We start from the raw sequence: 54869 nt of genomic DNA, 5'->3' as shown, positions 1-54869 counted from the left end.
CAAAAACAAAGTTCCGGGTGAGTTAGTTGTGAAGGTTGCACGTGCCATTGACTGGAAAGTCACTCCACACGAACTGCGCCCCGATCTATACCCCAACCCAACCGATGGTCTTCCGAAACAGGAGTAACCATGCAATCACTTCACTTTCAACAGAGTACCGGAACAATTCCGATAGCGATGATAAATCGTTCTCAGGCGAAGCCCGAGTTTACCCACCAGCAGCTTCGTGCGGCTGTTCGTGCATGGGCGGCTGCAATCGATAACCAGGACGTGGTAGCCGGATTGATTGTTGAGGAATATCAACTCAGCGGCGGCGGCCTGGAGTTCCCGACTGAAATCAACCGCCAGCGCCAAAAGCTATTCCGCTGGCTGGACGGCGACACCGCTTACGCTCGCGACAACATTTGCGAGTTAACCCCGGCAATTCTGAATGTTCTTCCGCTCGAGTTTCGTACGCGGCTTATTCCTCAGGAAGACATCCTTTCGCGCGTAGCGACGGCGATGAAAGAGTGCGCAGAAGCTAAACAGGCCGTGCTGATGAAAGCGCCTGAACATCAGAAGCTGAAAGAGGTGAGCGAGGGGATCGCGTCGTTGTTTCGCCTGATGCCCGAGCAGGTCGGGCCGCTGATGACGATGGTCACCTCAATGCTGGGCGTCATGTAACCGGGGCTGCTTATGAACCATGAGCAATTTATCGAGAAGCATGTCCGCGAAGAGCTTGTTCGCCTGGGTTTTCCGGTGCCGGTGGCTCAGGGGGGGGGGGCATTCCAGGCCGTGGATTTATACCGGCGCATGTCTCAGGCAAGCCGCAAAGGGAAAATTTTCGATGATGTTTTACGACATGCGAAGTCGTGGGCAGAGAAACAAACAACCTCAGCCGACAGGTTCGAAGAAAAGCGCGTTAAGCGCACCGAACAGCGGGGGCTGTTCTGAAAGGGTGAAGACCGTGCTGGTGGAACAGCAACGGCCTTCGGGTGCAATAACTGGAAGCGATTGCGAGGTCATTATGACAAAGGCCAATTTAAATTACCAGGCGCGGGAGGCATAGCTATGTCGAATGTCGCCTACGCCAATTTTGCGGCGCATTCCGCCGCCAGGAGCAACCGGATGGAAAACCAGAAGACCGGATTCATCCCGTTGTACCGGAGTGTGCTTAAACAACCCTGGTCTAAAGATGTTTTCCTGCGAACGCTGTGGGACAACCTTCTGCTGAACGCCGCCCGACAGCCGTACACAGCGAGTTTTAAGGGGCGTCAATGGCCACTGCAAACCGGACAACTGGTGACCACCTCAGCCGATCTGGGGCTGAATCTGTGCGACCGTAACGGAGAGCCAGCGAGCCGCCATGCGGTGGATCGGATGCTCTCATTTTTTGAGAAAGAAGGCATGATTTCCACCGCCGGTGAACGTCGGAAAGGCACGGTGATCACTATCACAAATTATGCACTGTACGCTCAAAAAATAGACAATTTGCCCGCGCATAAAGCCGAGCATAACGGCGAGCATTACCCCGAGCATAACAAACTCAGTAATGGTGCGGGTCTGGAAGGTGATGCCGCGCATAACCCCGAGCAAATAGCCGCGCTTAAACCCGCGCATCATGAACAACAAGGTAATAACAACAATAAAAACATTAAAAGATCTTCGTTTCGGAATTCTGACGAATCCCGTAACGACGCCACTGAAAAATTTCTCTCTCGTCACCCCGAAGCCACTGACGGAATTTACACCCCGTCAGGCAAATCTTGGGGAACGGCTGACGACCTCAAAGCCGCGCGCTGGATTTACCAGAAACTCCTGGTGGTCAATGCCAGCCTTTCAGAACCGAAATGGGTTGAATGGGCAAACACTGTTCGCCTGATGCGCATGGTTGACCGCCGGACTCACCGCGAAATTTGTGAGTTGCTCGTGTGGGCCAGCGAGGACGATTTCTGGGACAGCAACATCCTGAGCCCGTCAGGCCTTCGCAAGCACTGGGACACGCTGACCACGCAACGCGCACGTAAACCGAAAAACTCCCGCGCCAGCGCAACGCCGCTGGATTTCGATAACACCGACTGGGCGGAGGGCCTGCTGCCATGAAAAACATTGGTACCGAGATGCGAAACTTCGATCGTGAGCACATGCGCCGCGTCGCGATGGGTATGCCGGAGCAGCAATCCGAACCCCGCCAGGAACATGCCGCCCAGGTATTCAACGAACTGTTTCGCGAGCTGCGCGCCGCGTTCCCGGCCAGCATGTCCGTTTTCAAAACCCAGGCGGATATCGACGAATTCCGTCGCCAGTGGCTGCTGGCTTTTGCAGAGAACGGGATCACCAGCTTTGCCCAGGTCGACGCTGGTATGCGCATTGCCCGCACTCAGGAAAAACCGTTCATGCCGTCGCCCGGTCAGTTCGTGGCATGGTGTCGCGCCGAGGAAAGCGCCGCCGTGGGTCTGCCTGACCAGAACGAGCTGGTAAAGCTGGTTTACGAGTACTGCCGCAACCGCAGCCGTTACAACGATGCCGAGTCGTATCCGTGGCCTGACAACGACATCACCCCACGCACCGTGAAATACCGCGCCAGCTACTGGCTGGTCACAACCCTGTACCAACAGATGCGCTCATACGGGCTCACTGACATGGAACTTAACCGCAAAGCCGGTGAAGAGCTGGCGAAAATGGTGAAACGCATTCGCGCTGGTGAAGTCATTCCTGAGCCGGTTGCTCGTCTGCCTGTGCTGGGCAGCAAACCTGTTACGCGTGAGCAGGGGATGGCGAAAATTCAGGAGATCCGGGCGAAGTTTGGGCTTAAAGGCGGGAGGGCTTAACCATGCGCAGCAAAGATCAGATTGCAATAATCACCTTTCTCAAACAGGAGAAAACCGCCACGCCACGTCGGCTGGAACGACAGCTCGGTTGGACCAACAAACACACCCACGCAATTCTGGGGCGGCTGGTTCGTCTTGGCATCGTGAAAAATATTGGTAAGTCAGCACACTCTGAATACCGACTTGTTCAGCGCTGGCAGGCAAAAATTAGCTCACCCAGAGCTAAGAAATCTAAACCTGCAGCTCCGTCCGTAGCGTCAGTATGCCGCCAGAACTGGCAGGGCTATCAGATCCACAAAATTATCGGGAGTGCACGGGCATGAGTGATTCAATGAACAACAAAGAGCTGGTGGCAGTGGGTCATCAGTTTGCGAAGGCGATGAGCAGCGAAACGCCGATCCTGGACATCGCGAAGATTGTTTCGCGCCTGGCCGAACGTCTGGACTGCACCACCGCGGCGCTGCATGCCACACAAGCCCAGCGCGATCAGCTGGCTGCGGAGAATGGGCAGATGCTGCACCTGCTCACCGACATTAGCGAAAACCACCTGGAATATTTGTCCGAGGGTGAAGACTGCATGATGGCAGGCGTTCCGCTGGATTACGTATCCGAAATCAACATGTACGTATCGCGAGATGTTGAGGCAGAAAATCCATTCAAAGCGACCGATGCCTTCCTGGCTGAAGTGCGATCATCTGGCCTGGATGAAATGGCAGTGGCATATCGAAAATTTGCAAGCGAGGAAGGGTGTTCCTGCAACATGCAGAGCAGTTATAACCTGACTGCTGAGCGAGCCGAAAGCTATGCCGCCTACGTTCGTCGTCAAGGAGTAGTCCAATGACCCTCAAGCACCACGAATTATTAGGCGTGCCGAAACATGCCAATCAACACCGCTTATCTCGCCTAACCATGGAAGTGCATACCGATGAGTTGCGGATTATGGCGTCAGCAGTAGAGAGTTACACCGACGAATTGATAGCAGCTCTGGAAGCCGCAGAAAAGAGGACCGCTGAACTGGAGGCGAGCCACGCCAAGCTGCGCGAATCCATGGCTGCAATTCATAACACGATCCGCCTGGATGGTGTACGCACGTCACTGGCCGCAATTATGGGTGCCGCTAAACGCGCGCATGACGAGTCATCTGCCGCTGCTGGCATCAGCATCAAGGGGGCGTGATGGGACAGTTGCTGCAGTACGCAACAAAGCGGATCGTCGAACTGGAAAGCCTGCTGCTGGTGGACGTCTCCGAAACCGTATGGCCTGCCGAGGTGGGCATGGTCTACAACCAGATTGAAAACGCCGGGGATCTCCCGGCGCATCACCAGCGCCGTTTGAAGCATCACATCAACCGTATGTGGCTGGAGAAAATGCCGATACCGGCCATCGTTACTGCTGCCCGGTCGCTGGCTGCCGCCATGGAGGAATACGCGTGAGAGAAATCATCGTTGATAACTTTGCCGGCGGCGGCGGGGCGAGTACGGGCATTGAGCTGGCGATCGGCCGCAGCGTGGACATTGCCATAAACCACGACGAGAACGCCGTGGCGATGCACACCACGAACCACCCGGACACGCTGCACTACTGTGAATCCGTTTTTGATGTAAACCCCCTGGTGGCGACCGCTGGCCGCCCGGTGGGGCTGGCGTGGTTCTCCCCGGACTGCCGTCACTTCTCGAAGGCCAAAGGCTCGAAGCCGGTGGAGAAAGAGATTCGCGGTCTAGCGTGGATCGTCATTCGTTGGGCGCTGGCGGTGCGGCCGCGCGTGATGATGCTGGAGAACGTGGAAGAGTTCAAAACGTGGGGGCCGCTTATCGTATCCGCTGATGGCGCGCAGCGCCCGGACCCAGCCCGCGCTGGAGAAACCTTCGAGGCGTTCTGCGGCATGCTGTCTGGCGGCATCCCCGCCGGGCATCCGGCGCTGGCGGAGTGCTGCGGGTTTCTGGGCATTGCCACCGACGGCGAGCTGGCGCAGCAGCTGGTTACCGGGCTGGGTTATGCCGTCGATCACCGTGAGTTGCGCGCCTGCGACTTTGGCGCGCCGACCATTCGTAAGCGGTTCTTCATGGTGATGCGCTGCGACGGCGTGCCGGTGACCTGGCCAGCGCCGACCCACGGGGATCCGAAAATGCCAGCAGTGCAGGGTGGCAAGCTGGCACCATGGCGCACCGCGGCGGAATGTATCGATTGGTCTATCCCGGCACAGTCCATCTTCGACCGCAAAAAGTCGCTGGCGGAGAACACGCTCAAGCGCATCGCCCGGGGCATTCAGCGGTTCGTGATCGACAATGCGTCGCCGTTCATCGTGAAGTGTAATCACACCAGCAACCGAACCAGTTACGACTGTTTCCGTGGGCAGGCGCTGGCGGAACCGCTGCAGACGATCACTAAAACGCATGGATACGCTGTCGCGGTACCGCACCTGACAAAATTCCGTACCGGCGCTACCGGGCAGGATATCACCGAGCCGGTGCCCACCGTCACCGCCGGTACGTCAAAGCGCCCGGGTGGTAACGGGCATGCACTCGGTGTGGTGGAAGCTGCGCTAACGCCATTTTTCATTGGTGCTGGCGGGCCGAAGTATTCAGCTAAGCCACGCAGCCCGGATCAGCCGTTTAATACTGTTTGCAACACTAATCACTCGTGTGTCATTGCCCCTGTGATCGCCCGCCAGTTCGGGGCCAGCGTCGGCCACCGGGCCGACGAGCCAAGCGCGACTATCACGGCGGGCGGTGGCGGCAAATCGCAGCTGGTTACCCCGACCCTTATTCAGAGGGGATATGGCGAGCGCCCAGGGCAGGAACCGCGAGTGCTGCAACTGGATAATCCGCTGGGTACGGTTACCGCGGGCGGCAATAAATTCGCGACGGTGAGCGCCTTCCTCGCGAAGCACTACGGCGGGAACTACTCCGGACCGGGCGTCAGCCTGGACGAACCTGCACACTCGGTCACCACCGTCGATCACCATGCTGTCGTCGCCTCACACCTGGTTAAGCTGCGTGGTACATGCCGGGACGGGCAGTGCACAGATGAACCTATGCCAACGGTCACCGCTGGTGGCCAGCACGTAGGGGAGGTGAAAACCACACTGGCAACTGACGGTTTTGACGAGCAGCGCGCGCAGCAAACGCTGGCGTTCCTGCGGGAATACTGCGGCGAAGACTGCGACGGGCTGGTAACCGTTGACGGCATCACTTACCGCATCGTTGATATCGGCATGCGCATGCTGCAACCGCACGAACTTTATCGTGCGCAGGGATTCCCGGAGTGGTACATCATCGACCGCGACTATCGCGGGGTGAGGTACGCGAAAGATAAGCAAGTAGCCAGGTGCGGCAACGCCGTGCCGCCGCCGTTTGCCGAGGCGCTGGTAAGGGCGAACTTACCGGAGTTGTGTGAAGTTAATAAAAGCGCGGCGTAAGGTGGGTCAGTTTAAAATATACTTTCGGCCTAATTGATAAGTCCGTCTTAAAAATCACCTCAACATGAATTCAATTGACTGGTCTAAATACAGCGTTCACAACAATACGTGAGGTATGTATGAAAAAGGCCATTGCTTACATGCGTTTCTCGTCAGCGGTTCAGGAAAAAGGTGATTCTTTAAGACGGCAGAGGAAGTTAATTGACGACTGGCTCAGCCAGAATCAGGAATTTACGCTGGACACCACCACATATGAAGACCTGGGGTTAAGCGCATTCAAAGGTAAACACGCACAATCCGGTGCGTTTGGCGAGTTTATCGATGCTATTGATAATGGGCTTATCATGCCTGGCACAGTTCTTCTGGTCGAAAGTCTGGACAGGCTCTCCCGGGAAAAGATTGGTGAAGCCACGGAACGGCTCAAATACATTCTAAAGTCCGGTATCGATGTCATAACGCTTAGCGACAGCACTCATTATTCTGAAGAGTCACTTGATGATCCCTATGCTCTGATTAAAGCAATACTCATTTCGCAACGGGCAAATGAGGAAAGCGAAATCAAGTCCAGCAGGGTTAAGCTTTCCTGGCAAAAGAAGCGGGAGGATGCTGAACTAACCGGGAAGATAATGACCAGGGCCTGTCCCAGATGGTTAAAAGTCAGTGCCGATTATTCCCAGTTCGAAGTTATTGAATCCAGGGTTAAGGTTATTAAGAAAATTTTCGCGCTGCGCAAAGCAAATAAATCCCTGACGGCTATCGCGAAATATCTCAACGATAAATCTGTTGAAAACTTATCTGGTAGACGTGGTGAGTGGTGTCCTTCTGTTATAGAAAAACTACTTGGCAATAAAGCACTGATTGGTATCTGCATGCCCACGCACAGAGGTCGCGCTAAGGGTGTTAAAGAGATACCGGGCTACTATCCAAAAGTGCTTTCTGATGAGGAGTTCTATTCAGTACAGGAGGTGAGATTGTCGCCATTCGGCTTCACTTCTCACAGTGATAACCCTTACCTTATTAATTTGCTGAGAACAGTGATGAAGTGCAGACATTGTGGGAACACCATGGTCATCACCTCCGTCAGCGAAACGATAAAAGGTTACTATGTTTGTCCCATGCGAAGGCTACACCGATGTACCACTCCGGCTGTGAGAAGGGAGTTGGTCGACGCCATTATAATTGATGAAATACTCGTTAATCTTGACCGGCTGCAGATAGAAACTAATCAGATGAGTTATCTGAGTACTCTTGAAAAGAGCTGCATTGACTTACAGCTACAGATAAATCAACTGGTACAGGCTCTGGCTATTGCACCAGATGTTAAAATCTTGGCCGATAAGATCCGCATCTTAGACTGCCAGTTGAGGAAAAACGAGACTGCAATTAAGGTTCTTCGTAATAAAGCCAGGCTGGATAAAGGCTGTGACATTAAGAACCTCGATTTGACTCTGAAGGAGGACAGGGAATTGTGTCGGCGACTTGCCTTCAAAGCTTTCAGGGAAATAAATATTGATACCCTAACGCAGCAATGCGACATCTACTTTTCAAATGGTCTGATTTTTAGAAACTTTCCGACTGGCAAAAAAAATCACATAGAGAATGTTATATCGGCTTTAAAGTATATAGATAAAAATACTGTATATTTTTAACGCTCCAGATTATATAAGTTATGTATTCAAGTGGTTCATATAGCTTAAATTAAAGTCTGAAACCCTCCCCAAAAATACAGGGAGGGTGGAAACAAACCTGAAATTATTCCGGCTTGCTTTCGCTGCGATGGCTGTTTCTTCCTCCTTTTTTACCCGCTTCAGATGCGCGTTGCGGGTCATTTTTGAAGTTGCCGCCGCTTACCTGGCCTCCTTTACGACCCGCTTCCGATGCTCTTTCCCGATTTTCCGCGAAGTTTCCAGAACCACCACGCCGCTGGGTCATAATCACCTCACCGTAAAATTTCTATGGACAGGACAGAAATTGCATACCTGTTTTGATATGCAATTAATGAATTATAGAAGCGAACCCACGAAGGGCCTTTGATGCTAAAGCATTATATATGTCCTCAGAATTCCTGTTATTCGCGGGCTTTTTAATCAACGAGTTACAGTCATTTAACTTTTCAAACCTGTGTCGCAATTTGTGCGCTTATCAAGTTGATCATTCTCCCGTATGGGTGTACTGTTTATTTATACAGTATTTTTATGAGAGGGATGATCATGAAGGTTGAAGTAACTATCGAACGTACAAAAAAACTGCCTGATGGCGCGATCCCGGCGCTGGAAAACGAGCTTTTAAAACGATTAAACAAACGCTTCGAAGAGTGCAAGCTCACCGTTCGCCGGGCACCTAATGACGGGCTCAGTGTTATCGGAGGCGATAAAGACGAGGTCGCTAATATTCTGCAGGAAACCTGGGAAAGTGCTGACGAGTGGTTCTACTGATTGAACGTTGAACTATATCCTGAAGCTGAACAGGGGGAAGCTGTGAGAAAATGTGTTTTAAAATCATCTGAGCCTGACTGGTATGACGTTGTCAGAAGGGCGGATGGCGCGGTGCTATGTAGTTTTCCGGGAGGTGATCGTTTTCTTGTTTATAAAAGTGGGGGGCTTATTTCCATGCGACCTTTACTTGATGAGGAAATTATTTTCACGCCAACCGCGGTTGTGCAATTTCTCACTGATCTCGGCTACCGCATCCAAAGACCATCTGATAATATGATCTCATCGGTCTGAACTGCCGGTAAACCTGCTGCGCCACGGAGTGAACACCATGGCGCACGAACTACAACTTATCAAACATTCATCAAATATCCTGATCCCCGCTTCGCCGGAGACCAGCGATATTCTGCAAAAAAAATTCAAGCTTGGCTCTCTCCTGGTGGCCGAGTTCCGCCAGGTACGCAACCCCGCCTTTCACCGTAAATTCTTCGCGTTACTTAATCTTGGCTTCGATTACTGGGAACCGACTGGCGGCGCGATATCTTCCAACGAACGCAAACTGGTTAATGGTTACGCCAGATACCTGGCCACATTCGGTGGGAACGAAAGCGCGCTGATGGATGCCGCTGAGCAATATCTCGAACAGGTGGCCAGCCGTCGCATTACCAACGGCATCAGCCTCTGCAAATCTTTCGATGCGTATCGTGCCTGGGTAACTATCGAGGCCGGGCATTTCGACACTATCCAGCTGCCCGACGGCACCCTCCGCAAACACCCCCGCAGCATTTCTTTCGCCAGCATGGACGAGACAGAGTTCCAGCAGCTCTACCGTGCCGCGCTGGATGTGCTCTGGCGCTGGATCCTGTCCCGCGTGTTTCGCGATCAGCGTGAGGCCGAGAACGCCGCCGCGCAGCTGATGAATTTTGCGGGGTGAGCATGGCTAAAAAACCTCGTCGAAAATGCAAAACCTGCGGGGAATGGTTTCACCCGCAATACCCAAACATCTGGTGGTGCAGCCCTGAGCACGGCGCTATCTACGCGCTGGAGCTGCGCGCCAGGCAGAAAGTGAAGGATACGGCAGCTGAAATCAAAGAGAAGTACCGGGAGGAAAAGGCCGACCGCCAGCGCCGCGCTGAACGCCGTAAAGAGTTGAAGCCGATCCGTCACTGGGTACAGGTAACCCAGCGCGCGGTCAATGACTGGCGTCGTGAAATGCTTCTGGCCTCCGGGCATGGATGCATCTCCTGCGGCACGAAAAAAGCGTTCGCCTGGCACGCCGGGCACGCCGGGCACTACCGAACAACAGCCGCCGCCCCACAACTCCGGTTCAATCCCGACAATATCTGGCTTCAGTGCCACGCCTGTAATGTTCACAAATCAGGGAATATCGAAGCCTACCGCGCCGCGCTGGTTGAACTGATCGGCGAGGAGCGTGTGTTGGCACTCGAAAGCAACAACATAACCCACCGATACACCCGCGAAGAACTGGACGGTATCCGCGCCGATGCCAGGGCAAATCTTCGTGCACTGAAACAGGAAAATCCCGCATGACTACAGACAACATCTATCAAATTGGCTGGGCGGTCCTGCTGGCGCTCGGGTACGTACGGGACTGGTTCACAACGAGAGAGGGAAAACGGTGAACAGAGAAAATTACAAAACAGACGTTATCCGCCTCCGCTGGCAGCGCCTGAGAATTTACCGCTTTCGCGGATCGGTTGTGACGGATTACCGCATATTGAGAAATTACATTAAAACAGCAATGAGGATTGCCGGATGAAGCTGAAATCATTACCGAAGTACTTTGCGCCGAAATCAATGGTTCCCGGCACCGTTTCATGTGGGACTGGCGGCGACACACTTTCAATAACCGATGTAATGGCAGCGCTGGGCCTGGCGAATTCAAAAGCATCTGTCGGTATCGAGCTGTATCTGGCTAAAGCCGGGGTGCTGGCACCGGATAACATCATTGCGTTCTTAACCCGATTGGCAGAACGGCGCGCCAGCCGTAACCAGTCACTTCAGAAAATGACTGCAGCAGATCGAGAAAACTTCCTGCGAATTCTGGCCAGCTTCGTGTTCCGCGACTATTCACTGAGCGCGGCAAGCCTGGTGACATGCCAGAGCTGTGCTGGGGAGGGCTTTATTGACGCAGAAGTCTTTACCAACAAGGTTACCTGGCCTGACGGCAAACCGCCGAAGTGGGTCAGGACCACAAAAGGGATCTCACCTTCCGACTGGGAAGTGTGGAAACCGGTACGCGAACAGGTGCGGGTGATTTGCCAGCCCTGTAACGGGAAAGGAAAGGTGAAGAACGAATGCCGTTGCCGTGGACGTGGCGAAGTGCTCGATAAAAAGAAATCACAGCTACAGGGGGTGCCGGTTTACAAACAGTGCCCCAGATGCAAAGGGCGTGGCTTCCCCCGACTTAAAGATACGGAGGTATTTAAGGCGCTCGGAGTAACAGAAACCACCTGGCGGCGAAACTATAAATTGTTGTTCGATCGACTCGTTGAGCAGTGTCACATTGAGGAATCGCTCGCACAAAGTGTTTTAAGCAGGGTGACGCATTAAATTAGCATATTGCAAACGTGGCGGAATTTGGCTAATCTCGTCTCAACGATGGGATATTACGCCCGTGACGTTAACCAGATTAAGAACCTCGCTGCGGCGGGGTTTTTTACTTTATGGACTCGACTCCCTACGCTAATAAGACAAAGTGCGGGGAGTGACGCGGAACACATATTGCCGGTTTGTGATCATGTCTGCAGAGTGGCTAAATATGAACTATCAGAGTTGAAATCATCGAAGCGGGCACTACGATTAAAGAGCATTCTTTGACAGTCATTAAAATAAAAAAATGATGGCGAATCCCCCTGAGCGGAGGGGCATTACTGGATAATCTGTAATTGATTAAGCATGCGAAACGATGCATCCAGTCAGCGTTTCACCGGGAGGCACCTGGCGCCGTCGAGAGATGTTCTACCTGATATGACCTGTTCGTCCGAGCAGGTCTTTTTTTATGTGCTGATGGCGCAGAAATATCAGAGAGGGGTTTTTCTGCAGTGCATCCAGGGCTTTGATCCACGCGAGCGTTTATGACTATCAGCTCGGTTGCTTTTCGAGCAGCATAATTTCGTAAAATTTGATAAAAATTTTTTATTTAGGTAATTCTTATTAATTGATAAGTTTTTATAGATAAAAACTATCTATTCATGGGGTAAGTGCTAGGCTCAGGTACCTATCCTTTATCAGGCATTCCAATGCGAACTTCCCGTACCTTCTATCCAATCCCGATGCTTATCAAGCACATCCAGCCATCCGGATTGGAAAAACTTTATCCAGTACTGGTCTCTGACGTAACAGACTCTGAGGGTACCCGGTATGCAAGGTACATGAATGGAGCCGAAGTACGTATGTCAGAGTTACGCTTTATCCAGCTTGAGTTTGCCCAGGCGGATCTTCCCAACCTTGCGGCAACGCCTCTTCCGGAAGAAGTTATTAAGCGCGATATGCTGCATTAGCGTCCCGGAACTAATCTGAATTCAGGCCCACCTCGGTGGGCCTTTTTTATTTCCCCTCATTCCTGAGAGGACTCACACACTAGAGGGGGCGTAATGTCCGAACCTTTTTCCGGTACTGCAGCCGCCGGTAGCGCGCTGACCGGCGCGAGCATTTATGGACTGCTTACCGGCACGGATTACGGCGTGGTGTTCGGCGCTTTTGCCGGGGCTGTTTTCTACGTGGCCACCGCTGCCGACCTGACGATTTTTCGCCGTTCCGCTTATTTCGTCGTGTCGTATTTTGCTGGTGTCTATGGATCCGGGCTGGTGGGTTCGTGGCTGGCGAGCATAACCGGCTATGCCGATAAACCGCTGGATGCTTTAGGCGCGGTGATTTTGTCTGCCGTCGCCATCAAGACCCTGACATTTTTCAGTGAACAGGACCCGCTAAAGCTGCTGGCACGCTGGAGAGGGGGAACCAATGGTAACTAACGATCCGCTGGTGCTGACCAACGTAGCGGCCTGTGCCGCCATCGTTCTGCGCCTGATGATGTTCCGCAAGCCCGGCGGGCGACATAACCCGTGGGCGTCATGGCTGGCCTACCTGATTATTATCGCGTATGCATCGGTGCCGTTCCGGTACCTCTTCGACTCCTACCTGCATACCCACTGGGCAACCGTGACAATCAACCTGATTATCTGCGCCGCCGTGTTCCGAGCCCGGGGCAACGTCGCGCGTATCTTCCATGTACTGAGGCCGGAATGAAACAATCACAATTTCAGCAGGCGGCTGGTATAAGCGCCGGATTAGCTGCGCGCTGGTTTCCGCACATCGATGCGGCGATGAAAGAATTCGGCATCACTGCACCGACTGATCAGGCGATGTTTATCGCCCAGACCGGACACGAGTCCGTGAGTTTCTCCCGGCTGGTGGAGAGCATGAACTACAGCGTGGCAGGCCTCGCCGATTTCGTCCGTGCCGGGCGACTTACTCAGGACCAGGCAAACGCGCTGGGCCGTCGCTCGCATGAAAAGGTGTTACCGCTGGAGCGCCAGCGCGCCATCGCCAATCTGGTATACAGCAAACGCCTGGGCAACAAAGCAGCTGGTGATGGCTGGAAATATCGCGGCCGCGGCCTGATTCAGATCACCGGCCAGTCAAATTACACAAAATGCGGTACCGCGCTGAAACTCGACCTGGTCACCAGCCCTGAGCTGCTGGAGCAGGAGCGTAACGCTGCGCGTTCGGCAGCATGGTTCTATGCCACACGCGGCTGCCTGCTTTACTCTGGCGATCTGACCCGCGTCACGCAGATTATCAATGGTGGTCAGAACGGCATTGATGACCGGCGTCAGCGTTACAACCGGGCGCGGAGTGCGCTGGTATGAAATGGCGATATGCTTTGCTGGCGCTGGTGGTCGCTATCTCCACCACTGCGCTTATTGCCTGGCGTTCTGGATGGAATGCGCACGCCGATCACATTAACGCGCTGGCAGCGGACAAGAAAGATAAGGCCGAGAAAGCCATTCAGCCCGTTGAAGAGAAAGCCGCGGTGGCCAGTGCCGAAGCGAAGGTGATTTACCGGACCATAAACCGCGACGTGGTGAAATATGTTCAGTCTCCGGATCGTACCAGGTGTGATTTTGATGATGAGTCTGTGCGGCTGCGCCAGCGTGCGATCGACGCTGCCAACGCCATCAGCGGATTTGATGCAGGAACCGTGCAGGGCAAGTAATGCTGGGACAAACAGCGATGAGGATTTGCAGGCAGACATCGAGACCGCCGGGTGCCTGCGCCAGCTGCGGATCAACACATATCGCTGGCAGGCCTGGTATAACGCTGTGAAGTAGGGTAACGGAGCTATGATGAAAAAGACCCTCAGGAACAGGAAATCCGTCTGTTCCTGAGAGATGCAAAATGCATTCAAACGTTACAGCGCCCACTATATTGATTCTTGTGGGAAACGAAACGGGAATAAGAATAAATTTTGAAGAGGTGGGTTTGAAAGTTGCAGGCTTATATTTGCCCTCAAACCAGCACCTCTGATGCAAAAAAATGCCCTCATCAAGAGGGCGAGAGGGATTGTCTGGCGTGTGCATTCCGCACTTTTTATTTTTCAATAAATAAAAGGGTCAAACAGTACTTCCTCCCCTGGTGCGGCAGGAAGGCTGAGTATGGACGGATTAATCATGTTAACAAGCGTAAGCGGTAATTTTTGACGAAATATCACGCTTGAGCGATGTTTAAGTATGCGGATTTACTCAGGTCAAAAAAAAGCCCTCGGGTAGGAGGGCGAGTCGGAGTAGAGCTGACAGTACTTCGTACTCTTATTCTTTTCTCAATGGCAAGGATCTTACGTTGGTTCTTCAACTCCTGTCGTGGCAGGAAACCTGATTATGGTTGTTAACTTTTAGTTAACAAGCGTAAGCAGGTTGATTGGGAAAAATCCTAGTTTAATGAAATGGTTTCGAAAAAAAACCCTCAGACGGAAGGAAATCCAGATTCTTCAGAGGGTATGCAAATGCATTTCGTTACCTTTTAAACTTAACAACGCGCCGCTGCACTGATATGAGATATCTCCCATAAGCGAAGCCGTAATAAATTTATAACTTATTTTATATCTGCTTAAAGATGATTATCTCCCTTCCTGCAGATAAGGCTCACCGATTGTCTACACTTAAGACTTCCTAACCAGAAAGGAGGTTTGTATGACCGATCGCCCAGTCGAAGGGGACCATCCTGATTACAGTCCTGTTCCTGATAACGTCAAAAACGACCAGCCAGGGCAAACCGGTAGAGACCAGAAAGACGATACTGGCTCAGCACCTGAATCTGGTGATAAACAGCCATAACTAAAACTAACCGCCTACGGGCGGTTTTTATTGCCATCACGCTGGACATTACAGCAGGCATTCACTGAGTCCCTGTTATAATGACGTTAAAGGATATCTACAAACGAGAAGCTTTATGCGTGACGTTATGCTCTTCGGAGAGGGCTGGAACGGTGAAGTAAGAAAAGTGGCAGATGGGGCGCATCGTTATTACTACACCCCCGAAGAAAACGATCAACGCCATCGCGAAGCCGTTTTCTCAATTTTAGAGTATCGATCTTTCAGTGGTAAAAATTACTGGATTGGATTTCCGGTTATCGAGCCGTCTCTTTCAGATATTGAGTGGGCCATTATGAAGTATCAGCCTGCGCCCGTTTCGAAGTTTTAGCATTGAGCCAAATTAGCCTCGCAGACGCGGGGCTTTTTTATGCGTAACAGGCTTGCTTACGTGAAGTTTTTTTCGATTTCATTATTTGGATCTCTTTCGTGGCAGGCCTGTGTAAGTAGAAGGGTGATACTTTGTAAATTAATAGCGCACTAACGATTATGCATAATACTTTTTCTGTCAATTACAAAAGGAGAGCAGACGATGATTGATGGAAAAGAAGAAACGCTTATCTCAGGAAGAAAATGCTATTCAGTGACAGGCAAAGATAAAGCGTTAAGAATGTTCGTAGATAATCTCCGCACCAGCAATAAGTTTGAAGATTCTGATATGCGCGTGATAGGTGGGATTGATGCAAATGGCCGAATGAAAATCATTTTAGCCGGACACTTTGTGGATGAGGTTTCGTTTCAGGATTTTAAAAAGAAATTTATTAATCCTTATAAGCTCAAACAAGAAAATTAACGTTTTTTAAATTATTATCAGGATTCATTTTTACTACGCACTACTCATAAATAAGCCCCTGGCATCCGCTGGTGGCTTTTTTATGCGCTTCGTACGCGCACCTGAAAGCAAGGTAATTTTATGGCTGACATCATGACCCAAAGGCCATACCCACCGCCCCAGTTTATCGATAACCCGGACTTCAAGCCCTACATACGATTAATCCCGGCTGAAGGCGTTCACGAGTGGATACATACCGGGATACTGAGTGAAGAAGGCACCCTGCATAACCCTGACCATTTCCACTTACTGGAAGCTGACATCGTATTCATGTGGGCGTCGAATGCATTCGCGAAGAAGGGGCGCGCAGTACTGGGCCAGTGCGAAGAGGTAATGATGCGCGCTGGTGGCTGGCAAAAAGCCCGAATGGAACAGCAGATGTACGAATGGTTCGGGCACATCCCGGATTTTATTATCACCCTGGCCGCTGATTACTGCGCCCAATGTTCCGATCTGGAGTTCTGCGCGCTGGTCGAGCATGAGCTTTACCACATCGCACAGGAAACCGATGAATTCGGCGCGCCGAAATTCTACCGGGACAGTGGGTTACCCAAACTGAAACTGCGCGGCCACGATGTGGAAGAGTTTGTTGGCGTCGTTCGCCGCTATGGTGCCAGTCACGATGTGCAACAGCTGGTGGACGCAGCAAACAGGCCTGCGGAAGTGGCTCACCTTGATATCGCCAGAGCGTGCGGAACGTGCATGCTGAAGCTGGCATAATTTTGGATTGATTTGGAAGAGTGGTGATTTATGGCTGCGCTAAAACCTGACGTGAAAGCCTTCATCGTTCAGGCTCTTGCGTGCTTTGATACCCCGTCTATTGTCGTGGAGTCCGTCCAGAAAGAATTCAATATCAGGATCACCCCGCAGCAGGTTGAAAGCCACGATCCCACAAAGGTGAGCGGCAGGGGGCTTGCTAAAAAATGGGTTGAGCTTTTCAGTGCCACTCGAGAACGGTTTCAAACCGAAATCTCCGACATCCCGATCGCGAATAAAGCCTACCGGCTGCGCATGCTTGATCGCATGGTGACAAACACCGAGCGCATGAAAAACTTCGCGCTCACAGCTGAGTTGATTGAGCAGGCTGCAAAAGAGTGTGGTGATGCTTACTCCAACAAACATAAATTCGAACATTCCGGGCCAAACGGTGGCGCTATCCAGACGATCACCATGAGCAAAGAGGAATACAAATCCGCAAGGCAGGAGATGATGGAGGATGACGACTGCTGAGCAAAAGGCATTTGCCCGTAAGGTCGAATGTGAAGAGGATGGACTGTATTACGCGCGTTATTTCTTCAAACAGCGCACCGGCGGCAAGATGATTGTCGCACAGCATCACAAAGTTATTCAGCAGACGCTGAACCGCGTTATAGATGGTGAGATTACGCGCCTGATTATTAACGTTCCGCCTGGCTACACAAAAACAGAACTGGCAACCATTAACATGATGGGCCGGGGACTGGCGTTGAACCGGCGCGCCCGGTTTATGCACCTGTCGTACTCCCACCAGCTGGCGCTACTAAACTCATCGACTGCACGCGGCATGGTCAAATCGCAGGCCTATCAGTCAATGTGGCCGATGGCGTTGCGCGATGATGCCGACAGCAAGGCGATGTGGTGGAACGAATACGGCGGCGGGGTTTACGCGTCGTCAGCTGCCGGGCAGGTTACTGGCTTTCGTGCCGGACACATGGAGCTGGGCTGGCAGGGCGCGCTGATTATCGATGACCCGGTAAAACCAGATGATGCCTACAGCGAAACAGTACGCGATGGCGTGAACAACCGCTTTAACGAAACCATCAAATCACGTCTGGCTGTAGAAACGACGCCGATGATAGTGATCATGCAGCGCATCCACTATCACGACCTGAGCGGGTACCTGCTGCGCGGCGGTAGTGGTGAGATGTGGCACCACCTGAATCTGCCGGTGATTATCGACAACAGCCAGGCGTATTCAGCGCAGTATCCGGAAAACACTCACGCTATCCCGATTAAACATGGCCTGCCTGATGGCTGGCTCTGGCCGTTCAAACATAACGAAAGCCATCGCGTTTCTCTGTTCTCCCACCGGCGCACCGCTGAAGCGCAGTACATGCAGAAGCCCCGCAAATTTAACGCGGAGGGCGCACTGTGGACTGAGACAATGGTTAGCGCCGCGCGCGACCTGCAGATCCGCTTTGATAAGGTTCGTACGGTTATCGCAATTGACCCGCAGGCCACTAACAGCGATGAAAGCGACGAAACCGGGATCGTGGCCGCCAGCGCATACGGTGCTGGCGATAAAAAACAGTTCTCTGTGGATGGCGATTATAGCGCCAAATACTCACCGGCGGGCTGGGCTAAAAAGGCTATGTGGGCTTATGAAGAGCATGGTGCTGATGCGATCGTTATTGAAACGAACCAGGGCGGCGATATGGCGGAGGAAACACTGCGTAACGCCGGGTTCAAAGGCCGCATTATTAGGGTGCATGCCAACAAAGGGAAATTTGCCCGCGCCGAACCGATATCCGCGCTCTACGAACAGGGGCGCGTAGCTCATCACGGCAATCTCTATCTGCTTGAAAACCAGTTGATGGAATACGTGCCGGCCACCGCCAAAAAGTCACCCGACCGACTGGACGCGGCAGTGTACGCACTTACCGAGCTCGGCGGCGCGCAGCCGATGGGCATGATGATTCCCAAACGTCTGCAAGGACGATAACCATAATTTATAATTAGTTATGTGCAGATGTAGCATTCGTAAGACGATTATCTTACTGAAGCTTAGATAAATCTTAAGAGGTTATGATGAACATCGAAGATCAAAAGCAAAAGGCCGAAGCGGATATAGCTGCTCTCATTTCTAAGAAAATTGCTGAATTGCGTAAAAAGTCAGGGAAGGAGGTTTCTGAGATTGAATTCATTCCCAATGAAACTATGGCTGGTCTTGAAGGTTATGAAGTGAAAATTAAGCTTATCTAAATCAGACTATGAAAAAGGTCGCCTCGGCGGCCTTTTTTATTGCCCTAAATCCATCAAACGGACCCTGCATGAATAAAAATCTCCAACTGGCCGTCAACCACGCGTTGACCGATGCCAGGCTTGCGCGTGCCCGTATGATGGCCGCCAACCCAGCCATGGGACTGGATTCGAAGCGTAGCTCGGCATGGTGCGAGTACGGATTCAAGGACGACATTATCTTCGATGACCTCTACAGCCTGTACCGGCGCAGCGGTATTGCCCATGGCGCGGTCAAAAAGCTGATCGGTGCATGCTGGCAAAGCAACCCGGAAATTATTGAAGGTGATGAGCAGGACGAGACCCGCAAGGAAACGGCGTGGGAACGTAAGGCTAAGTCTGTGTTAACGCATCGCTTCTGGCGCTCTTTTGCCGAGGCCGATTTACGGCGGCTGGTGGGGCGTTACTCCGGCATTCTGCTGCATATACGGGACGGTAAAGACTGGAACCTGCCTGTAACCAGAGGGCGGGGACTGGAGAAAATCACCGTAGCCTGGGCGGGGACATTAAAGGTTAAGGACTGGGATACAGGTCTTAACTCCCGCACCTACGGCCAGCCGAAAATGTGGCAGTACATCGAGCAACTTGCGAGCGGCGCCATCCGGCGCGTGGACGTTCATCCGGATCGCGTTTTTATCCTGGGTGATTATTCCCCTGATGCTATTGGTTTTCTGGAGCCTGCCTATAACGCATTCGTAAGCCTTGAGAAGGTGGAAGGCGGCTCCGGTGAGTCATTCCTGAAAAACGCCGCCCGCCAGCTGAGCATCAACTTTGACGAAAAAATAGACTTCACCAATCTGGCATCGCTATATGACGTGAGCGTTTCAGAACTACAGGAGAAGTTCAATGAAGTCGCTGTGGAGATTAACCGGGGCAACGATGCGCTGCTGACGACCCAGGGCGCAGCTGTCACGCCGCTGGTAACCACGGTAGCCGATCCCGGCCCGACCTATAACGTCAACCTTCAGACAGCCGCCGCCGCGCTGGATATCCCGACCAAAATCCTCGTTGGTATGCAGACGGGCGAGCGTGCCAGTACAGAAGACCAGCGTTACTTCAACGCGCGCTGCCAGTCTCGCCGGGGTGATTTGTCATTCGATATTGAAGACCTGTGCGACAAGCTGGTGGAGCTGGGCATTCTCGACGCGGTAAGGCAGAAAGCGGTTATCTGGGATGACCTGAACGCCAGCACCGACGCTGAGAAGCTGGCGGCAGCCAAAACGATGGCGGAAATTAACAGCGCCTCGATAGCCACTGGCGAACAGCCATTCACCGGCGAAGAAATCCGTGTCGCTGCCGGGTATGAGGGCTCACCTGCACCGCTGGGGGAAGACGATGAAGAAGAGGAAGACGAAACCTCCGATTCTGCCGGGAAACCTTAACGATCCCACCGGTGCAGACCGCCTCGAGCGTGGTGCGATTAACGAGTTCGGCAAACGGATTAGGCGCATCGCAAAAGCTTACCAGGACATTCTTGACCGCATTCCTGCATCACCTGCTGTAAACCTCCGCTACACGTTCGACCTGGACACCTCACTGTTATCAATGCTTCTCAGCAACGCCTCGGTGATTGTTGATGAAATCCTTTTTGGTGGCAGCGAGACCGATTTCTGGTTCTGGCGGGATTACGTCAGGCAGGGATATCAGCGTGGCACGGCTCAGGAATTTGCCAGCCTGTCACAGCAGTCACCGGTCTATGCCGCCGGGCGTGAAAGTCTCCAGCAGTTGTTGCTGAGTGATCCGTACCAACGCCGTCTGCTGCTGGTGAGAACCAGGGTATTTGAGGAGATGAAAAACCTCAGTGCGCGGATGAAATCGGATATGGCGCGCATTCTGACCGATGGCATGGGGCGGGGGCAAAACCCGCGGGAAATTGCGAAACGTCTCACCAGCCAGACCGGGATTGAACTCAGCCGGGCTAAGCGTATTGCTCGCACGGAAATACCGACGGCGCTGCGCCGGGCCCGGTGGGATGAAACGGATGATGCCGAAGCGCAGTACGGCATTACAACCCGTCTTTTGCACCTGTCAGCGTTTAGTCCGACAACGCGGCGTAAGCATGCGCTTCGCCACGGGCATCTCTACACCACCGAAGAAGTTCGGGACTGGTACAGCGTCGACGGCAACGCGATTAACTGTAAGTGCACGCAGGTTGCTGTGCTTGTTAATGCCAGCGGTCAGCCGCTTAACCCCAATGTTGTTGATATGGCGAAGAAGCGCCTGGAGAAAGCGCAGAAAGCCGGACTCACAGCCAATCACTGCGACTGCGGCCACCACAGAGCCGCGTAACCGCGAGACACCACCATGACCATGCAAGTAAACGTCACCACCCGCGTGAACAGTCAGTCTATTCGCCGGGAAGTTCACAACGGGCGCGATCATCTGATCCTGCCCAGTTATACGCTGCCGGCCAATGTCGTCATGAACGGCGGTCTCTATTCTGCCAGCGAAATCGATGAGCACTATGAGGGCCTCGAGGGAACGCTGGCACCGCTCGGTCATCCGCAGGTAAACGGCCAGTTTGTGTCGGCCTTCTCGCCTGAAGGGCTGAATGTCGGGTTCGTCGGCGCGTGGAACCGCAACGTTAAAAAAGCCGGGAATCGTATCTACCTGGAGAAATGGGTGGATGTGAACAAGGCCAGCGAATCTGAAGGTGGCCGGGAACTCCTCGAGCGCGTGGCAGCCATTGAGCGCGGCGAGGACGTGCCGCCAATTCACACAAGTGTGGCGGTGTTTCTTGACCAGCTCGAACCCAATGAAGAACAGAAGGCGCTGGGTGCTGACTGGGTGGCAAAAATCCACGGCATGGATCACGACGCCATTCTGCTGCATGAAGTCGGCGCTGCCACACCCGAGCAGGGCGTTGGCCTGATGGTGAATGCTGATCTCGCCACACCGCTAAAAGCCAACTCCGGCGCGCTGGTGGGCGAATCTTTCCGGGAGCGTGAACAACGCCTCGACCGGGCAGCAAAAGCAAAGTTCGCTCCAGGCGAGAACGAATATGCCTGGGTGGCTGACTTCACCGAGTCGCAGGTGGTGATTATCCGCAATGGCGGCAGCGCGCAGGTTTACGGCTACACCTCTGACGGCGGAAAAATCACTTTTGACGACACCGGAACGCCGGTTGCCCGCCAGGAGTCGTGGGTCACCGTCGTGGCTAACAAAGTTAAATCCCTTTTCACACCGCAGGATAAGCCTGCAACCAACCATCAAACGGAGGGCGACATGCCTTTAACCAAAGAAGAACTGGAACAAATCGGCAGCATGATCGGCCAGGCCGTTGCGACCAACACGGAGGCGGCTATTAAGCCTCTCGCGGAAAAGGTTGATGCACTGCAGGCCAACCAGCAGCAGCTCGCTGAGACCCTGACCGCTAACTCCCGTGCCCAAGAAGCAACGAAGCGCGCGGCGGTTGCGAAAGTTCACGGCGAGATCGTTGCGAACGCGCTGTCTGGTGACGCACTGGATGCGATGTTCAAAAACCTGGGCGAAGCCGCACCGCTGGGTACTAACTCCGCACAGGCGCAAACCGAAACCGGCGCACCTGATCCGGCCACTTACTTTAAATAAGGGAAACGCCAATGCCACGTTATCGTCGCGTTAATATCGACGGGGAATCGCTCTACAAGACGGAAACCCGAAAACTTGCCGCGTCCCTGAACCCGGGGACGTTTGTTGTCATCAATGCCAGCAATCTTTTTGCACAGGCCTCTGCGCCTGTGGGACGCATGTATGTGCTGGATTGCGCTTATCACGAAGGACTGGGTATTACCGATCCAATCCCGTCCGGTCATTCGGGTGTGGGTAATTACCTGGAGGAAGGACGCGAATTCGCTGTTCGTGTCGCTGCAGGTGCCTATAAAAAAGACCAGCCAATTACGGTTGTTGCAGGTCAGGCCGCTGCCGTGCCTACCGCTGCGGGTACCTATCAGGTCATCGGTTACTGCCAGGATGATGTCACCACCACAGCGGTTGACTTCATCCGCATCCGCGCGCGCGCTTCCAGCGTGACCGTTGCTTAAGGAGAGCATCAATGTATTTTTCTGCTGAAACACTGGCGACAAACAGCCGCCTGCGCACGCACTGGAATGAGCTGTGGGCTAACCGTAACATGTGGGATGCCCAGCACCGCGCCATGATGGCGGTAAACCGTAATCTCATGACGCCTGAAATGCTGGCGGCGAATATCCTGGCCGGTGATGGTCTCGGTCGTGAATTCTGGGCCGAAATCGACCGACAGGTCATCCAGCTGCGCGATCAGGAAATCGGGATGGAAATCGTCAACGATCTGATGGGCGTACAGACGGTATTGCCGATTGGCAAGACTGCCAAGCTGTATAACGTTGTTGGTGACATCGCCGATGACGTGCAGGTTAGTCTGGACGGTCAGCCACCGTTTTCTTTTGACCATACCGAATACGGCAGCGACGGCGACCCGATCCCGGTTTACACCGCGGGCTATGGTGTGAACTGGCGTCTTGCTGCGGGCCTCAATACCGTCGGTATTGACCTGGTGCTGGATTCGCAACTGGCGAAGATGCGCAAGTTCCATAAACGTCGCGTTAAAGGCTATCTCGACGGTAACCCGACCATTCAGGTTCAGAACTATCCGGCCCAGGGCATGCGCAATCATCGTAACACCGCCAAGATTAACCTCGGTTCCGGTGCTGGCGGTGTAAACATCGACCTGACGACGGCAACGCCGGCGCAGCTACTGGAGTTCTTCGGGCCAACCGGGGCATTTGGCATTACCGCTCGCGCCAACAAAGTTACTGCATACGATGTGCTGTGGCTGAGCGCTGAAATTATGGCAAACCTGTCGAAGCCTTACACCATTGAAGTCGGCAGCGGCGCGAACGCCGTTATCAGCGGCAATGTCCTGGACGCCATCCGCAAATTTATGCCGGTGAAAGATATCCGCCAGACCTATGCACTAACCGGTAATGAATTCCTGGCGTATGAACGTCGTCAGGATGTGATCACGCCGCTGGTAGGGATGGCGGTTGGGGTGGTTCCGTTGCCTCGTCCGATGCCGCAGAGCAACTATAACTTCCAGATCATGTCTGCAGAAGGTTTGCAGATTAAACGGGATGACGATGGCCTTTCTGGTGTTGTCTACGGTGCTGACCTGGACTAAGGAGAATTTATGCCGAAGTTTGAAGTCGTACGTGGCTGGCATGGCGTTAAGGTTGGGGATGTGCTGGTTCTGGATAAAGTTCATCCGGCGCTGGAATCTCATCTTCGCCTGATGCAGGGGGAAGCGGGTGGCTCGCTTACCCCGGCAACACCGGGCGCGGGCAGTGAGGGCAAATCCCGAAAAGAAATCATTGCTGAACGTCTGAAAGAACTGGGGATCGAGTTCAAAGGCAACCTGGGTGCGGAAAAGCTTTCGGAGCTGCTGCCGCCTGGCGAGCTTGAAAACCTGTTCCCTGCTGAATAACCGCCGCGAAAGCGGTTTTTTTATGCCCCGTTCCGGCGGGGCGTCTTTTTTCAGGAGTCTGTCATGGTCTCACAGGAACAGGCACAGCAGTACCTGACCGGGCAGGGCATCGCTTTACCCGACTTTGTGCTGGCGGCGCTGATTGACCAGGCCAACGGCATTGAGGAATGCCTGGCCCTTCATTATCCGGCATCGACAGCGCTGCTTATCCAGCTTTACCTGCTGGCGCTGATGGGGCTCGGGCAGGGTGATAAATACCTTTCCAGCCAGACTGCGCCAAACGGCGCTTCGCGTTCATTCCGGTACCAGTCGTTTTCTGACCGCTGGAAAGGCGCGCTGAGCCTGCTGCGCGGGCTGGACAAACACGGTTGCGCCACAGCGCTTATTCCCCCTGACCCGACGGCTGCGCCAGCATTCGCGGGGATTTGGGTTGGTAAGGGCGGCTGCATGTGCAACGGGGGCCGGTAATGGCCTGGGTATCGGTGAAGCAGCGTCTGCCGGAGCCGTTCGTTAAGGTCTGGGTGATGACAGACAGCGGCAGGAAGGCCACCGGCTACATCAAAGGTAACGGTGAATGGTTCATCTTTTACCGTGAGGTTGCCGCCGGGAAACCAGAAGTGATCCGCTGGGAGGAGCCATGAGCGCGACAGCGAACTGGGTATATACCAACCTCGCTACCATTTACCCGCGTACATACGATGACTGGAAAGGCACCTGGCTAACCGGCACGCCGTATCTTATCGACTGCACCTGGGAAATAAACCAGGAACAGGCGATCGATGATGCCGGTACCGAATTCACCACCAACCTGATTATCTCCACCGAGCTGAAGCACAACGGCGCAGATGTCCGTAAACCGCTGCGTAACGACTATGTCGCTGTGGGTGACACAACCGCTGAGCCAGACCCGGTAAAAGCGAAAGGTGATGTGATCCGGGCAGTCAAGATGTGGGATATGTCGTTTTTCGACGAGGAACCCGACTACAAAATCCTGACATCTAATCGTAACTCGCTCGGTGCCTGATAACCCCAGGAGACAACGCTATGCCCGTTAAAGGTATCAAACGTGTTCAGTTAAACATGGGTAACGTGATTGGAAATATCGCCGGGGCAGTGACAGAAAAGGTGATCACCGAAGTCATGATCGTCGGCTCGGGTTATGCAGCGCAGATCACCCCCATTCATACCTCCACGCTGGTGAACAGCATGTATCGCGAACTGAAGCCAGAGCCGGGCGGAATGACCGGACGGGTCGGCTATACCGCGAACTATGCTGCGCGGGTGAATGCAGCCGGTGGCACGTTAAAAGGCAAGCCGCGCCCGGACGGCAGCGGTAATTACTGGGACCCGGACGCTGAGCCAGATTTCCTGCGTAAAGGGTTTGAGCGCGACGGCATTGCCGACATCAAAGCCACCATTAAACGAGGCTACAAATTATGACGCGAAACGAGGTTTTTGACGCGTTACGCGCCTGGCTGCAGAGCCACGGTTTTGATACCGGCTACCGTGTACAAAAGCGGTTCTGGGTTGAAGTGGAGGATTCACAGAACGACCGCTATCTCGTTATCCAGCAGCAAGGCGGTGGCGCGGCAGAAGAGGCCATCACCCGTGACTATTTCCGCTTCATCCTGCTGACCGGGCAGAACGACGCCGATGTTGATGCGGTGGAGAACACCGCCGACGCCATCCGCCAGGCCATGCTCGATGACTACCACACCGAATGCATCATCTCAATGCAGCCAGTCGGGGGCGTTCCCGCCTTCCGCACCGAAGAGGGCCGCTGCGCCTTCGAAATTAACTTCCAGACCATTATTTCCCGATAATACGGAGTAACACATATGACTTGTGAATCAGGTGCATTCACGGGGCGCGACGTCGTCGTTTATTTTGCGATTGGTTGCCCGGAGGTTCAGCCCACGCTGAGCCAGTACAAGCGCCTCGGTATGATGCGTGGCAAAACAACCGGCGTTGAATGGGAAACCGCAGACGCCACGGCTGACCAGAGCGCGGCGTATACCCAGGAGAATCTGGTCACGTATAAAAACGTATCCTTCTCCGGTGATGGCGTAAGCCGCAAGGAAGCTATCTACGGCCAGAAGGAAATGAAGCGCCATGTTTACAACCCGCCCGGAGAAACCAGCAACCAGCCTTACGTGTGGCTGAAAATCATCTCGCCGTTCGATATCACTGAAGGCCCGTTCCTGGTAACGAGCTGGCAGGATGAATCACCGCATGATGACGTGGCCACGTGGTCGATTGAAGCCTCCAGTGCCGGGCTGGTGGATGTCCGCGACGTCGGCGCGGTCATTAACATCACCTCCCAGCCGCAGAACCGCACCATCACCACCGGCAGCACGCTGACGCTTACCACAGCGGCGACCGTGACGGATGGTTCAGCGCTGACGTATCAGTGGAAGAAGAACGGCACGGATATCAGCGGGGCCACGGCGGCTACCTACACCAAAGCCAGCGCGGTGGCGGGGGATGCCGGCTCTTACACCTGCCAGGTCTCATCGCCTACCGCCGGTACCGTCATCACGAGCCCGGCAACGGTTGTGGTTAACGCGTCTTAACTGACAGGGGCGAAAGCCCCTTTGAGGTTTTATGCAGGCAATTACCGATATCGGCCAGGCGGAGATCCGCGCCGGTGGCCGGAGAATATTCCTTAATCCCTCATTTCTTGCAATGTCGCGCATCGGCACGCCGGAAGAGATTGTCGGGGCGTTCGTGACGGTGCACGGCGGACATTATCCAGAACACCGGATCAGCGATGTTGAAGTGATGCGCAGCATCCAGGCGCGCTGTTTTGCCGACATGGTTGTTACCGCAGCGAAGGTGGTGCAGGCGGCCTGTGATGATGATCTCCGCCAGGCGATCGGTGTGTGCTCAGTCACAGCAAAAGGTAAGTTATCGTATCGCCCTGGCCTGCTGCCGGTATCACACATTATCCAACTGGCGCGCCATCTTATTCGCCATGGGGTGGTGGGCGATCAGCCGCAGGAAGCCGCCAGCAAAGGTGAGGGCGAATACTCGGGGAAATTCGATGCCCGGTCTTTCGTTTATCTGGCTGTGGCACACCTGGGCATGAGCGAGTCCGATGCCTGGAACATGACCATGACCAGCTTCAGGACGGCAATGAACGCCAAATATCCGCAGAAGGAAGCCGCTAAAATCCCGACCGAGCAGCATTACGATGAGGCTATGGACTGGGCAGAGAAGATGTTCGCACTCGATGCGCAGCGGAACGGGCTGCACTAATCGATGATAAAAATCATTGAGAACAAAACTCACCTAACTCAGAATCGCAAGGAAATGTGCTGAATTAAAATTTAAGTTAAGGATAATTATGAATAAAGTTTTAATGGTGATTGTGGGGATCATTGTTCTTACGGGTTGTTCTTCTAAGTACAAGAGCGTTGAAGTCACGAAGAGCACAGAACTCTTGATAAAAAGTAAGCCGGTTGTGATTTCTGGTTCTGCTGACGGGAGTTATGAAGGGAAGCCTTACAGTGGTTCAGGCGAAGCGACGGCGCAAGCGGTCAGATCAGCTTTTTCCCGCTATACCGATAATGCTGTCATTGTTTCTCAGTGCAACGAGCTGGCGTGCCTGCAAAAGCACAACTCTCTGTCTGAGGGATATTATGTGGTCCCTCAAATTTTACACTGGGAAGACAGAGCAACTGAATGGTCAGGTATCCCGGATAAAATTGAGGTCAAGGTAACAGTGTTTAATGCTGCAACATCAAAAGTGATTGCCTCTACCATCCTGAATGGCAGTAGCAAATGGGCCACTTTCGGCGGGGATCATCCTCAGGATTTACTGCCTGAACCAGTAAATAATTACGTGGACAGCCTGTATTAAAACCTTTTCAGCCCCTGAGCCATTAACGGGAAGGGGTTTTCTCTGTGTGAGATCAAAAAATCAATCCTGCCCGTTGCGCTGACACGCTCCCCTGATAGGATGTGAATATTCGTTATTGCTGGGGAAATGGAATGAAAGTATTTTTTTTGGGATGCGCATTGTGGTTAATAACCGCCACAGCTGATGCCGCAGAAACCTACCAATGTAGTTACGCAAAAGCTAGTCTTGCAAATGGCGTCATGGGTAACATGAGCATACCCGTTCCTGCAAAAGTGGAAGTTTTAGGTGATTCAATAAAATTGCATCGCCCAGATGGAACATTTGTTTTTAGTCCACCTCTTACTCAAAACAAAGGGGCGCTAAAAATGATTGATGATGGTTCAAAAGTATATGCCGCAGCAACTGATGGCTCTAGCTTCGCTGTTTCTGACAGGATAGTCAAAGTAACGGAGCAGTGGGATAAGTGCCAAGTAATGCAAAAGGAAAGTGAACGGATAAAACCGATCGACAATCCAAAATGGCGAAATTTGACTACAGCGGAAAAAACGGCTGTAGAAAAAGCTATTACCGATAAATTAAAAGATCCTGATAGTGCTAAGTTTAAACATTCCCAATTTATATCCAATGGCAATGGTGAATATTGTGGATATGTCAATTCAAAAAATTCTTATGGCGGGTATGTTGGCAATACACCATTCCTAATAATGATCGTTGGTAAAGGAAGGGACCTCAATGCTGCCGTCATATCTTTCGGTAGCGATGAGAGCAAACAATTGGCTACTCAACAGGTATGTCAACAGATTGGATACTTCTGAAGCTTAATCGCAATATAATATCGAATTAAACCCCGCCATGTCGGGGTTTTTTAATGCCTGGAGAAAATTAAAATGGCCGAAAACGTAGGTGAAATTGTTTACATCATTCGTGCTGATACGGCGCAGTTGCTTAACGCCGGGCGTAATGTTGTCGATATGACTAACGATCTCCAGAGTAATTTTGATGATACCGACGAATCAGCAGATAATCTAAACACCACGCTTTCGAAACTCGCGGCGACCATCAAATTAATATTCGCTGCTGGTGCTTTGCGTGAGATGGCAAAAATGGTCCAGAGCTATCAGGAGATGGCCGAGCGCGTACAGATGGCGACATCGAGCCAGGCTGAATTTGAAAGCGTTCAGAAGCGCTTGCTTAACACCGCTAACGGGACTTACCGATCTTTAGCGGAGGCCCAGGAGCTTTATATTCGAAGCGCCGACAGCCTGCGCAGTATGGGCTATTCCACGGAACAGGCTATCGATGTCCAGGACTCAATGTCATATGCGTTCGTAAAAAACGCCGCCAGCGCAGATCGTGCTGAGTCAGCCATCAGCGCATTCACCAAAGCGATAAACACAGGGAAAGTCTCCGCCGATCAGTGGGAGTCCATCACAACTGCCATCCCAACGGTGATCAATGATATTGCCACCGCCAGCAAAAAAACCTCCGCCGAAGTGCGAGCGCTGGGCGCGGCAGGCAAGCTAACGGCATCAGATTTAAGCGAGGGTTTGCGGCAGTCACTTAATGAGAACGCAGCCGCAGCGGCGGGAATGTCCAACAACCTTACCGATGCTGGCGTGAGGATGAAAACGGCATTTACCGAGGTTTTGGTGGCAATCGAGGGTCAGACTGGCGCGCTACAAACTTTTACCAATGGTATTATTGCTGCCGCCGACACTATTCTTGAGTTTGGTCGGGACTCCGAAAGCATGGCTGGATTTATTGATACCGCCACTATTGCAGCGAAAGCATTTGCTCTTGTTCTGGCTGGGCGTTATGCAGGTGCTTTGAAAGCAGGGATAGCCAGTAAGATTCAGAACATCGCCGCGAACCGCCAAATGATAACTGCTGAAAATCAGGCGGCTCAAGCAGCGCTCTTTTCAGCCAATGCTACACAACGCAGATCGCTAGCAGATAAGGAAGCTGCGATTTCTGCGCTTAACCTTGCCCAAGCTGAATATAACGTAGCAAGGGGTAGCGCGGCGGAAATGTTAGCGCTCGATAACCTTATCGCCGCAAAGACAAGAGCAACCGCAGCCTCCATCGCGCTAGCTGAAGCAGAAACAGCACAGGCAGCAGCTACTGTGCGAGCTTCAGCCGCCGCAAGCGGTGCGTCTATTGGAATGGAGTTATTGCGTAATGCATTTTCGTTAATTGGTGGACCTGCCGGGGTAATAATGATCGCTGCTGGGGCTTTGCTTTACTGGTGGCAAAGCGCTAAACAGGCGAAAGAGGAAAGCATAAAGTTTGCTGACAGTCTGGATGATGTTATCGCCAGAATGAAAGAAATGAGTGCGATTCAATTGAAGGACACGCTATACAAAACAACTGACTCTATTCGTAATCAGAAAGATGCTCTAATGGACATGTACGACAGTCTTGACGAGTCACGAAAAAAGGCTGCTGAGCTTGAGAGACAACTACAAGGTCTTAAGAACTCAGGCGCTCCCGCGTATGTAATAGCTGAAGCTCAGGAAAGGCTGACAGGGGCGCTCGGTGAGACTTCAGGTAAAGCCGCTGAGGCTGAAAAAGCTTCACGAGAGTTAAGTGAAACTCAACGGAAACTCGTAGATATTCAAAAACAGTTAAATCAGACGATTCATGACTCAGAGTCTGCTTTTGAAACTCTATATGACAATCTGAAATACAAAATCCCGAAAGCAAATAATGCGGCAGTTGCCGCAATGACTTTAACAATTCAGACGCTTGATAGCTTGAATAAAAAAGCCGCCAGTACCGGGAATATACAACCTGTGGAACCGGAAGACTCCCCCGAAGCGAAGAAACTCATTCAGAACGCCGAACGCCGCCTTGCGCTTTCTAAACTGGAGGGTGAAGCCAGAGCCAAATTACAGGCTCAGTATGATGCCGAAGATGCCGGGATCGCTAAGGGCGACAAACTTGTCGGGACGCTACAGGACATGTATGCAGAAACCGAGCGGTTAACCAGCGCGCGAAAAGCCGCAAACAAGGAAGCGAAGAAGTCCGCTGACGACGCAACGCAATTTTTATCTCGTCAGCAGTCCGCACTGGAGCGACTCAACACCGGTTATGCCGATGGCTCGCTTGAACTGGCGAAGTACGATGCGGTTATGGCGCTGGGAAATAAAGCGACTGACGCGCAAATAGCTAAGGCTGAGCAGCAGGCCGACGCAATCTGGAGAAGTCAGCAGGCGATAAAGGCCGCTGCGGAGGAAGAGAAAAAGCGCACTCAGGCCAGTCAGAACTTCACCAGCCTGCAGGGGCAGGTGTCGCCGGTTGCCGCAGTGGATAACACCTATCAGGATCAGATGGCGCAGCTCAATGAGTACGTAACCCTTTATCCGCAAAAGATCGCAGAAGCCGAAGCGTTACGGGCCAGCATCGAGGAACAGTATCACCAGCGGCGCATGGCGGCCATGTGGGAAGAGTGGCAGCAGCAAAGCCAGATTAACAGCATGATTGGCGCTGCCGTAGACTCCTTACAGGGTGGGGCAACCAGCGCCATCACCGGCCTGATAAACGGCACTCAAAGCCTGCGGGAATCCTTCGCCAACATCGGCACCACGATTTTAAACAGCGTGGTGGGCAGCTTTGTACAGATGGGCATTGAATGGGCTAAAAGTCAGCTTATGGGACAGGCGGCTGCGGCTGCTTCTCTGGCGGCTACTACAGCCCAGGCTTCAGCTGCCGCAGCTGCATGGGCACCCGCTGCTATGAGCGCCTCCATCGCAACGTACGGTAGTGCCGCTGCGGTGGGGCAATCAGCGTACGCTGGTTCAATGCTGATGGCTAAAGGCATGGCGCTTGCCGGTGGTCGCCGTTACGGTGGCACGGTGTCTGCTGGCAATGCCTATCGCATTAACGAGGATGGACGCTCAGAGGTATTCCAGACTACCGGAGGTCAGCAGATATTCATGCCGAACAAGTCAGGGAAGATCATTCCAGCAGATAAAGCAGGCGGGGGTGGCGTTGTTCAGCACATCACATTTGAAATCAACACTACCGGCGGTATCGACGATGCCACTATAAAGCAGATGGAAGGGATGATGAAGCGGGTCGCATTATTCCAAATAAGCGACCAGGCTTCACGTCCTGGCGGATTAATTCAGCCGCGAAACAAGCGGTAAGTCATTTCTTTTCGACAAGTTTTGCAAATTTCTTCGCAACCTCAACGAAATAGTCGTAGTCGGTGAATCCAGGGTCTGACGAATACTCATCACCAGCCATTAATTCAACGGTTTTGTATTCTTTCCAGGCTGTCTGAATTTTTTCCGCTTCAGTGCTGCGGGAGTGCCAGCAGAGAGTATCTACTTGTTTTTGGGTGACAGGAATCCTGACGTTCATCCGCTGCGATATTTTCTCTATATGCGACAGTACGCCGATATATACCGGCTCGGCGGCTTTATTGCGTTCATTTCGGTAAGCATCGCGCTTGCCAAGTTTTCTGCCAATAAAGAAAGTCACAATCCCTATTGCCGGAGATAACAAACCAAACAGAGGTGAAATATGGCTGATTTTATTGAGCATTATTCATGGCTCCTGTGGCTCCTCTTTCCTCTATTAACACTGATTGTAGGATACATGAGTGGTCGGGGCTGGTTAAGTTAACAAGGAGCAGATATGCCTGAAATCTTCATCTGGAAACCTCAACGCGGCTACAGCGCCGAACGCACCCCTAACGTTGCTGTCGTCAAACTCGGTGACGGTTACGAGCAACGCCAGAAGAAAGGCATTAACCCGCTGATGGCTAAATACTCGCTGACGTTTCGCGGCGTTAATGGATCTTGCCGCGTGAACCCGGCGAAGCAGGCCGAGGCGTTTCTGACAGCACGCATGGCGGTGGAGTCGTTCTACTGGACGCCATCGGATACGGGGGTGCAGGCGCTGTTCGTCTGCCGCTCCTGGAGCATGACAAAGACCGGGCCGCTCTATGAACTGACGGCCACGTTTGAACAGGTACCTCGGTAAGGAAATAGTTATGAAATTTGCAGAATTGCCGGAATGTTTGATCGAAGAGGCGGCGAAAACTCTTTCCCGGGAGCTTGAAGGAATGGTGACATGGGATGAACGAAAACGAACGGATAAAGCCAGGGAAATTGCCGAATCCGTTCGTGAGAGTTTCATTAAACTGTGTGATGAAAATTAATTTCTCTCTTCATCTTCTTTTTTGAAATGTTGTACCGCCTGGTCATATATGGATAGCAAAGCAGTAATATTCCCGCCTGAATAAACGGGTACTCTCTGCGCCCTGACCAGTTCAATCAACAATGCATATGCCGATTCTTCAGGTGAGTCTTTAGGATTTACCAGTCCGGACATAAAACCTCCTTTTTAATATGGAAATTCCAGCCTAACTACAGTTAGCACTTTTTAACATCCTGATATTCGAACAGTAGCCACCTCCGGGTGGCTTTTTTATGGGAGATTTTCGTGCGCGACATTCCACCAGAGCTAATTATCGAAAGCGTCGACGCCGGAGTTGGCGCTTTTATCGATCTGTTTGAACTCGACCTCCGGCCTTACGGCGGGAACCTGGAACGCTTTCACTCCGGTACCAACGGCTTTTACAACAACGTTATCTGGCGCGGTAACGCCTATCCCGCTTACCCGATCGCCATCGAAGGCTTCGAAAGCCGGAACGAGGGTACTTATGCGCGCCCGGCCATGGCAGTAGCGAACGTCACAGGTATGATTTTTGGGTTAAACCATGATTTCGACGATCTGCTGGGCGTGGTGATCACCCGTCGCCAGGTGCCGGTGAAGTATCTGGACGCGGTTAACTTTCCCAACGGTAACCCGGATGCCGATCCCACCATGGAGGCGGTATCCCGTTACGTTGTCGAGGAGATGACCGAAGAGACGTCAGAGCAGGTGACTTATTCTCTCGCAACGCCGGTGGACTGCGACAACGCCATTATCCCGGCGCGGACTATCCTGGCGGATGTGTGCCAGTGGGTTTATCGCGGTACCGGCTGCAACTACGACGGGCCGCCGGTCGCTGATGAACGGGACAACCCGACCAGCAACCCGGCGCTGGATAAATGCTCTCACCGCCGCACAGGTTGCCGCTTCCGGTACCCGCGACCGTACCCCATGCCAATCAGCAGTTTCCCCGGCTCTCAAAAGGTTTCCTGATGCAGGAATTACTCGAGTATGCGGCCTCGTCGCAGGATGAAGTGTGCGCGCTGATTATCGACGACACCCGCGTGTACCCATGCCGTAACGTACATCCCGATCCGGCTCACCATTTCCGCATCAGCGACGCTGACTGGCTGGCAGCAGAGGAGGCGGGGGAGGTCACGGCTGTCTTTCACTCGCACCCGCAGCCGGTACCTGTGCTGTCAGGTGCTGACCGCGCCATGCAGGTTATGACAGGCCTGCCCTGGTGGCTGGCGTGTAACGGCGAGCTGCGAAAGTTCCGCCCGGTAGCGCATCTGCTTGGCCGCCGGTTTGAGCATGGTGTGACAGACTGCTACACGCTGTTTCGCGATGCGTATCATCTGTGCGGCATCGACCTTCCGGACTTCAAAAGGACCGAAGGTTGGTGGCTGCGCGGGGAGAATCTCTACCTGAAGAACCTGTCGGCGAACGGGTTTCATCAGATTCCCCCCAGCGAGGCCCGGCCCGGTGATGTGATTATCCGTCAGCCGTTCCCGGGTGCCGACCCGTGCCATGCGATGATCCTGCTGGACGATAACATGGTGCTTCATCACGACCACGCCGGGCACCTCAGCAGGCGTGAACCCTTCCGCATGGCTTACGTGAAACAAGCCCATTCCATCTGGAGGCATCACCGGTGCTCATCTTTAGATTTGCGGGGCATTTCCGCCGACATTTTCGCCAGGTCACATTAAACGTTGATACCCCCGCGCAGGGGCTGCGCCTGCTGCTGGCCCAGTGCCCGGAATTCAAAAAAGACTTTCTCAAATCACGGGTGCGCATCCGCGTGGCGGGCGAAGACGTTGCCGCCGATTCGATGCGCTGGCATCTGGACAGGCGTCTGGATGCTGGTTCAAGCGTGCTGTTTGTGCCGGTGGTGGAGGGGGCAATTACCGCAGCCGCCGCCGCGTGGATCGCAGTGGCGGTAAGCGTTGCCTCCATTGCCTACAGCGTTTACATGTCCCGCAACATGAAAACTAAAACCTCAGCCGAGGCGGCGGAAAACAACACCATCACAAACAACTCTTTCACCAGTGCGGAGAACCGCGCCGGGCAGGGGCGGCCTGTGCCGATCCTGCTCGGGGAGATGGTGGTGGGCTCTAACGTCATTTCCCTTGGTATCGACACCACAAACAACCAGGACTGGACAGAATCAATAAGCTAAGGCGGAAATATGTCATCAGGCGGCGGCAAGGCATCGACTCCCAAACTTCTCGACGATAACCTCAAATCAAAACAGTTTTACCGCGTGCTGGATCTCATCAGTGAAGGTCCGATTTACGGACCGGTTGACCAGTCGTATCTTTCTTCTTTCATGCTGAATAAAACGCCCATCACCGATTCTGCCGGCAACGTCAGCGTGAACGGCGTGAGCGTTGCTTGGCGCCCCGGCTCGGAATTCCAGAGCCCGATTAACGGCTTTTCCGCCATCGAGGCGACCAGCATCGTTAACACCGAGGTGACTTTCAACACGCCACTGGTCCGCACAATCACCGATCAGGACGTCACGCGCGTGCGGCTGAATATCGGTGTGACGGGCCTGGTCGAGCAGGATACGAAAGGGAACCAGAAGAACACCTCTGTGACGATGGTGATCGAAACCCGCGTTGCCGGTGGCGCGTTCACACTGCAGAAAACCGTTACGATCGGGCCAAATAAAATATCTGGCGAATATCTGGAGGCGCACGTCATCGAGGCACCGGCAACGAAACCCTTCGATATCCGCGTTCGCCGCATCACGCCTGACAGCAACAGCGACCTGCTGTCCAACGGTACTATCTGGAACAGCTACAGCCAGATTACTGACGACAACCTGAACTACCCGTTTTCGGCTATTGCCGGTGCAGTGATTGATCGTGACCAGTACAGGGACACCCCAAGCCGCACCTATCACCTGCGTGGCCTGATTGTGGACATTCCTGACAACTACGACCCGATTACCAGAACCTATTCGGGGTTGTGGACTGGCGGATTCAAAAAAGCGTGGACGAACAACCCGGCATGGCTCTTTCGCGAACTGGTGAAAAATACGCGCTTTGGCCTGGCCCGGCGCGCGGGCTATATCGATGTCGACGACGGTGCGCTTTATATCCTTTCACAGTATTGCGATCAGCCGGTGAATGACGGCTACGGTGGGAAAGAACCGCGTATGACGCTGAACGCCTACATCACCGAGCAGGCCAGCGCCCGCGATATCCTGGATAAAATCGCCGGGATGTTCCGGGGCATAGCCCTCTGGGATGGCCTGCGTCTCACTGTCATGCTGGATACACCTCAGGACCCGGTGGCCACCATTACCAATGCGAATGTTGTCGACGGGAAATTCAGCCGCAGCTCAGTTAAACGGGCCGAAAAATACAACGCGGTGGTGGTGTCCTGGACCGATCCGGATAACGGCTGGGAGCAGGTAAAGGAGTATGTTTCCGATGATGCGATGATCGCGCGCGGGAACTATAACGAGACAACGCTGGAGGCGTTCGGCTGCACTTCACGCGGGCAGGCCTGGCGAGCCGGGAAATGGCTGCTGGAAACCGCAAAGCGTGAGAGTAGTCGGTTAACTTTCCAGATGGCCCGGGATGCAATCGCCTTCACGCCCGGCGATGTCGTGGAAATCATGGATAACGACTATGCCGGTACGCGGCTGGGCGGGCGTATTGTTTCGCACTCCGGCGCGAACATAACCGTTGATGCCGATGTTTCCAGTCTGGTTTCGCCAGGCGACAACATGTCACTTATGGGCAGCAGCGGAAAGTTTTTGAAATACCCCATCCTGAGCGTGTCCGGGCGCGTCATTACCCTGCGCAGCGTTCCTGCCTGGGTGCGTGACGGCACTGTGTTTGCAATATCCATCAGTGAAATATCGATCCGCCTTTTCCGCATTCTGAGCATTGCCGAAACGGAAAATAACTCGGTTTACAGCATCACTGCGGGGCAGCACGACCCGAACAAACAGGCCATCGTGGACGAGGGCGCGGTTTTTGAAATGCCGACCGACACCCTGAACGGCTACCGGGTGCCGAACATTGAGAACCTTCGCATCCTTAACACCAACAGCGAAACCGTGCAGGTAACGGCGACCTGGGAAACCGCCACCACAACTAAAAAGCTGGTGTTCGAACTGTATGTCTATAACGAAAGCGGGGCGGTTGTAGCACAGTATGAAACCGACCAGTTTCGCTATGACTTATACGGACTCAATGCCGGGAATTATATGCTCGGGGTGCGTGGCCGCAACGAGAACGGAATGAAGGGTGCCGAAACACAGGTAAACCTGATTATCGGCGCGCCACTGGCACCTTCATCCGCTATCTGGACACCCGGTATTTTCTCAGCAGATGTCGTCCCGGTTATGCGCGTAACCGCCACCTCCGATACCACGTTTGAATTCTGGTACGGCGGTGAGCATCGTGTCGTTAATTCCGCGCTTGTCGAAGACCAGACGCAGTTCCTCGGGCGCGCCAGTCAGTGGAATTTGCATGGACTGAAAGCGGACACAACGTATTACATGTACGTGCGTACCCGTAACGCGTTTGGTGTCTCCGGTTTCGTTGAGGCCTCAGGCCAGGCGTCGTCAGATATCCCGGGCATGCTCGATTACATCGATGAAGCCGTACGCGATTCTGAGGCATTCAAAAATGTGCAGGCCGGGATCGATTACAGCCTCGAAGCAACTATGCAGAGCACGCTCGCTCAGGTGGAGGGTGCGCAGATCCAGTATGAGCAAGTCGGTGCTGCCCGTGCTGAAATATCGCAGGTGAAAATCACCATTGCCGATGCGGACAGGGCTTTTGCTCAGTTCCAGGAGCTTGTTGCCGTGCAGTTTGGCGAAAACGCCGCTGAGATCCTGGAGGTCAAGACAGCTCAGGCGACCGCAGACGAGGCATTTGCCGAGTACCGGCTAGAAGTGGCCGCATCGTTCCATGATGTGGACAGTTCTATTGTGACCATTCAGGAAGCACAGTCTTCAGCTGAACAGGCCTTTGCGCAGTACCAGACGCAGGTATCTACCCAGTTCGGAAACCAGCAGGCAGCCATTAACCAGAAACTGACATCGGTTATTACCGATAACGGTACTGCGAAGGTTTCTTACACGCTGAATCTTGGCGTACGGCGCGGTGAGCAGCTCTATAACACCGGCTTTGGAATGTCGCTCGAGCCAAACGGCAGCGGAGGGTATAAATCGACTGCAGTCTTTGCTGCTGACCAGTTTGGTATTTATTCCGGCAGCGATCCGGGTAGTTATGAAGCCGCGTTTTTCGTGTTTAACGGCCAGGTGTTTTTGCGGTCGGCGTTTATCCAGAATGCCAGCATCGATAATGCAAAAATCGGCCAGTACATCCAGTCAACAACCTGGGACGGCACAGGCAATGTCGGCTGGCATGTCAATAAAAACGGGTTTGCATATTTCACCGGCGTAACCATTAAAGGGACTGTTTATGCCAGCGCCGGCTCGTTCACAGGAACGGTGTATGCAACTGACGGGCGGTTCACCGGGGTGGTTGAAGCGAGCAGTTTTATCGGTGACGTGGCTAACGGCATGGTGTTTAGTGATACCGGACAGGCAGCAACTAATAGTCGCTCGTTTCAGTATGTGGACAGTGCTACGACGAATTTATCAAAGCAGATCGTTGTTTTTGCTGTTGTCACTCACTTCAATGGTACCCAGGGCGGGTCAGCTGTGTCGTCAAACACTAACGTAACCATAAATATCAACGGTAGTGTACGATCATTGGTTGTTTCTGGACCGCAGCTCAATGCGGCAGGGAACACAACAACAACTGTGATGCACAGCATCCGAACGACGGATCGTGTTATTAACTGTACAGTTCAGGCGATAGACATCGCAGGCCTTTCGGGGAGTAACAAAATCGAATCGCCTACCATGCTGGTTTTGCGTGGTTCTGGGGCTTTCTCTCAGACAGCGTAACTATGCACAACTGAAATAACGTACCACTCAATCAAACCCCGCTCCGGCGGGGTTTTTTTACGCCTGTAATCAGGAGAAATTATGTCTGCAGGAACCCTTAAACTTACCAACAACTCAACAGCGGTTGTTGGTACCAGCACTGTATTCACCACAGATTTAAAACCGGGCGATTTCATCACCGCGACAATCGGCGGAGTGTTGTACACACTGCCGGTTGATACGGTAACCAGTAATACGGCCGCCACACTGGTCAGCGCGTTCACCGGGCCAACTACCACCGGCGCGGCGTGGGCGGCGGTGCCGCGCAAGACCATGAACCAGGTCACCGCCGAACTGGTCGCACAGTCGACCGAGGCACTGCGTGGACTGCTGACCGAAAAGGGTGTGTGGACAAACTTCTATACAGCACCGGGGGATATTACTGTTCAGCTTACCCCCGGCATGCCCGCTGTAACCGGGCCTGGCTGGCAGAAAATGGCCTCACTGGTTGGTTCTTCGCAACAGTGGCGTGGCGCGTTGCCAGCAACGCCAAACCTGAACAGTTACGGGCCAGTTCAGAATTTTGTCGGCTCATGGGGAATGGGTACGTCAGCCGGTGCCCAGCTGGTAAATAATTTTCCTGAAGCTAACGCTGTCGGCCTGCTCGAGGTTTTCGCCGGTGGGCAGTTCGGCGGTACCCAGCGTTATACGGTCCGCAGCGGTAATGTCTATGTGCGCTCCCTGACGGCTTCTTGGAACGGAACGGACGGCCCCTGGGGTGACTGGCAACCGGTGGGCAAAAAGACGCTTAATGATTTGGGGCTTGGATTAAGTGCAATACCAACACTTAGCTCCTTTGACTGGCAACAAGTTGATGCTCTTTCCGGGCAGATGTACCGCGTAGCTGTTGAGAACATGGTTAATTTGCCATCAGGCATCAGTTATACAACTGGCACAGGCGTGTTTGTCCTGATAAATGGCTCATCATCTGGGGGTACAAGATTCAGCGTTGAAGTTATCCCGGACACTGCGACAGATTCCAACTACAAAATCTATAAGGTATTAGTAGTGGGTGCCAAAGGCTCACGAAATTTCAGCATACGACAGGTCTTTACGAATACCGATACCGTGCCCGTCGCGAACGGGGGAACCGGGGGGACAACGCAGGCTAGCGCACGTAATGGCCTGGGCCTGGGTAACTCGTCTACCCGTAACGTTGGGACGGCAGCTGGGACAGTAGCTGCCGGAGATGATGCACGACTGAACAGCCTGGAAGGTAAGTCTGGCGGCACGATGCTGGGGCAGATTGTGAACACCCCATCCACTGCCCAGGGCGAAACCAAAACCGCGCCGTATAACACTTTCATTCAGTATTCAGCAGCGTTACCGCTTTTTACGCATGTCGCTTCATCAACCATTCAGAAAACTGGTGGCGTAGGTTCACAGTTCACACTGGGCTTCTCATTTGGTGGGTATATCGGCAGCGCCGGTACCGCTGACGCATCCGGCCCGATGCTGGTCAGCTCTGACGGCCAGGTCTACACAAAATACTGGAACTTTGTGAACGGCTCGGGTGGGATTAACACGGCCAACGGCGGGATACTGCCCACAGTGTGCGACATCAGGCTTAAAGACAATCCACGGGATGCGCAAGCCGGTGGACTGACCCGCATTCTCAGCATAAAGCCCCGCGAATTTAACTGGAAATGGGACGGACGTCATGACCGTGGGTTTATTGCGCAGGAACTGGAAAAAGTCGATCCGCTCTATGTATTCGAGGCTGGTGGCGAAGACCCTGACGAGCCAATCCTCAATTTGTCGCACATCGCGATAATTTCTGACCTGGTGGCTGCCGTTCAGGGGCTACATGAACAAAATGTGACGCAACTGGATGAAATTACGTCACTCAGACAGGAGCTGGACGAACTGAAAGAAAAAGTGGATCAACTCATCGCTAATTAATACAGCCCGTTACGCCTGCCTCAGTATTCGCTTTTTATATCAGAAAAGGTGAAGTGATCAGGCCGGATATCCGTATTAACATGCCTCTTTACCTGAAGCTGTTAACCGGAGGGACTACTATGCGACCGTTGATTACTCATGATGAAATCGAGCTCCTGAAGCGTGATTTGGATACGTTAGGGGAACAAAACCTCGTCGGCATTGAAGCGTACGAAGCGCTGCACCTGCTTGAGATGCGTCGGCAGACAGCCAAGCTTGAGTTTATTAAACGAGCACTTGAAGGCAGGGAATAGCTTAAAAAAAGCCCGCACGGGCGCGGGCGTCAATCCCTTAGTCTTTTTATTAGATATCCTGCGTTCAGGACGCAGGTGTATAACATAACGGCAACATGGAGCATTACTTTAACGGTATTTAACTTTCCTTAGTAACGAAGGCCCTCGCAAAGCCCGCCAAAAGTAATTGAGGCGAAAGAGGAGAGGGGGACGTTATTTTTTCGGTGTAGGGCATTCAGCAGCAGTGGCAAATGAAACGGGACATGCTGTCGCCGCGCTATACGACGCGGTTTGCAGATTTGCTCAGGATAAAATAATCATCAGCAATTAAATGAAGCTAAAATGCTTAAAATGTCCGCTTTGAGCGAGAAGCAGACCAATTAATCGAAGCCTGCTCGGTATACTGAAGCATTGCCACTGCGCCTGCCGGAGTCGCTGACTTTTCCCTATGCATCAGTTAACCCCGCTTTCAGCTTGACACTGATCAATATAGATATCTTTAACACTCTGACTTGAATGATAAATCTTGAATCCTGACAAGATACTGGGATAGTAGTGTTGATTATTAGATGATCGGTCAATATTATTTGTGAACGATTTATTAATGAACGGTAAACGATCAGGAAGACGAGGTGAAAGTGTTTAAATCTTTGTTAATCAATAAAACAGATGAGCGCTACAGTACACAACTTACTGAAATCGCAGAAAGTGAACTGCCGCAGGGGGATGTTGAGGTCAATGTTGACTATTCATCCATCAATTACAAAGACGCGCTGGCCATTACGGGCCGTGGCCCAATCGTCCGGCACTTTCCAATGGTGCCAGGCATTGATTTTGCCGGTACGGTGTCCGCCAGTTCACATCCGGATTATCAGACCGGAGATAAGGTTCTCCTGACCGGCTGGGGTGTAGGGGAAAAACATTGGGGTGGGCTGTCGGAAAAAGCACGAGTAAAAGGAGACTGGCTGACACCACTCCCGGCCGGTACTAACAGCAAACACGTGATGGCAATCGGAACAGCAGGTTTTACCGCAATGCTGTGTGTCGACGCGCTTTTGAATCATGGTGTTAAGCCAGAAGATGGTCCGGTACTTGTAACCGGTGCCAGTGGTGGTGTCGGGAGTATTGCGGCTATGATCCTCGCTTCGATGGGTTACCATGTTACTGCGTCGACTGGTCGTCCGGATGAAACCTCATGGCTCTATAAAACGATCGGTGTAAATGAGATTATTAATCGTTCCGAAATTTCCTCCCCAGGAAAACCCTTACAGAAAGAACGCTGGGCTGCTGCCATTGATACGGTTGGCAGCCACACGCTCTGCAATGCCTGCGCAGGGGTGCGGTATGGCAGCATTGTAGCGGCCTGCGGCATGGCACAGGGTATGGATCTGATGGGTAATGTGGCCCCGTTTATCCTGCGTGGCGTCACGCTGAAAGGGATTGACAGTGTCATGTTTGCGAAAGAAAAAAGAGCGGCAATCTGGCAGCAGGCCGTACAGTATTTACCAGGGTCCAGACTGGATAGCCTGACTACCGTTTATCCACTCAGTGAGGCCATAAATGTGGCCGAAAAACTTCTCAATGGCGAAATTCGTGGCCGGGCAGTGATTCAATGTAGCTAATTAGATGGATACAAGGCCCTGCCTGAGATTGATGCTGACTTATTAAGGGGCCGCTTTAGGCCCCTCTTTTTACTATTCAGCCGCCACTTCCGGAGACGGTTGATAACGTACAGAAGTTTTGAAATAGTTCCAGAAATCGTACACTGGTTGGATTGAACAATAAAGTTTGGCGCGCATGACTGCGCCTTCCCAGCCACTCCAGAAAATGGCCGCCAGTTGCGTGTCATTCATATCGGAACATATTTCGCCTGAAGATAACGCTTCGGACAAACAGGCCGCAACAAGTGCTTGCCAGCGCTCAAGAATACTCTGTAGTTGGTCAATAAAGGATGGCGGAAGCCCCGGGCTCTCCTGCATCATATTGCCAACCAGGCAGCCGCGGGTGAAATCGTATTTTTTAATCCCCTCACAGGCATCATTGATGAAATTTTCCAGACGTACCATTGGTGTACAGGATGATTTATGTAGGTGTTTTTTGAGTTTATGCTCGAAGAAGCTGTCATAGGCATTCAGAACGGTCTGAGCATATTCTTCTTTACTCTTGAAGTAGTAATAAAATGAGCCTTTAGGGACATTGGCATTTTTGACAATGGCATCGACTCCCGTCGAAAGAAAACCATTCTGCGTTAGCAGTTCAAGTCCGCTGCGGATCAGGTCATTACGAGTATCTGCATAGGTACTTTCTGTCTTTCGCGGCCTTCCCCGCCCGCGATTTTCGCCTGTCATGACTCATCTCCTACATTTTATTAACGCAAAAGAATAAGTGATTTTGTGCGGGAGCTTCAATCAGTTTATCCCTTCCGGTGGCAAAGTGGTCGCTTTTGCCGACTGGACAGTGGCATTGCCTGCCGCTATAGCGCCCTCGCTGAAAAGTGCAGAATTAGCAACGTCTGCTTATGGCACAGAGCTGACCTGGAAACTATTAAACCCAGTCACATAAAAAATTAACATAGGACGGGATATGGAAATGATGCGCGACGCAAAATCATTTCACCTTTGAACGAATGGGTTTATGTAATGACAAATGTCTCTTTTTTTACCACTGCATGAATAATTCTGCGGATTAGAATGACCAAGATTTGGGGGCAAATTTGGGGGCAAAATCGCTCCTGGGGGCATGTTTAGGGGCATTATTATGTCCGCTTATGTCTCTTTATGTCCTTAGCGCATCTCATCTAACCCCCTGAACCCCAACAAAAACATAAATTTTACAACTACTTGTTCATCCTGTTACTATACCCCCCTATAGTATACAGGAGGCCATCATGCCCCATTCCCCTGAAGATAAAAAACGTGTGTTGACGCGGGTCCGGCGCATCCGCGGCCAGGTTGAAGCGCTGGAGCGTGCGCTGGAAGCGGGGGAGCCCTGCATCGCGATCCTCCAGCAAATCGCCGCCGTGCGCGGGGCGGCCAACGGCTTAATGGGCGAGATGGTGGAAATCCATCTCAACGATGAACTGGTCAACGGCGAAACCACTCGCGAACAACGCGCGCAGCGGATGGATGAAATCGGTCATTTATTGCGCGCTTATCTAAAATAAGAGTCACGACTCACAACAACGGAAGAGACGATATGAAATCACGTGCAGCCGTCGCATTTGGCCCTGGCAAGCCGCTGGAAATTGTGGAAATTGATGTCGCGCCGCCGCAGAAGGGCGAAGTGCTGGTCAAAATTACCCACACCGGAGTGTGCCATACCGATGCGTTTACTCTGTCGGGTGACGATCCGGAGGGCGTTTTCCCGGCGGTGCTGGGCCATGAAGGCGGCGGAATTGTGGTGGAAGTGGGCGAGGGCGTGACCAGCCTGAAGCCGGGCGATCACGTTATTCCGCTTTATACCGCTGAATGCGGCGAGTGTAAGTTCTGTAAATCCGGCAAAACCAACCTCTGCCAGGCGGTACGCGCCACCCAGGGTAAAGGCCTGATGCCGGACGGCACCACCCGTTTCTCTTACAACGGCGAGCCGATTTACCACTATATGGGCACCAGCACCTTCAGCGAATACACGGTTTGCGCGGAGATCTCGCTGGCGAAAGTCAACCCGCAAGCGCCGCTGGATAAAGTGTGCCTGCTGGGCTGCGGCGTGACCACCGGCATCGGCGCGGTGCATAACACCGCCAAAGTAAAAGAGGGCGACAGCGTCGCGGTATTTGGGCTGGGCGGTATCGGCCTGGCGGTGATCCAGGGCGCGGTGCAGGCTAAAGCAGCCCGCATCATCGCCGTGGATACCAACCCGGACAAATTCAAACTGGCGGGCGAAATGGGTGCCACCGATTTCGTTAACCCGAACGATTACGACAAACCCATCCAGGACGTGATTGTTGAACTCACCGACGGCGGTGTGGATTTCAGCTTCGAGTGCATCGGCAACGTTAACGTGATGCGCGCCGCGCTGGAATGCTGCCATAAAGGCTGGGGCGAAAGCGTGATTATCGGCGTGGCGGGCGCGGGCCAGGAAATCCGGACTCGTCCGTTCCAACTGGTCACCGGGCGCGTATGGCGTGGCTCGGCGTTTGGCGGCGTGAAAGGACGCAGCCAGTTGCCGGGCATGGTAGAAGACGCAATGGCCGGCAAAATCCGCCTCGACCCGTTTATTACTCATCGTCTGCCGCTGGAGCAGATCAACGACGCCTTTGATCTCATGCACGAAGGCAAGTCGATCCGTACCGTTATTCACTTCGGCGACAAGTAATCCCTTCGGCCAGCGACGCCCTGTCGCTGGTCATAATTTATCTTTATTCTGATTTGTGACCGATCTGACGTTTTCTGGGGTAATCGAAACCTGGGTTTATGCCGATGACTATCTCACGAGCCTATCCCTGTACCAGGAAGACTGTTATGACGACACACAACACCAAAAACGATAAACCTGCAACTGTGAGTTTCTGGCATCACATCCGTTTAGTCCCGCTGTTTAGTTTCATTCTCGGTGGCATTCTGGTGCTCTTCGCGGCGAGCGTCGGATTAGCAAGTTATTTCATGGTTCAGAGCAACACCGCGCTTCACGACGTCACCGAAGAGATTCAGGTGCGTATGGGGCTCTCTAACAGTTCCAACCACCTGCGCACGGCGCGCATCAACCTGATCAACGCCGGCGCCGCCAGCCGCGTGGCGGAAATGGACGATCTGAAACGTAACGTCGCCGACGCGGAAAAACGCCTCAAGCAGGCCCAGGAAGGCTTCGACAGCTATATGGCGCGCCGGGTGAAAACACCGCAAGACGAAGCGCTGGACGGCGAACTGAAAACCCGCTTCGACGCCTATATGCAGGGTATGCAGCCGATGGTGAAATTTGCCAAAAACGGCATGTTCGAGGCCATCATCAAACATGAAAACGAACAGGCGCGCGGGCTGGACAGCGCCTATAACGAAGTGTTGCTCCAGGCCATCGCTATCCGTATGGAGCGCGCCAAAGCGCTGGGCGTGGCGGCGGAAACGCGTACGACCTGGGGCGTGATGGCGATGATCGCGGCGCTGAGCATCGCGGTGTTAATGACCATCATCACCTTTGTGGCGCTGCGCGGCATCGTAATTTTACCGCTGCGCCGCGCGGCTAACCGGATCGAGCACATTGCCAGCGGCGATTTAACCGTGGCCCCGGAAGCCTCGGGCCGTAGCGAAATCGGCGTACTTAGCCACAACCTGCAAAAAATGCAGCATTCGCTGGCGCAAACCGTAGGCACGGTGCGCACCGGCGCTGAAGCCATTTATCAGGGCACCAGCGAGATCTCGGCGGGCAATACCGATCTCTCTTCCCGTACCGAAGAGCAGGCGTCCGCACTGGAGCAAACCGCCGCCAGCATGGAGCAATTGACCGCCACGGTGAAACAGAACGCCGAAAACGCCCACCACGCCAGCAAACTGGCGAACGACGCGTCCGATAAAGCCAGCGCGGGCGGGCGCATGGTCTCCGGCGTGGTGACCACCATGGGGAATATTTCCACCAGCTCGAAAAAAATCTCGGAAATCACCGCCGTGATTAACAGCATCGCGTTCCAGACCAACATCCTGGCGCTGAACGCCGCCGTGGAAGCGGCTCGTGCCGGGGAACAGGGGCGCGGATTTGCGGTGGTGGCGAGCGAAGTACGCACGCTGGCCAGCCGCAGCGCCCAGGCGGCGAAAGAGATTGAAGGGCTGATCCAGAATTCGGTAAGCCTGGTGGATAAAGGCTCCAGCGAAGTGGTTGCGGCAGGGCAAACCATGCAGGGCATCGTTGAGGCGGTGCAGCGCGTGACCGACCTGATGCAGGAAATCGCCGCCGCGTCAGACGAGCAGAGCCGCGGTATCCAGCAGGTTGCCCAGGCGGTGTCGGAAATGGATAACGTCACTCAGCAAAACGCCTCGCTGGTGGAAGAAGCGTCCGCAGCGGCGCTGGCGCTGGAAGAGCAGGCGGCGCGGCTTACCGATGCGGTGGGCATTTTCCGCCTGTCGTCTCATGCCGAAAAGGTGCGGGAAAGCGCCCCGCCCGCACAAACCTTTAATCGCCCGGCGGTGGCCCACGGCGATAACTGGGAAACCTTTTAAGTTCGATAAAACAAAAAACCCCGCCATTGCGCGGGGTTTTTTGCGCCTGAAGCCCGGCGTCAGCCCATCCAGTTGTGGATCGCCAGGTTAATCGCGCCGCCGCCGAGAATCAGCCAGCCAAACAGGATCAGGCCCAGCAGGAACGGCTGCAAGCCCGCTTTCATCAACTGGCTAATGCGTGTGGTCAGGCCCAGCGCCGCCATCGCCATCGCCAGCAGCACGTTATCCAGTACGTTGATCGTCGCCACCCATTGCGCGGGCAGCAGATGGAAAGAGTTAAACAGCGCGACCAGGATAAACATCAGGGCAAACCACGGGAACACAATGGGTTGCTTAGGTGTACCGTCGTGCTCCACATGACGGCTGACCGCAATACTTAGCAGCAGTAAAAACGGGGCCAGCATCATGACCCGCAGCATTTTGGCAATCACTGCCGCGCTTTCGGTTTCCGGGCTGACCGCGTGGCCCGCAGCCACCACCTGGGCGACCTCGTGCATGGTTGAGCCGGTATAAACGCCGAACTGCGTCGCCGAAATAGCCGGGTAGTGGCTGGCGACCTCATGCCAGATCACCGGGTAGAGAAAGATGCCAATGGTGCCGAAGATCACCACGGTGGCGACGGCTACCGCGACTTTTGAGGATTCCGCTTTGACCACCGGAGCGGTCGCCAGCACCGCCGCCGCGCCGCAAATGCTGCTGCCTGCGCCGATAAGCCACGCGGTTTTCCGATCAAGATTCATCAACCGCGCGCCGATAAAGGTCGCCAGCAGAAAGGTGCTGGTGAGCATCAGGATATCAATGACCACGCCGCTTAATCCGACATCCATCACCTGCTGAAAGGTCAGGCGGAAGCCATAGAGAATAATGCCGAGGCGCAGCAGCTTCTGTTTAGCAAACTGCACCCCTGCATCGCACAGCGGATGCGCCGCCGGATAAAGCGTATTGCCCAGCACGATGCCGACAATAATCGCCAGGGTTAGCGCGCCGAGCCCCAGCGCCGAGACGGCGGGGATAGTGCCGATCCAGGCCGTGGCGAACGCAATGACCGCCGTCAGCGCCAGGCCGGGGATAAAGCGTTTCACGTCGTAACGATGGTAGGTGCTGGAAATCTCGGCCATGTGTTGCTCCCTTGTCATGTACAGGACTGAGCATGGGGCATAACCGACCAAAAGAAAAATTTATTATATCGTTATAATCAATCGAAATAACCGGTATTAACAGGCATGGCGCGCATCGGTGGTGATAAAAAGTCCCTCATCAGGCGCAAAGCAAGAGATATCCCGCATATCCGCATGAAATTTGTCAGCAAAAGATGCCAGCCACTCCTCTATATGTCATAGTAATTCTGACTTGATGTTGAAGGACTCGTTCCGGGAGGAAGGCACGCATGAATCAGGACATTTCACCCTCTGCTGAAATGAAGTCAGCCGTTTTTCAGCCGCTCTATCTGCAAATCAGCCAACTCTTGCTGGAAAGAATAGCCTCGGGCGAGTGGCCCGCGGGCACCTACATTCCCAGCGAGGCCAGCCTTGCCGAGGCGTATAACGTCAGCATCGGCACCCTGCGCAAGGCGCTGAACGAACTGGTCAGTAATAACGTGGTGATCCGCTACCAGGGGAAAGGCACCGTGGTGGCGGCCCACGACTCTGACAGCGCGCTGTTTCGCTTCTTTAATATCCTGCGGGAGAATGGCGAGCGTTCCCTGCCACTTTCGCGGGTGCTGGCGCGTCATCTGCGCGCCGCATCCCAGGAGGAGGCAGCCGCGCTGGATATTGCGCCAGGCAGCAAAGTGATTCATATCTGGCGGGTGCGCGACCTGGATGGCGCACCGGCGATCCTCGAGCACGTTTACGTGGATGCCGCGCTGTTTCCCGGCCTCGATCGCGACCCGGAAATTTTGCCCAATACGCTCTACCAGCTTTATCAGCAGAAATTCGCCTGTACCGTAGCGAATGCACACGAGCAGATCAAAGCGGTGAATGCCGGGCCGGATGAGGTGCTGCATCTGGAAGCGGAAGAAGGCGAGGCGTTGCTGCGCGTTTACCGCATCGCGCGCGATTTTCAGGATAAACCGGTGGAGTACCGCGTTTCGACGGTACTCACCCGGCATCATGCGTACTTTAATCAGCTCTGATCGCCATAAATGCGCAAGGGAGAACAGCATGACGCTGCTCTCCCTGGCGATAACCCGCCGGGGCGGCGGGCAAAGAGTCAGGCGCTTTCGAAAATACGGGTAAGAACAAACTCCCGGTGCCCCAGCGCCTCGGCGGCGGTCAGGCGACCGTTGGCGGTGCGCAACAGGCTCTCCAGCAGCGCATCTCCCGCGCCGTCGAGATTCATCTCGCGGCGCAGAATAGCCGAGACATCCACATCAATGTGTTCCGACATGGTGCGCACGGTGCGCGGGTTGGCGCATACCTTGATGACCGGGAGGATTGGGTTGCCGATCACGTTGCCCTGGCCGGTGGGGAAGAAATGCGCCACATAGCCCCCGGCGGCGCACAGCGTTACCATTTCGGCGGCGGCGGAGGAGGAGTCCATAAACCACAGCCCCGGCCCGGTGGGCATTTCAGCTTTATCCAGCACCCCGTCGACCCGGCATTTCTTGCCGATTTTCTGGATGTTGCCCAGCGCTTTTTCTTCAATGGTGGTCAGCCCGCCTTCGATATTCCCTTTGGTCGGCTGCGACTCGGACAGATCGCTGGTTTTCCAGCGGTCGATCATGGCGCTGTAGCGGTCGAACATAAACTGGAACTTCTGGCGCACATCGCTGTTGGCGCAGCGCGCCGCCACCAGATGCTCGCCGCCGGTCAGCTCCGAGGTTTCACCGAACAGCAGGGTGTTGCCATTCTCATACAGCCGGTCGAACAGGTTGCCCACGGCAGGGTTGGCGCCGCAGCCGGAGGTGGTATCCGATTCGCCGCACTTGGTGGAAACCCACAGCTCGCTGATATCGCACATTTCGCGCTGCAACTCAGAGGCATATTGCGAAAACTCGCGTGCTTTGCGTGATGCATTACAGATGGTGTTGTGATCGCCGTTCTGCTCAATCCAGAAACCAGCGACCGGTTTGCCGGTGGCTTTAATGCCGTCCACCACGCGCTGGGTCCAGCCCGGCTCGATACCGATGACAATCACCGCCGCCACGTTAGGGTTGCAACCGGTGCCGATCAGGGTGCGAAAGTGCAGCTCCAGATCTTCGCCAAACTGCAAGCGCCCGTAGGGGTGCGGCAGGGCGATAGTGCCTTTAATGTTGTTGGCCACCGCCTCCGCCGCCGCGTTAGAAATATCATCCACCGGCAGCACAATCACATGGTTGCGGATACCGACCCGGCCATTCTCACGGCGATAACCTGCAAACTGACGTCCTTTGATTTCCATCATTACCACCTTTTGGTTTTCACGTTGTGTACATGCAGATGTTCGCCTTGCTTGATAGCCGAGACGACGCGGCCAATGTCTTCGCCATACTTAATGACGGAATCGTTGACGGCGAGATCGCGAATCGCCAGCTTATGGCCGATAGGGATGTCATTTTTTACTTCAAATTCAATGGTCTTGTTCTGATCCATAATCCAGCCGGTCAGCTTCTGGCCCGCTTCGACGCCTTCTATCACCACCACGCCTACTGAATCACCGTCATCGTGTACGACAAAATCGATACTCATGTTCGCCTCCGTTTAGTGCACAATAAATCAACTCATGTATATGACATATATTAAATGACTAAGAAGGGGCAAATTTATTCTTTTCTGGTGGGCGTTTTTTGGGAGCCCGCTCACGAATACCCGGGTTACCCCCGCAGGCTGCTGAGGCGGAAAAGGGCTAATCGTTTAAAGCGATGATTAATAATACTTTATTTAATAAGGGCTTTCAGATGTGAAAAAAATGTGATCGCGGCAGGAGTTCTGGGGAACAGAGGCGATCGCGATCACTTTTTGTTCGATTGCTTTTTGCAGTTCGCGGCGATGCTCACTATAGATAACGTTAGTCATGTATATGACACAGGAATAACGGTTAGCCGTTCAGCCAGGCCCCTTAAACAATCCGTGGAGAGAAATATGTCCAGTAACTGGTTAAAGAAAGCGAGTAAAACACCGGAGTCCAACACGCTTGAAGCGCGTCGCGTGGTGGATGAGATGCTCGCCACCATCAAAGAACAGGGTGAAGAGGCGGTGCGTCGCTACGCCAGTAAACTCGATAACTGGACGGGGGATATCGTGCTGACCCCGGAACAGATCGCCACGCAAATCCGTGAAGTGCCCGGCGATGTGCGCCGTGATATCGATTACGCCATCGAGCAGGTTTATACCTTTGCCTGCGCCCAACGTGAATCGGTGAAGGATTTTGACGTCACGTTACCTTCCGGGCTGGTAGCGGGGCAAAAAGTGCTGCCGGTGACCACCGTCGGTTGCTACGCGCCCGCAGGCCGTTACGCGCATATCGCTTCCGCCTATATGGGCGTGGCGACCGCGAAAGCGGCAGGCGTGAAAAACATTATTGCCTGTTCCGGCCCTTATTCAGGGCAGTCAATTCACCCCTGCGTACTGTACGCGTTTCACCGGGCGGGGGCGCACACCATTATGACCCTTGGCGGCGTACAGGCCATTGCCTCAATGGCGTGGGGATTGTTTACCGGTAAGGCTGCGGATGTGGTGGTAGGGCCAGGCAACAAATTCGTCGCGGAAGCCAAGCGCACGCTGTTTGGTCAGGTGGGCATTGACGTGTTTGCCGGCCCGTCGGAAGTGGCGGTGATTGCCGACGATAGCGCCGACCCCCATATCGTCGCCAGCGATCTGGTCGGCCAGGCCGAGCACGGGCATGAATCGCCCGCCTGGCTGTTCACCACATCCCACGCGCTGGCGCAAGAGGTGCTGGAACGCGTCCCGCAGCTTATCGACCAACTCCCGCCGGTGGCCCGCGATGCCGCCAGCTGCGCCTGGCGCGATTATGGCGAAGTGATCGTTTGCGACACGCGGGAAGAAGTGGTGGAGATTTCCGACCGCTACGCCTCCGAGCACCTGGAGGTCCACGCCAGCGATCTGAACTGGTGGCGCGATAACCTGAGCTGTTACGGCTCGCTGTTCCTCGGTGAAGAAACCACCGTGGCGTTCGGCGACAAGTGCAGCGGCCCTAACCATGTCCTGCCCACCAAAGGCGCGGCGCGCTATTCGGGCGGCCTGTCGGTACACAAATTCCTGAAAACCCTCACCTGGCAGCAGATGTCCCGGGAGGCGGTGCCGCAAATCGCTGAAACCACGGCGCGCATCTCGCGGCTGGAAGGCATGGAAGCGCACGCGCGTACCGCAGAAGTTCGGCTGGAGAAATATTTCGCCGGCGAGTCTTTCCTGACCGGCGTTCCGGTCACCCGTTGAGGAATTCCTATGCAACCTTCAGCTCTGTTTGATTTGACGGGCAAAAGCGCGCTGGTGACCGGCGGCGGTAGCGGCATCGGCGCTGCCATGGCCGACGCGTTAGCGCAGGCCGGAGCGACCGTCATCATCGCCGCCCGTCGCGAAGGCCAGTTGGCCGAAACCGTCCAGCGCCTTTCAGCAGCGGGCGGACGCGCCAGCTACCTGTGCGCGGATATCACCCAAAAAGTGGATATCGACAAACTGGCGGCGGCCTGTGGCGCGGTGGATATCCTGGTCAACGCGGCGGGCGTTAATTTGCGCCAGCCGTTTGAAGAGGTCAGCGAGTCGGCGTGGGATGAGCAGTTGGCACTGCATCTCAAAGCGCCGTTTTTCCTGACCCAGGCGCTGGCGCCGGGCATGGCCCGGCGGCGCTGGGGGCGGATTATCAATATCGCGTCGCTCCAGTCGACGCGGGCGTTTGCCAACAGCGCCCCTTACGGCGCAGGCAAGGGCGGCGTGGTACAGCTGACGCGGGCCATCGCCCAACGCTGGGGACGTGACGGTGTCACGTGTAACGCCATTGGACCAGGCTTTTTCCCCACCGCGTTAACCGGGCCGGTATTTGCCGATGACGCGCTGCGTGAGCGTCACGCGCAACACACCTGTCTGGGGCGCAACGGCGAGATGGAGGATCTGTTTGGCGTGACGCTGTTTCTCGCCAGCAACGCCAGTGCCTATATCACCGGGCAAACCCTGATGGTCGACGGCGGATACAGCGCCATCTGATCTCTTCTTTTCAGCGCAGAGGAACACATCATGCAAAAACCCGCTGCCGGTAACCTGCGACGCGTTACGCTGTCCAGCCTGTTTGGCTCGACCATTGAATGGTATGACTTTTTTCTCTATGGCACTGTCGCCGGGATGGTGTTTAACAAACTCTATTTCCCGGAAGGCGATCCCTTCGTTACCACGCTGCTATCTTACGGCGTGTTCGCCATCGGCTTTCTGACCCGGCCCCTTGGGGCGATTATATTCGGCCACTTTGGCGACACCCTTGGGCGCAAAAATATGCTGATCCTGACGCTGGTGATCATGGGCGGCGCGACGGTGGTGATAGGACTGATACCCAGCTATCAGCAGATTGGCCTGTGGGCGCCGTGTTTGCTGATTGCCTGCCGCATGATTCAGGGTATCGGCCTCGGCGGCGAATGGGGCGGCGCGGTGCTGATGACCTTTGAATCGGCCCCGGAAAAGAACCGCGCGTTCTTCGCCAGTATTCCTCAGGTCGGCATGTCTCTCGGGCTGCTGCTGGCTTCCGGCGCGATTGGCCTGGCGTCGTTCACGCTCTCCGATGAGGACTTTATGTCCTGGGGCTGGCGCGTGCCGTTTCTGCTCAGCGGGGTGTTTGTGATTATCGGCACCTACATCCGTAAAAACGTCGCGGAAACCGAGGACTTCCTGAAAGCCAAAGAAAAGCAAAAAGATGCGCCGAAGCGTATCCCGCTGGTGGAGTTGTTCCGCACCCATACCCGGCTGGTGTTCACCTGCATGGGGATGCGGCTGATCGACGGCGTGTTCTTTAATATCTTCGGGGTGTTTTCCCTGACTTACCTGACGCAGACCCTGAACATTCCACGCGATCAGGCGATTGTGGCGATACTCGGCAGCGCCTTTGTGATGAGCTTCTTTATTCCGTTCTGGGGCTATATGGCAGACCGCTGGGGACGGGCGCGGGTGTATGCCATGGGGGCGGCGCTGTCCGGGCTGTCGGCCTTCCCGGCTTTTGCGATTATGCATTACAACGCGGATCACATCTGGCTGGTGTGGGCGGCGATCATCGTGCCGTTCGGGATTTTCCATGCGGCG

The 54869-nt window shown here is 53.9% G+C and carries 67 protein-coding genes and 1 pseudogene (2 of these 68 cut by a window edge); 61 read left to right on the top strand and 7 right to left on the bottom strand.

The annotated features are described in order from the left end of the window. The 11 genes from FHW74_RS15465 to FHW74_RS15415 all read left to right on the top strand — a co-directional run. Nucleotides 1–127, top strand: partial view of a YdaS family helix-turn-helix protein gene (locus FHW74_RS15465; RefSeq protein ID WP_144132464.1) — the 3' portion only. 98 nt of this gene lie to the left of the window's left edge; only the last 127 of its 225 coding nucleotides appear in the window; its start codon lies off the left edge, out of view; it ends in the stop codon at nucleotides 125–127. Between the two features lie 2 nt (nucleotides 128–129). Further along, nucleotides 130–663 carry a toxin YdaT domain-containing protein gene (locus FHW74_RS15460; RefSeq protein ID WP_183171272.1) on the top strand — a complete coding sequence of 178 codons (534 nt, stop codon included), beginning with the start codon at nucleotides 130–132 and terminating at the stop codon, nucleotides 661–663. 12 nt (nucleotides 664–675) lie between these two features. After that, nucleotides 676–933: a hypothetical protein gene (locus FHW74_RS15455; RefSeq protein WP_183171271.1), complete on the top strand. Its 258-nt coding sequence runs from the start codon at nucleotides 676–678 to the stop codon at nucleotides 931–933. Nucleotides 934–1107: 174 nt separating this feature from the next. Next, nucleotides 1108–2082 carry a replication protein gene (locus tag FHW74_RS15450; protein WP_183171301.1) on the top strand — a complete coding sequence of 325 codons (975 nt, stop codon included), beginning with the start codon at nucleotides 1108–1110 and terminating at the stop codon, nucleotides 2080–2082. Continuing rightward, nucleotides 2079–2810: a replication protein P gene (locus FHW74_RS15445; protein WP_183171270.1), complete on the top strand. Its 732-nt coding sequence runs from the start codon at nucleotides 2079–2081 to the stop codon at nucleotides 2808–2810. The genes FHW74_RS15450 and FHW74_RS15445 overlap by 4 nt, the downstream gene beginning before the upstream one ends. A 2-nt stretch (nucleotides 2811–2812) precedes the next feature. After that, the gene (locus FHW74_RS15440) at nucleotides 2813–3133 is read left to right on the top strand and encodes a hypothetical protein (protein ID WP_183171269.1); all 321 of its coding nucleotides are present in this window, start codon (nucleotides 2813–2815) and stop codon (nucleotides 3131–3133) included. Continuing rightward, nucleotides 3130–3651 (top strand): hypothetical protein, encoded by a 522-nt coding sequence (locus FHW74_RS15435; protein ID WP_183171268.1) that lies wholly within the window; start codon nucleotides 3130–3132, stop codon nucleotides 3649–3651. The genes FHW74_RS15440 and FHW74_RS15435 overlap by 4 nt, the downstream gene beginning before the upstream one ends. Continuing rightward, a complete protein-coding gene (locus FHW74_RS15430; protein WP_183171267.1) occupies nucleotides 3648–3986 on the top strand; it encodes a hypothetical protein in 339 nt (112 codons plus the stop codon). The genes FHW74_RS15435 and FHW74_RS15430 overlap by 4 nt, the downstream gene beginning before the upstream one ends. After that, nucleotides 3986–4243 carry a hypothetical protein gene (locus FHW74_RS15425; protein ID WP_183171266.1) on the top strand — a complete coding sequence of 86 codons (258 nt, stop codon included), beginning with the start codon at nucleotides 3986–3988 and terminating at the stop codon, nucleotides 4241–4243. The genes FHW74_RS15430 and FHW74_RS15425 overlap by 1 nt, the downstream gene beginning before the upstream one ends. Then, a complete protein-coding gene (locus FHW74_RS15420) occupies nucleotides 4240–6228 on the top strand; it encodes a DNA cytosine methyltransferase (protein ID WP_183171265.1) in 1989 nt (662 codons plus the stop codon). The genes FHW74_RS15425 and FHW74_RS15420 overlap by 4 nt, the downstream gene beginning before the upstream one ends. 119 nt (nucleotides 6229–6347) lie before the next feature. After that, nucleotides 6348–7877, top strand: a complete 1530-nt coding sequence (locus tag FHW74_RS15415; RefSeq protein ID WP_183171264.1) for a recombinase family protein — start codon at nucleotides 6348–6350, stop codon at nucleotides 7875–7877. A gap of 103 nt (nucleotides 7878–7980) precedes the next feature. Here the strand turns inward: FHW74_RS15415 and FHW74_RS15410 are convergent, their stop codons facing one another. Next, a complete protein-coding gene (locus FHW74_RS15410) occupies nucleotides 7981–8160 on the bottom strand; it encodes a general stress protein (RefSeq protein ID WP_183171263.1) in 180 nt (59 codons plus the stop codon). Nucleotides 8161–8438: 278 nt separating this feature from the next. Here FHW74_RS15410 and FHW74_RS15405 point away from each other — a divergent pair, with 278 nt between their 5' ends. The 33 genes from FHW74_RS15405 (at nucleotide 8439) to FHW74_RS15245 (ending at nucleotide 32331) form a co-directional block, all read left to right on the top strand. Further along, nucleotides 8439–8663 carry a DinI-like family protein gene (locus FHW74_RS15405; protein WP_183171262.1) on the top strand — a complete coding sequence of 75 codons (225 nt, stop codon included), beginning with the start codon at nucleotides 8439–8441 and terminating at the stop codon, nucleotides 8661–8663. Next, nucleotides 8664–8954 (top strand): hypothetical protein, encoded by a 291-nt coding sequence (locus FHW74_RS15400; protein WP_221192358.1) that lies wholly within the window; start codon nucleotides 8664–8666, stop codon nucleotides 8952–8954. Nucleotides 8955–8991: 37 nt separating this feature from the next. Then, nucleotides 8992–9594: a DUF1367 family protein gene (locus FHW74_RS15395; RefSeq protein ID WP_183171261.1), complete on the top strand. Its 603-nt coding sequence runs from the start codon at nucleotides 8992–8994 to the stop codon at nucleotides 9592–9594. Between the two features lie 2 nt (nucleotides 9595–9596). Continuing rightward, a complete protein-coding gene (locus FHW74_RS15390) occupies nucleotides 9597–10211 on the top strand; it encodes a recombination protein NinG (protein WP_183171260.1) in 615 nt (204 codons plus the stop codon). An 88-nt stretch (nucleotides 10212–10299) separates the two neighbouring features. Further along, nucleotides 10300–10440 (top strand): YlcG family protein, encoded by a 141-nt coding sequence (locus FHW74_RS15385; RefSeq protein ID WP_183171259.1) that lies wholly within the window; start codon nucleotides 10300–10302, stop codon nucleotides 10438–10440. After that, the gene (locus FHW74_RS15380; RefSeq protein ID WP_183171258.1) at nucleotides 10437–11234 is read left to right on the top strand and encodes an antitermination protein; all 798 of its coding nucleotides are present in this window, start codon (nucleotides 10437–10439) and stop codon (nucleotides 11232–11234) included. The genes FHW74_RS15385 and FHW74_RS15380 overlap by 4 nt, the downstream gene beginning before the upstream one ends. A gap of 1043 nt (nucleotides 11235–12277) precedes the next feature. Next, entirely contained in the window at nucleotides 12278–12655 is a 378-nt protein-coding gene (locus FHW74_RS15375; RefSeq protein WP_125292274.1) for a phage holin family protein, read from the top strand. Then, entirely contained in the window at nucleotides 12645–12929 is a 285-nt protein-coding gene (locus FHW74_RS15370; protein WP_183171257.1) for a phage holin family protein, read from the top strand. The genes FHW74_RS15375 and FHW74_RS15370 overlap by 11 nt, the downstream gene beginning before the upstream one ends. After that, nucleotides 12926–13552 (top strand): glycoside hydrolase family 19 protein, encoded by a 627-nt coding sequence (locus FHW74_RS15365; protein WP_183171256.1) that lies wholly within the window; start codon nucleotides 12926–12928, stop codon nucleotides 13550–13552. Before FHW74_RS15370 ends, FHW74_RS15365 begins: the two co-directional genes overlap by 4 nt. Next, nucleotides 13549–13899: a hypothetical protein gene (locus tag FHW74_RS15360; protein ID WP_183171255.1), complete on the top strand. Its 351-nt coding sequence runs from the start codon at nucleotides 13549–13551 to the stop codon at nucleotides 13897–13899. Before FHW74_RS15365 ends, FHW74_RS15360 begins: the two co-directional genes overlap by 4 nt. A 973-nt stretch (nucleotides 13900–14872) precedes the next feature. Further along, on the top strand, nucleotides 14873–15016 hold the full coding sequence (locus tag FHW74_RS15355) for a hypothetical protein (RefSeq protein ID WP_183171254.1): 144 nt from the start codon (nucleotides 14873–14875) through the stop codon (nucleotides 15014–15016). A 115-nt stretch (nucleotides 15017–15131) separates the two neighbouring features. Then, entirely contained in the window at nucleotides 15132–15383 is a 252-nt protein-coding gene (locus FHW74_RS15350) for a hypothetical protein (RefSeq protein WP_183171253.1), read from the top strand. 201 nt (nucleotides 15384–15584) lie between these two features. Next, nucleotides 15585–15845: a hypothetical protein gene (locus FHW74_RS15345; protein WP_183171252.1), complete on the top strand. Its 261-nt coding sequence runs from the start codon at nucleotides 15585–15587 to the stop codon at nucleotides 15843–15845. Nucleotides 15846–15965: 120 nt separating this feature from the next. Further along, on the top strand, nucleotides 15966–16604 hold the full coding sequence (locus FHW74_RS15340; protein WP_183171251.1) for a putative metallopeptidase: 639 nt from the start codon (nucleotides 15966–15968) through the stop codon (nucleotides 16602–16604). Nucleotides 16605–16634: 30 nt separating this feature from the next. After that, nucleotides 16635–17114 (top strand): DUF2280 domain-containing protein, encoded by a 480-nt coding sequence (locus tag FHW74_RS15335; protein WP_183171250.1) that lies wholly within the window; start codon nucleotides 16635–16637, stop codon nucleotides 17112–17114. Then, complete coding sequence (locus tag FHW74_RS15330; protein ID WP_183171249.1) at nucleotides 17101–18585, top strand: DNA-packaging protein; 1485 nt, start codon at nucleotides 17101–17103, stop codon at nucleotides 18583–18585. The genes FHW74_RS15335 and FHW74_RS15330 overlap by 14 nt, the downstream gene beginning before the upstream one ends. Before the next feature lie 86 nt (nucleotides 18586–18671). After that, entirely contained in the window at nucleotides 18672–18845 is a 174-nt protein-coding gene (locus FHW74_RS15325) for a GnsA/GnsB family addiction module toxin (protein WP_125293516.1), read from the top strand. Between the two features lie 68 nt (nucleotides 18846–18913). Continuing rightward, nucleotides 18914–20263, top strand: coding sequence for an anti-CBASS protein Acb1 family protein (locus FHW74_RS15320; RefSeq protein WP_183171248.1), 1350 nt, complete (start codon nucleotides 18914–18916; stop codon nucleotides 20261–20263). After that, nucleotides 20217–21170, top strand: coding sequence for a phage minor head protein (locus tag FHW74_RS15315; protein ID WP_125293514.1), 954 nt, complete (start codon nucleotides 20217–20219; stop codon nucleotides 21168–21170). Before FHW74_RS15320 ends, FHW74_RS15315 begins: the two co-directional genes overlap by 47 nt. 15 nt (nucleotides 21171–21185) lie before the next feature. Beyond that, the gene (locus FHW74_RS15310) at nucleotides 21186–22451 is read left to right on the top strand and encodes a hypothetical protein (RefSeq protein ID WP_125293513.1); all 1266 of its coding nucleotides are present in this window, start codon (nucleotides 21186–21188) and stop codon (nucleotides 22449–22451) included. An 11-nt stretch (nucleotides 22452–22462) separates the two neighbouring features. Then, complete coding sequence (locus tag FHW74_RS15305; protein WP_183171247.1) at nucleotides 22463–22903, top strand: hypothetical protein; 441 nt, start codon at nucleotides 22463–22465, stop codon at nucleotides 22901–22903. Between the two features lie 11 nt (nucleotides 22904–22914). Next, complete coding sequence (locus tag FHW74_RS15300; RefSeq protein WP_183171246.1) at nucleotides 22915–24018, top strand: major capsid protein; 1104 nt, start codon at nucleotides 22915–22917, stop codon at nucleotides 24016–24018. Between the two features lie 9 nt (nucleotides 24019–24027). Further along, nucleotides 24028–24321 carry a hypothetical protein gene (locus FHW74_RS15295; RefSeq protein WP_183171245.1) on the top strand — a complete coding sequence of 98 codons (294 nt, stop codon included), beginning with the start codon at nucleotides 24028–24030 and terminating at the stop codon, nucleotides 24319–24321. A 63-nt stretch (nucleotides 24322–24384) separates the two neighbouring features. Next, complete coding sequence (locus tag FHW74_RS15290) at nucleotides 24385–24789, top strand: hypothetical protein (RefSeq protein ID WP_183171244.1); 405 nt, start codon at nucleotides 24385–24387, stop codon at nucleotides 24787–24789. Then, nucleotides 24789–24962, top strand: coding sequence for a hypothetical protein (locus FHW74_RS15285; RefSeq protein ID WP_183171243.1), 174 nt, complete (start codon nucleotides 24789–24791; stop codon nucleotides 24960–24962). The genes FHW74_RS15290 and FHW74_RS15285 overlap by 1 nt, the downstream gene beginning before the upstream one ends. Then, complete coding sequence (locus FHW74_RS15280; RefSeq protein WP_125293508.1) at nucleotides 24959–25345, top strand: hypothetical protein; 387 nt, start codon at nucleotides 24959–24961, stop codon at nucleotides 25343–25345. The genes FHW74_RS15285 and FHW74_RS15280 overlap by 4 nt, the downstream gene beginning before the upstream one ends. Before the next feature lie 20 nt (nucleotides 25346–25365). Next, on the top strand, nucleotides 25366–25761 hold the full coding sequence (locus FHW74_RS15275; protein ID WP_125293507.1) for a hypothetical protein: 396 nt from the start codon (nucleotides 25366–25368) through the stop codon (nucleotides 25759–25761). Further along, the gene (locus tag FHW74_RS15270) at nucleotides 25758–26144 is read left to right on the top strand and encodes a hypothetical protein (RefSeq protein ID WP_125293506.1); all 387 of its coding nucleotides are present in this window, start codon (nucleotides 25758–25760) and stop codon (nucleotides 26142–26144) included. Before FHW74_RS15275 ends, FHW74_RS15270 begins: the two co-directional genes overlap by 4 nt. A 15-nt stretch (nucleotides 26145–26159) precedes the next feature. Next, nucleotides 26160–26894 (top strand): phage tail tube protein, encoded by a 735-nt coding sequence (locus FHW74_RS15265; protein WP_183171242.1) that lies wholly within the window; start codon nucleotides 26160–26162, stop codon nucleotides 26892–26894. 31 nt (nucleotides 26895–26925) lie between these two features. Next, nucleotides 26926–27579, top strand: a complete 654-nt coding sequence (locus FHW74_RS15260; RefSeq protein ID WP_183171241.1) for a DUF6246 family protein — start codon at nucleotides 26926–26928, stop codon at nucleotides 27577–27579. A gap of 88 nt (nucleotides 27580–27667) precedes the next feature. Beyond that, nucleotides 27668–28183, top strand: coding sequence for a DUF4823 domain-containing protein (locus tag FHW74_RS15255; protein ID WP_183171240.1), 516 nt, complete (start codon nucleotides 27668–27670; stop codon nucleotides 28181–28183). A 131-nt stretch (nucleotides 28184–28314) separates the two neighbouring features. After that, complete coding sequence (locus FHW74_RS15250; protein ID WP_183171239.1) at nucleotides 28315–28998, top strand: hypothetical protein; 684 nt, start codon at nucleotides 28315–28317, stop codon at nucleotides 28996–28998. Between the two features lie 72 nt (nucleotides 28999–29070). Further along, a complete protein-coding gene (locus FHW74_RS15245; RefSeq protein WP_183171238.1) occupies nucleotides 29071–32331 on the top strand; it encodes a tape measure protein in 3261 nt (1086 codons plus the stop codon). 1 nt (nucleotide 32332) lies between these two features. On the opposite strand, the gene FHW74_RS15240 is transcribed toward FHW74_RS15245, so the two are convergent. Next, complete coding sequence (locus FHW74_RS15240; RefSeq protein WP_125293500.1) at nucleotides 32333–32731, bottom strand: hypothetical protein; 399 nt, start codon at nucleotides 32729–32731, stop codon at nucleotides 32333–32335. A 93-nt stretch (nucleotides 32732–32824) separates the two neighbouring features. On the opposite strand from FHW74_RS15240, the gene FHW74_RS15235 reads away from it, so the two are divergent. After that, nucleotides 32825–33172 carry a phage tail protein gene (locus FHW74_RS15235; protein ID WP_183171237.1) on the top strand — a complete coding sequence of 116 codons (348 nt, stop codon included), beginning with the start codon at nucleotides 32825–32827 and terminating at the stop codon, nucleotides 33170–33172. A 10-nt stretch (nucleotides 33173–33182) separates the two neighbouring features. After that, nucleotides 33183–33350: a hypothetical protein gene (locus FHW74_RS15230; RefSeq protein ID WP_183171236.1), complete on the top strand. Its 168-nt coding sequence runs from the start codon at nucleotides 33183–33185 to the stop codon at nucleotides 33348–33350. Here FHW74_RS15230 and FHW74_RS15225 read toward each other — a convergent pair. After that, nucleotides 33347–33523, bottom strand: coding sequence for an ATP-NAD kinase (locus FHW74_RS15225; protein WP_144129484.1), 177 nt, complete (start codon nucleotides 33521–33523; stop codon nucleotides 33347–33349). The genes FHW74_RS15230 and FHW74_RS15225 overlap by 4 nt on opposite strands. A 111-nt stretch (nucleotides 33524–33634) precedes the next feature. On the opposite strand from FHW74_RS15225, the gene FHW74_RS15220 reads away from it, so the two are divergent. From FHW74_RS15220 to FHW74_RS15185, 8 genes and pseudogenes are all read left to right on the top strand, one after another. Continuing rightward, a complete protein-coding gene (locus FHW74_RS15220) occupies nucleotides 33635–34339 on the top strand; it encodes a phage minor tail protein L (protein ID WP_183171235.1) in 705 nt (234 codons plus the stop codon). Then, nucleotides 34339–35058: a C40 family peptidase gene (locus FHW74_RS15215; protein WP_183171234.1), complete on the top strand. Its 720-nt coding sequence runs from the start codon at nucleotides 34339–34341 to the stop codon at nucleotides 35056–35058. Before FHW74_RS15220 ends, FHW74_RS15215 begins: the two co-directional genes overlap by 1 nt. Next, nucleotides 35001–35528: a tail assembly protein gene (locus FHW74_RS15210; protein ID WP_183171233.1), complete on the top strand. Its 528-nt coding sequence runs from the start codon at nucleotides 35001–35003 to the stop codon at nucleotides 35526–35528. Before FHW74_RS15215 ends, FHW74_RS15210 begins: the two co-directional genes overlap by 58 nt. Before the next feature lie 9 nt (nucleotides 35529–35537). Beyond that, on the top strand, nucleotides 35538–39290 hold the full coding sequence (locus tag FHW74_RS15205; protein WP_183171232.1) for a host specificity protein J: 3753 nt from the start codon (nucleotides 35538–35540) through the stop codon (nucleotides 39288–39290). An 81-nt stretch (nucleotides 39291–39371) separates the two neighbouring features. Continuing rightward, nucleotides 39372–41231, top strand: coding sequence for a pyocin knob domain-containing S74 family peptidase (locus tag FHW74_RS15200; RefSeq protein ID WP_183171231.1), 1860 nt, complete (start codon nucleotides 39372–39374; stop codon nucleotides 41229–41231). Between the two features lie 119 nt (nucleotides 41232–41350). Next, entirely contained in the window at nucleotides 41351–41524 is a 174-nt protein-coding gene (locus tag FHW74_RS15195) for a hypothetical protein (protein WP_183171230.1), read from the top strand. Nucleotides 41525–41695: 171 nt separating this feature from the next. Next, a pseudogene (locus FHW74_RS22965) lies at nucleotides 41696–41820 on the top strand (DUF4113 domain-containing protein); the annotation flags it as partial. Between the two features lie 321 nt (nucleotides 41821–42141). Next, nucleotides 42142–43125, top strand: coding sequence for an MDR family oxidoreductase (locus tag FHW74_RS15185; RefSeq protein WP_183171299.1), 984 nt, complete (start codon nucleotides 42142–42144; stop codon nucleotides 43123–43125). 72 nt (nucleotides 43126–43197) lie between these two features. Here the strand turns inward: FHW74_RS15185 and FHW74_RS15180 are convergent, their stop codons facing one another. Beyond that, entirely contained in the window at nucleotides 43198–43851 is a 654-nt protein-coding gene (locus tag FHW74_RS15180) for a TetR/AcrR family transcriptional regulator (RefSeq protein WP_183171229.1), read from the bottom strand. Nucleotides 43852–44390: 539 nt separating this feature from the next. On the opposite strand from FHW74_RS15180, the gene FHW74_RS15175 reads away from it, so the two are divergent. The 3 genes from FHW74_RS15175 to FHW74_RS15165 all read left to right on the top strand — a co-directional run bounded on the left by FHW74_RS15175 (nucleotide 44391) and on the right by FHW74_RS15165 (nucleotide 47649). Then, complete coding sequence (locus FHW74_RS15175) at nucleotides 44391–44666, top strand: metal/formaldehyde-sensitive transcriptional repressor (RefSeq protein ID WP_002437846.1); 276 nt, start codon at nucleotides 44391–44393, stop codon at nucleotides 44664–44666. Nucleotides 44667–44698: 32 nt separating this feature from the next. Continuing rightward, entirely contained in the window at nucleotides 44699–45817 is a 1119-nt protein-coding gene (locus FHW74_RS15170) for an S-(hydroxymethyl)glutathione dehydrogenase/class III alcohol dehydrogenase (protein ID WP_183171228.1), read from the top strand. Between the two features lie 146 nt (nucleotides 45818–45963). Then, nucleotides 45964–47649 carry a methyl-accepting chemotaxis protein gene (locus tag FHW74_RS15165; protein ID WP_183171227.1) on the top strand — a complete coding sequence of 562 codons (1686 nt, stop codon included), beginning with the start codon at nucleotides 45964–45966 and terminating at the stop codon, nucleotides 47647–47649. 59 nt (nucleotides 47650–47708) lie between these two features. On the opposite strand, the gene FHW74_RS15160 is transcribed toward FHW74_RS15165, so the two are convergent. Then, nucleotides 47709–48767, bottom strand: coding sequence for a YeiH family protein (locus tag FHW74_RS15160; protein ID WP_183171226.1), 1059 nt, complete (start codon nucleotides 48765–48767; stop codon nucleotides 47709–47711). Between the two features lie 269 nt (nucleotides 48768–49036). Here FHW74_RS15160 and FHW74_RS15155 point away from each other — a divergent pair, with 269 nt between their 5' ends. After that, complete coding sequence (locus FHW74_RS15155) at nucleotides 49037–49783, top strand: GntR family transcriptional regulator (protein WP_144129502.1); 747 nt, start codon at nucleotides 49037–49039, stop codon at nucleotides 49781–49783. Nucleotides 49784–49860: 77 nt separating this feature from the next. Here the strand turns inward: FHW74_RS15155 and FHW74_RS15150 are convergent, their stop codons facing one another. Then, nucleotides 49861–51030 carry a UxaA family hydrolase gene (locus tag FHW74_RS15150; protein WP_125294449.1) on the bottom strand — a complete coding sequence of 390 codons (1170 nt, stop codon included), beginning with the start codon at nucleotides 51028–51030 and terminating at the stop codon, nucleotides 49861–49863. A 2-nt stretch (nucleotides 51031–51032) separates the two neighbouring features. Further along, nucleotides 51033–51317: a UxaA family hydrolase gene (locus FHW74_RS15145; RefSeq protein ID WP_144129505.1), complete on the bottom strand. Its 285-nt coding sequence runs from the start codon at nucleotides 51315–51317 to the stop codon at nucleotides 51033–51035. A gap of 393 nt (nucleotides 51318–51710) precedes the next feature. Here FHW74_RS15145 and hisD point away from each other — a divergent pair, with 393 nt between their 5' ends. The 3 genes in view from hisD to FHW74_RS15130 are tightly spaced (at most 30 nt apart) and all read left to right on the top strand, a layout consistent with a single transcriptional unit that may run on beyond the window. Next, nucleotides 51711–53024: a histidinol dehydrogenase gene (hisD, locus tag FHW74_RS15140; protein WP_183171225.1), complete on the top strand. Its 1314-nt coding sequence runs from the start codon at nucleotides 51711–51713 to the stop codon at nucleotides 53022–53024. A 9-nt stretch (nucleotides 53025–53033) separates the two neighbouring features. Continuing rightward, nucleotides 53034–53789 (top strand): SDR family NAD(P)-dependent oxidoreductase, encoded by a 756-nt coding sequence (locus FHW74_RS15135; protein WP_183171224.1) that lies wholly within the window; start codon nucleotides 53034–53036, stop codon nucleotides 53787–53789. A 30-nt stretch (nucleotides 53790–53819) separates the two neighbouring features. Then, nucleotides 53820–54869 carry the 5' portion of an MFS transporter gene (locus FHW74_RS15130; RefSeq protein ID WP_183171223.1) on the top strand. The gene runs 279 nt beyond the window's last position, so 1050 of the gene's 1329 nt are visible here — the first part of the coding sequence; the start codon lies at nucleotides 53820–53822; its stop codon lies beyond the right edge, outside the window.

Origin of the sequence: Atlantibacter sp. RC6 (assembly GCF_014193285.1) — a bacterium.
Taxonomy (GTDB): Bacteria; Pseudomonadota; Gammaproteobacteria; order Enterobacterales; family Enterobacteriaceae; genus Atlantibacter.
Note: the sequence above shows the minus strand (reverse complement) of the source record. Positions and strands in the feature narration are given on the sequence as shown.

Excerpts from the sequence above, each read along its gene's own strand:
- FHW74_RS15360 (WP_183171255.1), top strand. The coding sequence starts at position 13,549 with ATGAAATGGCGATATGCTTTGCTGGCGCTGGTGGTCGCTATCTCCACC.
- FHW74_RS15370 (WP_183171257.1), top strand. The coding sequence starts at position 12,645 with ATGGTAACTAACGATCCGCTGGTGCTGACCAACGTAGCGGCCTGTGCC.
- FHW74_RS15235 (WP_183171237.1), top strand. The coding sequence starts at position 32,825 with ATGCCTGAAATCTTCATCTGGAAACCTCAACGCGGCTACAGCGCCGAA.
- FHW74_RS15440 (WP_183171269.1), top strand. The coding sequence starts at position 2,813 with ATGCGCAGCAAAGATCAGATTGCAATAATCACCTTTCTCAAACAGGAG.
- FHW74_RS15375 (WP_125292274.1), top strand. The coding sequence starts at position 12,278 with ATGTCCGAACCTTTTTCCGGTACTGCAGCCGCCGGTAGCGCGCTGACC.
- FHW74_RS15310 (WP_125293513.1), top strand. The coding sequence starts at position 21,186 with ATGACCATGCAAGTAAACGTCACCACCCGCGTGAACAGTCAGTCTATT.
- FHW74_RS15365 (WP_183171256.1), top strand. The coding sequence starts at position 12,926 with ATGAAACAATCACAATTTCAGCAGGCGGCTGGTATAAGCGCCGGATTA.
- FHW74_RS15215 (WP_183171234.1), top strand. The coding sequence starts at position 34,339 with ATGCAGGAATTACTCGAGTATGCGGCCTCGTCGCAGGATGAAGTGTGC.
- FHW74_RS15315 (WP_125293514.1), top strand. The coding sequence starts at position 20,217 with ATGAAGAAGAGGAAGACGAAACCTCCGATTCTGCCGGGAAACCTTAAC.
- FHW74_RS15355 (WP_183171254.1), top strand. The coding sequence starts at position 14,873 with ATGACCGATCGCCCAGTCGAAGGGGACCATCCTGATTACAGTCCTGTT.
- FHW74_RS15425 (WP_183171266.1), top strand. The coding sequence starts at position 3,986 with ATGGGACAGTTGCTGCAGTACGCAACAAAGCGGATCGTCGAACTGGAA.
- FHW74_RS15245 (WP_183171238.1), top strand. The coding sequence starts at position 29,071 with ATGGCCGAAAACGTAGGTGAAATTGTTTACATCATTCGTGCTGATACG.
- FHW74_RS15380 (WP_183171258.1), top strand. The coding sequence starts at position 10,437 with ATGAAGCTGAAATCATTACCGAAGTACTTTGCGCCGAAATCAATGGTT.
- FHW74_RS15225 (WP_144129484.1), bottom strand. The coding sequence starts at position 33,523 with ATGTCCGGACTGGTAAATCCTAAAGACTCACCTGAAGAATCGGCATAT.
- FHW74_RS15445 (WP_183171270.1), top strand. The coding sequence starts at position 2,079 with ATGAAAAACATTGGTACCGAGATGCGAAACTTCGATCGTGAGCACATG.
- FHW74_RS15340 (WP_183171251.1), top strand. The coding sequence starts at position 15,966 with ATGGCTGACATCATGACCCAAAGGCCATACCCACCGCCCCAGTTTATC.
- FHW74_RS15145 (WP_144129505.1), bottom strand. The coding sequence starts at position 51,317 with ATGAGTATCGATTTTGTCGTACACGATGACGGTGATTCAGTAGGCGTG.
- FHW74_RS15155 (WP_144129502.1), top strand. The coding sequence starts at position 49,037 with ATGAATCAGGACATTTCACCCTCTGCTGAAATGAAGTCAGCCGTTTTT.
- FHW74_RS15430 (WP_183171267.1), top strand. The coding sequence starts at position 3,648 with ATGACCCTCAAGCACCACGAATTATTAGGCGTGCCGAAACATGCCAAT.
- FHW74_RS15180 (WP_183171229.1), bottom strand. The coding sequence starts at position 43,851 with ATGACAGGCGAAAATCGCGGGCGGGGAAGGCCGCGAAAGACAGAAAGT.
- FHW74_RS15330 (WP_183171249.1), top strand. The coding sequence starts at position 17,101 with ATGACGACTGCTGAGCAAAAGGCATTTGCCCGTAAGGTCGAATGTGAA.
- FHW74_RS15275 (WP_125293507.1), top strand. The coding sequence starts at position 25,366 with ATGCCCGTTAAAGGTATCAAACGTGTTCAGTTAAACATGGGTAACGTG.
- FHW74_RS15270 (WP_125293506.1), top strand. The coding sequence starts at position 25,758 with ATGACGCGAAACGAGGTTTTTGACGCGTTACGCGCCTGGCTGCAGAGC.
- FHW74_RS15305 (WP_183171247.1), top strand. The coding sequence starts at position 22,463 with ATGCCACGTTATCGTCGCGTTAATATCGACGGGGAATCGCTCTACAAG.
- FHW74_RS15255 (WP_183171240.1), top strand. The coding sequence starts at position 27,668 with ATGAATAAAGTTTTAATGGTGATTGTGGGGATCATTGTTCTTACGGGT.
- FHW74_RS15435 (WP_183171268.1), top strand. The coding sequence starts at position 3,130 with ATGAGTGATTCAATGAACAACAAAGAGCTGGTGGCAGTGGGTCATCAG.
- FHW74_RS15390 (WP_183171260.1), top strand. The coding sequence starts at position 9,597 with ATGGCTAAAAAACCTCGTCGAAAATGCAAAACCTGCGGGGAATGGTTT.
- FHW74_RS15405 (WP_183171262.1), top strand. The coding sequence starts at position 8,439 with ATGAAGGTTGAAGTAACTATCGAACGTACAAAAAAACTGCCTGATGGC.
- FHW74_RS15135 (WP_183171224.1), top strand. The coding sequence starts at position 53,034 with ATGCAACCTTCAGCTCTGTTTGATTTGACGGGCAAAAGCGCGCTGGTG.
- FHW74_RS15295 (WP_183171245.1), top strand. The coding sequence starts at position 24,028 with ATGCCGAAGTTTGAAGTCGTACGTGGCTGGCATGGCGTTAAGGTTGGG.
- FHW74_RS15335 (WP_183171250.1), top strand. The coding sequence starts at position 16,635 with ATGGCTGCGCTAAAACCTGACGTGAAAGCCTTCATCGTTCAGGCTCTT.
- FHW74_RS15460 (WP_183171272.1), top strand. The coding sequence starts at position 130 with ATGCAATCACTTCACTTTCAACAGAGTACCGGAACAATTCCGATAGCG.
- FHW74_RS15280 (WP_125293508.1), top strand. The coding sequence starts at position 24,959 with ATGAGCGCGACAGCGAACTGGGTATATACCAACCTCGCTACCATTTAC.
- FHW74_RS15410 (WP_183171263.1), bottom strand. The coding sequence starts at position 8,160 with ATGACCCAGCGGCGTGGTGGTTCTGGAAACTTCGCGGAAAATCGGGAA.
- FHW74_RS15205 (WP_183171232.1), top strand. The coding sequence starts at position 35,538 with ATGTCATCAGGCGGCGGCAAGGCATCGACTCCCAAACTTCTCGACGAT.
- FHW74_RS15265 (WP_183171242.1), top strand. The coding sequence starts at position 26,160 with ATGACTTGTGAATCAGGTGCATTCACGGGGCGCGACGTCGTCGTTTAT.
- FHW74_RS15450 (WP_183171301.1), top strand. The coding sequence starts at position 1,108 with ATGGAAAACCAGAAGACCGGATTCATCCCGTTGTACCGGAGTGTGCTT.
- FHW74_RS15170 (WP_183171228.1), top strand. The coding sequence starts at position 44,699 with ATGAAATCACGTGCAGCCGTCGCATTTGGCCCTGGCAAGCCGCTGGAA.
- FHW74_RS15350 (WP_183171253.1), top strand. The coding sequence starts at position 15,132 with ATGCGTGACGTTATGCTCTTCGGAGAGGGCTGGAACGGTGAAGTAAGA.
- FHW74_RS15230 (WP_183171236.1), top strand. The coding sequence starts at position 33,183 with ATGAAATTTGCAGAATTGCCGGAATGTTTGATCGAAGAGGCGGCGAAA.
- FHW74_RS15455 (WP_183171271.1), top strand. The coding sequence starts at position 676 with ATGAACCATGAGCAATTTATCGAGAAGCATGTCCGCGAAGAGCTTGTT.
- FHW74_RS15320 (WP_183171248.1), top strand. The coding sequence starts at position 18,914 with ATGAATAAAAATCTCCAACTGGCCGTCAACCACGCGTTGACCGATGCC.
- FHW74_RS15345 (WP_183171252.1), top strand. The coding sequence starts at position 15,585 with ATGATTGATGGAAAAGAAGAAACGCTTATCTCAGGAAGAAAATGCTAT.
- FHW74_RS15195 (WP_183171230.1), top strand. The coding sequence starts at position 41,351 with ATGCGACCGTTGATTACTCATGATGAAATCGAGCTCCTGAAGCGTGAT.
- FHW74_RS15175 (WP_002437846.1), top strand. The coding sequence starts at position 44,391 with ATGCCCCATTCCCCTGAAGATAAAAAACGTGTGTTGACGCGGGTCCGG.
- FHW74_RS15160 (WP_183171226.1), bottom strand. The coding sequence starts at position 48,767 with ATGGCCGAGATTTCCAGCACCTACCATCGTTACGACGTGAAACGCTTT.
- FHW74_RS15290 (WP_183171244.1), top strand. The coding sequence starts at position 24,385 with ATGGTCTCACAGGAACAGGCACAGCAGTACCTGACCGGGCAGGGCATC.
- FHW74_RS15300 (WP_183171246.1), top strand. The coding sequence starts at position 22,915 with ATGTATTTTTCTGCTGAAACACTGGCGACAAACAGCCGCCTGCGCACG.
- FHW74_RS15415 (WP_183171264.1), top strand. The coding sequence starts at position 6,348 with ATGAAAAAGGCCATTGCTTACATGCGTTTCTCGTCAGCGGTTCAGGAA.
- FHW74_RS15240 (WP_125293500.1), bottom strand. The coding sequence starts at position 32,731 with ATGCTCAATAAAATCAGCCATATTTCACCTCTGTTTGGTTTGTTATCT.
- FHW74_RS15250 (WP_183171239.1), top strand. The coding sequence starts at position 28,315 with ATGAAAGTATTTTTTTTGGGATGCGCATTGTGGTTAATAACCGCCACA.
- FHW74_RS15325 (WP_125293516.1), top strand. The coding sequence starts at position 18,672 with ATGAACATCGAAGATCAAAAGCAAAAGGCCGAAGCGGATATAGCTGCT.
- FHW74_RS15285 (WP_183171243.1), top strand. The coding sequence starts at position 24,789 with ATGGCCTGGGTATCGGTGAAGCAGCGTCTGCCGGAGCCGTTCGTTAAG.
- FHW74_RS15200 (WP_183171231.1), top strand. The coding sequence starts at position 39,372 with ATGTCTGCAGGAACCCTTAAACTTACCAACAACTCAACAGCGGTTGTT.
- FHW74_RS15260 (WP_183171241.1), top strand. The coding sequence starts at position 26,926 with ATGCAGGCAATTACCGATATCGGCCAGGCGGAGATCCGCGCCGGTGGC.
- FHW74_RS15395 (WP_183171261.1), top strand. The coding sequence starts at position 8,992 with ATGGCGCACGAACTACAACTTATCAAACATTCATCAAATATCCTGATC.
- FHW74_RS15165 (WP_183171227.1), top strand. The coding sequence starts at position 45,964 with ATGACGACACACAACACCAAAAACGATAAACCTGCAACTGTGAGTTTC.
- FHW74_RS15150 (WP_125294449.1), bottom strand. The coding sequence starts at position 51,030 with ATGGAAATCAAAGGACGTCAGTTTGCAGGTTATCGCCGTGAGAATGGC.
- hisD (WP_183171225.1), top strand. The coding sequence starts at position 51,711 with ATGTCCAGTAACTGGTTAAAGAAAGCGAGTAAAACACCGGAGTCCAAC.